Origin of the sequence: Denitrificimonas halotolerans (assembly GCF_034259425.1) — a bacterium.
GTDB classification, from domain to species: Bacteria; Pseudomonadota; Gammaproteobacteria; order Pseudomonadales; family Pseudomonadaceae; genus Denitrificimonas; species Denitrificimonas halotolerans.
Map to the genome: position 1 here is coordinate 115,344 of NZ_JAXIVU010000003.1, position 57,671 is coordinate 173,014.

General features: G+C 46.8%; 56 protein-coding genes (2 of these 56 cut by a window edge). 21 read left to right on the plus strand and 35 right to left on the minus strand.

Features of this window, described 5'->3' with window-relative positions; genetic code table 11:
- From rseP to rpsB, 8 genes are all read right to left on the minus strand, one after another.
- Positions 1-263 carry the 5' portion of an RIP metalloprotease RseP gene (gene rseP, locus TOI97_RS03865; protein ID WP_321552806.1) on the minus strand. Its footprint begins 1,090 nt before the window's first position, so only the first 263 of its 1,353 coding nucleotides appear in the window; it begins with the start codon at positions 261-263; its stop codon lies beyond the left edge, outside the window.
- A complete protein-coding gene (gene ispC, locus TOI97_RS03870) occupies positions 260-1,465 on the minus strand; it encodes a 1-deoxy-D-xylulose-5-phosphate reductoisomerase (RefSeq protein ID WP_321552807.1) in 1,206 nt (401 codons plus the stop codon). The genes rseP and ispC overlap by 4 nt, the downstream gene beginning before the upstream one ends.
- An 11-nt stretch (positions 1,466-1,476) precedes the next feature.
- On the minus strand, positions 1,477-2,292 hold the full coding sequence (locus TOI97_RS03875) for a phosphatidate cytidylyltransferase (RefSeq protein ID WP_321552808.1): 816 nt from the start codon (positions 2,290-2,292) through the stop codon (positions 1,477-1,479).
- Positions 2,292-3,047 carry a polyprenyl diphosphate synthase gene (gene uppS, locus TOI97_RS03880; RefSeq protein WP_321552809.1) on the minus strand — a complete coding sequence of 252 codons (756 nt, stop codon included), beginning with the start codon at positions 3,045-3,047 and terminating at the stop codon, positions 2,292-2,294. Before uppS ends, TOI97_RS03875 begins: the two co-directional genes overlap by 1 nt.
- A 16-nt stretch (positions 3,048-3,063) precedes the next feature.
- Entirely contained in the window at positions 3,064-3,621 is a 558-nt protein-coding gene (frr, locus tag TOI97_RS03885) for a ribosome recycling factor (RefSeq protein ID WP_321552810.1), read from the minus strand.
- Complete coding sequence (gene pyrH, locus TOI97_RS03890) at positions 3,618-4,361, minus strand: UMP kinase (protein ID WP_321552811.1); 744 nt, start codon at positions 4,359-4,361, stop codon at positions 3,618-3,620. The genes frr and pyrH overlap by 4 nt, the downstream gene beginning before the upstream one ends.
- A gap of 175 nt (positions 4,362-4,536) precedes the next feature.
- Positions 4,537-5,409 carry a translation elongation factor Ts gene (gene tsf, locus TOI97_RS03895; RefSeq protein ID WP_321552812.1) on the minus strand — a complete coding sequence of 291 codons (873 nt, stop codon included), beginning with the start codon at positions 5,407-5,409 and terminating at the stop codon, positions 4,537-4,539.
- A gap of 112 nt (positions 5,410-5,521) precedes the next feature.
- Positions 5,522-6,250: a 30S ribosomal protein S2 gene (rpsB, locus tag TOI97_RS03900; RefSeq protein ID WP_321552813.1), complete on the minus strand. Its 729-nt coding sequence runs from the start codon at positions 6,248-6,250 to the stop codon at positions 5,522-5,524.
- Between the two features lie 251 nt (positions 6,251-6,501).
- On the opposite strand from rpsB, the gene xseA reads away from it, so the two are divergent.
- The 6 genes from xseA (at position 6,502) to TOI97_RS03930 (ending at position 11,862) form a co-directional block, all read left to right on the plus strand.
- Positions 6,502-7,863: an exodeoxyribonuclease VII large subunit gene (gene xseA, locus TOI97_RS03905; protein WP_321552814.1), complete on the plus strand. Its 1,362-nt coding sequence runs from the start codon at positions 6,502-6,504 to the stop codon at positions 7,861-7,863.
- Positions 7,864-7,946: 83 nt separating this feature from the next.
- A complete protein-coding gene (locus tag TOI97_RS03910) occupies positions 7,947-9,203 on the plus strand; it encodes a mechanosensitive ion channel family protein (protein ID WP_321552894.1) in 1,257 nt (418 codons plus the stop codon).
- Positions 9,204-9,299: 96 nt separating this feature from the next.
- A complete protein-coding gene (locus TOI97_RS03915) occupies positions 9,300-9,533 on the plus strand; it encodes a PP0621 family protein (RefSeq protein ID WP_321552815.1) in 234 nt (77 codons plus the stop codon).
- A 67-nt stretch (positions 9,534-9,600) separates the two neighbouring features.
- Positions 9,601-10,038: a hypothetical protein gene (locus tag TOI97_RS03920; protein WP_321552816.1), complete on the plus strand. Its 438-nt coding sequence runs from the start codon at positions 9,601-9,603 to the stop codon at positions 10,036-10,038.
- 26 nt (positions 10,039-10,064) lie between these two features.
- Complete coding sequence (locus TOI97_RS03925) at positions 10,065-10,475, plus strand: META domain-containing protein (RefSeq protein ID WP_321552817.1); 411 nt, start codon at positions 10,065-10,067, stop codon at positions 10,473-10,475.
- A gap of 97 nt (positions 10,476-10,572) precedes the next feature.
- The gene (locus TOI97_RS03930) at positions 10,573-11,862 is read left to right on the plus strand and encodes a M18 family aminopeptidase (RefSeq protein WP_321552818.1); all 1,290 of its coding nucleotides are present in this window, start codon (positions 10,573-10,575) and stop codon (positions 11,860-11,862) included.
- A 108-nt stretch (positions 11,863-11,970) separates the two neighbouring features.
- Here the strand turns inward: TOI97_RS03930 and cls are convergent, their stop codons facing one another.
- The gene (gene cls / locus TOI97_RS03935; RefSeq protein ID WP_321552819.1) at positions 11,971-13,410 is read right to left on the minus strand and encodes a cardiolipin synthase; all 1,440 of its coding nucleotides are present in this window, start codon (positions 13,408-13,410) and stop codon (positions 11,971-11,973) included.
- Positions 13,411-13,691: 281 nt separating this feature from the next.
- On the minus strand, positions 13,692-14,945 hold the full coding sequence (gene glyA / locus TOI97_RS03940; protein WP_321552820.1) for a serine hydroxymethyltransferase: 1,254 nt from the start codon (positions 14,943-14,945) through the stop codon (positions 13,692-13,694).
- A gap of 260 nt (positions 14,946-15,205) precedes the next feature.
- Between glyA and ettA the strand changes: the two genes are divergently transcribed.
- The 4 genes from ettA (at position 15,206) to TOI97_RS03960 (ending at position 19,824) form a co-directional block, all read left to right on the plus strand.
- The gene (gene ettA / locus TOI97_RS03945; protein WP_321552821.1) at positions 15,206-16,870 is read left to right on the plus strand and encodes an energy-dependent translational throttle protein EttA; all 1,665 of its coding nucleotides are present in this window, start codon (positions 15,206-15,208) and stop codon (positions 16,868-16,870) included.
- A gap of 170 nt (positions 16,871-17,040) precedes the next feature.
- Positions 17,041-17,208 carry an alternative ribosome rescue factor ArfA gene (gene arfA / locus TOI97_RS03950; RefSeq protein WP_321552822.1) on the plus strand — a complete coding sequence of 56 codons (168 nt, stop codon included), beginning with the start codon at positions 17,041-17,043 and terminating at the stop codon, positions 17,206-17,208.
- Between the two features lie 108 nt (positions 17,209-17,316).
- Positions 17,317-18,600: a lytic murein transglycosylase gene (locus TOI97_RS03955; protein WP_321552823.1), complete on the plus strand. Its 1,284-nt coding sequence runs from the start codon at positions 17,317-17,319 to the stop codon at positions 18,598-18,600.
- Between the two features lie 141 nt (positions 18,601-18,741).
- Complete coding sequence (locus TOI97_RS03960) at positions 18,742-19,824, plus strand: DUF2333 family protein (protein ID WP_321552824.1); 1,083 nt, start codon at positions 18,742-18,744, stop codon at positions 19,822-19,824.
- Between the two features lie 33 nt (positions 19,825-19,857).
- Here the strand turns inward: TOI97_RS03960 and TOI97_RS03965 are convergent, their stop codons facing one another.
- The 9 genes from TOI97_RS03965 to TOI97_RS04005 all read right to left on the minus strand — a co-directional run bounded on the left by TOI97_RS03965 (position 19,858) and on the right by TOI97_RS04005 (position 27,587).
- Positions 19,858-20,103, minus strand: coding sequence for a transposase (locus TOI97_RS03965; protein WP_321552825.1), 246 nt, complete (start codon positions 20,101-20,103; stop codon positions 19,858-19,860).
- Between the two features lie 5 nt (positions 20,104-20,108).
- Positions 20,109-20,258 carry a hypothetical protein gene (locus TOI97_RS03970; RefSeq protein WP_321552895.1) on the minus strand — a complete coding sequence of 50 codons (150 nt, stop codon included), beginning with the start codon at positions 20,256-20,258 and terminating at the stop codon, positions 20,109-20,111.
- A complete protein-coding gene (locus TOI97_RS03975) occupies positions 20,210-20,722 on the minus strand; it encodes a hypothetical protein (protein WP_321552826.1) in 513 nt (170 codons plus the stop codon). The genes TOI97_RS03970 and TOI97_RS03975 overlap by 49 nt, the downstream gene beginning before the upstream one ends.
- A 279-nt stretch (positions 20,723-21,001) precedes the next feature.
- Complete coding sequence (locus tag TOI97_RS03980) at positions 21,002-21,823, minus strand: enoyl-CoA hydratase (protein ID WP_321552827.1); 822 nt, start codon at positions 21,821-21,823, stop codon at positions 21,002-21,004.
- Between the two features lie 56 nt (positions 21,824-21,879).
- Positions 21,880-23,073, minus strand: coding sequence for an acetyl-CoA C-acyltransferase (locus tag TOI97_RS03985; protein ID WP_321552828.1), 1,194 nt, complete (start codon positions 23,071-23,073; stop codon positions 21,880-21,882).
- Entirely contained in the window at positions 23,073-23,840 is a 768-nt protein-coding gene (locus tag TOI97_RS03990) for a 3-hydroxyacyl-CoA dehydrogenase (RefSeq protein WP_321552829.1), read from the minus strand. The genes TOI97_RS03985 and TOI97_RS03990 overlap by 1 nt, the downstream gene beginning before the upstream one ends.
- A gap of 14 nt (positions 23,841-23,854) precedes the next feature.
- On the minus strand, positions 23,855-25,537 hold the full coding sequence (locus TOI97_RS03995) for an AMP-binding protein (protein WP_321552830.1): 1,683 nt from the start codon (positions 25,535-25,537) through the stop codon (positions 23,855-23,857).
- 117 nt (positions 25,538-25,654) lie between these two features.
- Entirely contained in the window at positions 25,655-26,677 is a 1,023-nt protein-coding gene (locus TOI97_RS04000; RefSeq protein WP_321552831.1) for an AraC family transcriptional regulator, read from the minus strand.
- Positions 26,670-27,587 (minus strand): LysR family transcriptional regulator, encoded by a 918-nt coding sequence (locus tag TOI97_RS04005; RefSeq protein WP_321552832.1) that lies wholly within the window; start codon positions 27,585-27,587, stop codon positions 26,670-26,672. Before TOI97_RS04005 ends, TOI97_RS04000 begins: the two co-directional genes overlap by 8 nt.
- Positions 27,588-27,737: 150 nt before the next feature.
- On the opposite strand from TOI97_RS04005, the gene TOI97_RS04010 reads away from it, so the two are divergent.
- The 4 genes from TOI97_RS04010 (at position 27,738) to TOI97_RS04025 (ending at position 32,474) form a co-directional block, all read left to right on the plus strand.
- Complete coding sequence (locus TOI97_RS04010; protein WP_321552833.1) at positions 27,738-29,246, plus strand: CoA-acylating methylmalonate-semialdehyde dehydrogenase; 1,509 nt, start codon at positions 27,738-27,740, stop codon at positions 29,244-29,246.
- 82 nt (positions 29,247-29,328) lie between these two features.
- Positions 29,329-30,216: a 3-hydroxyisobutyrate dehydrogenase gene (mmsB, locus tag TOI97_RS04015; protein ID WP_321552834.1), complete on the plus strand. Its 888-nt coding sequence runs from the start codon at positions 29,329-29,331 to the stop codon at positions 30,214-30,216.
- Positions 30,217-30,221: 5 nt separating this feature from the next.
- Positions 30,222-31,292 (plus strand): enoyl-CoA hydratase/isomerase family protein, encoded by a 1,071-nt coding sequence (locus tag TOI97_RS04020; RefSeq protein ID WP_321552835.1) that lies wholly within the window; start codon positions 30,222-30,224, stop codon positions 31,290-31,292.
- Positions 31,293-31,322: 30 nt separating this feature from the next.
- Positions 31,323-32,474 (plus strand): acyl-CoA dehydrogenase family protein, encoded by a 1,152-nt coding sequence (locus tag TOI97_RS04025; protein WP_321552836.1) that lies wholly within the window; start codon positions 31,323-31,325, stop codon positions 32,472-32,474.
- Positions 32,475-32,826: 352 nt separating this feature from the next.
- On the opposite strand, the gene ltrA is transcribed toward TOI97_RS04025, so the two are convergent.
- From ltrA to TOI97_RS04055, 6 genes are all read right to left on the minus strand, one after another.
- Positions 32,827-34,488 carry a group II intron reverse transcriptase/maturase gene (gene ltrA, locus TOI97_RS04030; protein WP_321552837.1) on the minus strand — a complete coding sequence of 554 codons (1,662 nt, stop codon included), beginning with the start codon at positions 34,486-34,488 and terminating at the stop codon, positions 32,827-32,829.
- A gap of 1,095 nt (positions 34,489-35,583) precedes the next feature.
- Positions 35,584-37,224, minus strand: a complete 1,641-nt coding sequence (gene groL, locus TOI97_RS04035; RefSeq protein ID WP_321552838.1) for a chaperonin GroEL — start codon at positions 37,222-37,224, stop codon at positions 35,584-35,586.
- A 44-nt stretch (positions 37,225-37,268) separates the two neighbouring features.
- Positions 37,269-37,562, minus strand: a complete 294-nt coding sequence (locus TOI97_RS04040) for a co-chaperone GroES (protein WP_321552839.1) — start codon at positions 37,560-37,562, stop codon at positions 37,269-37,271.
- A 322-nt stretch (positions 37,563-37,884) separates the two neighbouring features.
- Positions 37,885-38,355: an FxsA family protein gene (locus TOI97_RS04045; protein ID WP_321552840.1), complete on the minus strand. Its 471-nt coding sequence runs from the start codon at positions 38,353-38,355 to the stop codon at positions 37,885-37,887.
- Between the two features lie 122 nt (positions 38,356-38,477).
- A complete protein-coding gene (locus tag TOI97_RS04050; RefSeq protein WP_321552841.1) occupies positions 38,478-40,004 on the minus strand; it encodes an AmpG family muropeptide MFS transporter in 1,527 nt (508 codons plus the stop codon).
- Between the two features lie 5 nt (positions 40,005-40,009).
- Entirely contained in the window at positions 40,010-40,372 is a 363-nt protein-coding gene (locus TOI97_RS04055) for an MGMT family protein (RefSeq protein ID WP_321552842.1), read from the minus strand.
- A gap of 89 nt (positions 40,373-40,461) precedes the next feature.
- Between TOI97_RS04055 and TOI97_RS04060 the strand changes: the two genes are divergently transcribed.
- On the plus strand, positions 40,462-41,469 hold the full coding sequence (locus TOI97_RS04060; protein ID WP_321552843.1) for a DUF481 domain-containing protein: 1,008 nt from the start codon (positions 40,462-40,464) through the stop codon (positions 41,467-41,469).
- A gap of 216 nt (positions 41,470-41,685) precedes the next feature.
- Here TOI97_RS04060 and TOI97_RS04065 read toward each other — a convergent pair whose 3' ends face one another.
- A complete protein-coding gene (locus TOI97_RS04065; protein ID WP_321552844.1) occupies positions 41,686-42,444 on the minus strand; it encodes an SDR family oxidoreductase in 759 nt (252 codons plus the stop codon).
- A gap of 246 nt (positions 42,445-42,690) precedes the next feature.
- Here TOI97_RS04065 and TOI97_RS04070 point away from each other — a divergent pair, with 246 nt between their 5' ends.
- Positions 42,691-44,334 carry an NAD+ synthase gene (locus TOI97_RS04070; protein WP_321552845.1) on the plus strand — a complete coding sequence of 548 codons (1,644 nt, stop codon included), beginning with the start codon at positions 42,691-42,693 and terminating at the stop codon, positions 44,332-44,334.
- A 124-nt stretch (positions 44,335-44,458) separates the two neighbouring features.
- Here TOI97_RS04070 and proB read toward each other — a convergent pair whose 3' ends face one another.
- The 4 genes from proB to rplU form a co-directional block, all read right to left on the minus strand.
- Complete coding sequence (gene proB, locus TOI97_RS04075) at positions 44,459-45,577, minus strand: glutamate 5-kinase (protein ID WP_321552846.1); 1,119 nt, start codon at positions 45,575-45,577, stop codon at positions 44,459-44,461.
- Between the two features lie 73 nt (positions 45,578-45,650).
- Positions 45,651-46,862, minus strand: a complete 1,212-nt coding sequence (gene cgtA, locus TOI97_RS04080) for an Obg family GTPase CgtA (RefSeq protein WP_321552847.1) — start codon at positions 46,860-46,862, stop codon at positions 45,651-45,653.
- A gap of 277 nt (positions 46,863-47,139) precedes the next feature.
- Positions 47,140-47,397, minus strand: a complete 258-nt coding sequence (gene rpmA, locus TOI97_RS04085) for a 50S ribosomal protein L27 (protein ID WP_321552848.1) — start codon at positions 47,395-47,397, stop codon at positions 47,140-47,142.
- A 35-nt stretch (positions 47,398-47,432) separates the two neighbouring features.
- Positions 47,433-47,744: a 50S ribosomal protein L21 gene (gene rplU / locus TOI97_RS04090; protein WP_321552849.1), complete on the minus strand. Its 312-nt coding sequence runs from the start codon at positions 47,742-47,744 to the stop codon at positions 47,433-47,435.
- A 261-nt stretch (positions 47,745-48,005) separates the two neighbouring features.
- Here rplU and TOI97_RS04095 point away from each other — a divergent pair, with 261 nt between their 5' ends.
- Positions 48,006-48,974, plus strand: coding sequence for a polyprenyl synthetase family protein (locus TOI97_RS04095; RefSeq protein WP_321552850.1), 969 nt, complete (start codon positions 48,006-48,008; stop codon positions 48,972-48,974).
- A 181-nt stretch (positions 48,975-49,155) separates the two neighbouring features.
- The gene (gene mscL / locus TOI97_RS04100) at positions 49,156-49,572 is read left to right on the plus strand and encodes a large-conductance mechanosensitive channel protein MscL (protein ID WP_321552851.1); all 417 of its coding nucleotides are present in this window, start codon (positions 49,156-49,158) and stop codon (positions 49,570-49,572) included.
- 154 nt (positions 49,573-49,726) lie between these two features.
- Here mscL and TOI97_RS04105 read toward each other — a convergent pair whose 3' ends face one another.
- Positions 49,727-49,879: a zinc ribbon domain-containing protein gene (locus TOI97_RS04105; RefSeq protein WP_321552852.1), complete on the minus strand. Its 153-nt coding sequence runs from the start codon at positions 49,877-49,879 to the stop codon at positions 49,727-49,729.
- A 389-nt stretch (positions 49,880-50,268) separates the two neighbouring features.
- A complete protein-coding gene (locus TOI97_RS04110) occupies positions 50,269-50,718 on the minus strand; it encodes an Rrf2 family transcriptional regulator (protein WP_321552853.1) in 450 nt (149 codons plus the stop codon).
- 78 nt (positions 50,719-50,796) lie between these two features.
- Between TOI97_RS04110 and hmpA the strand changes: the two genes are divergently transcribed.
- Positions 50,797-52,020, plus strand: a complete 1,224-nt coding sequence (gene hmpA / locus TOI97_RS04115; RefSeq protein WP_321552854.1) for an NO-inducible flavohemoprotein — start codon at positions 50,797-50,799, stop codon at positions 52,018-52,020.
- 176 nt (positions 52,021-52,196) lie between these two features.
- On the opposite strand, the gene TOI97_RS04120 is transcribed toward hmpA, so the two are convergent.
- Positions 52,197-52,973, minus strand: a complete 777-nt coding sequence (locus TOI97_RS04120; RefSeq protein ID WP_321552855.1) for a ferredoxin--NADP reductase — start codon at positions 52,971-52,973, stop codon at positions 52,197-52,199.
- A 70-nt stretch (positions 52,974-53,043) separates the two neighbouring features.
- Here TOI97_RS04120 and TOI97_RS04125 point away from each other — a divergent pair, with 70 nt between their 5' ends.
- Entirely contained in the window at positions 53,044-54,168 is a 1,125-nt protein-coding gene (locus TOI97_RS04125; RefSeq protein WP_321552856.1) for a methyltransferase, read from the plus strand.
- A 43-nt stretch (positions 54,169-54,211) separates the two neighbouring features.
- Here TOI97_RS04125 and TOI97_RS04130 read toward each other — a convergent pair whose 3' ends face one another.
- On the minus strand, positions 54,212-55,030 hold the full coding sequence (locus TOI97_RS04130) for a M48 family metallopeptidase (protein WP_321552857.1): 819 nt from the start codon (positions 55,028-55,030) through the stop codon (positions 54,212-54,214).
- Between the two features lie 369 nt (positions 55,031-55,399).
- On the opposite strand from TOI97_RS04130, the gene TOI97_RS04135 reads away from it, so the two are divergent.
- Entirely contained in the window at positions 55,400-56,764 is a 1,365-nt protein-coding gene (locus TOI97_RS04135; RefSeq protein ID WP_321552858.1) for an alanine/glycine:cation symporter family protein, read from the plus strand.
- 332 nt (positions 56,765-57,096) lie between these two features.
- On the opposite strand, the gene nadA is transcribed toward TOI97_RS04135, so the two are convergent.
- On the minus strand, positions 57,097-57,671 hold the 3' portion of the coding sequence (gene nadA, locus TOI97_RS04140) for a quinolinate synthase NadA (RefSeq protein WP_321552859.1). 484 nt of this gene lie beyond the right edge of the window; the window shows 575 of its 1,059 coding nt (coding positions 485-1,059); its start codon lies off the right edge, out of view — the gene reads right to left on this strand; the stop codon is at positions 57,097-57,099.

The window sequence follows — 57,671 nt, forward strand, 5'->3', positions numbered from 1 at the left end:
AAAGCTTGGCTTTGCTCCGCGGGACTTACCTGGGTCTCACGCTCATCCAACATCTTGACGTAGCCGCCGAGCGGAATCATGGCCAAGACAAACTCGGTACCATGTCGGTCATTCCATCGCACCAAAGGAGTACCAAAGCCAATCGAAAAGCGTAAAACTTTCACGCCACAGCGACGTGCTACCCAGAAATGGCCATATTCATGAATGGTCACCAGAATACCTAAGGTAACCAAGGTACCTAACAACATGTACAAACCACTCATCCTATTACACCTACACTGATTGATTGCTTATTAAGCCAAGCTTGCGCCTGCTGACGTGCCTCACGGTCAATTTCAAACACACCTGCCAAATCATTTACCGTACTTACCCGCGATAAACTCAATACTTTTTCAATCAATTGTGGTATCTGAGTGAAACGTAAGCGGTTCTGTAAAAATGCTGCAACAGCGACCTCATTTGCCGCATTCAATGCAATAGGTGCTGTACCGCCAAGCTTTGCAGCTTCAATCGCCAAACGTAAGCATGCAAAACGCTCTAAATCTGGCGCAACGAAATCCATTCGCGCTAATGCACATAAATCCAGTGGCGCCACTCCTGAGTCGATGCGCTCAGGCCATGCCATCGCATGAGCAATAGGCGTGCGCATATCTGGGTTACCCAACTGCGCCAAAACCGAGCCATCAACATAATCCACTAAAGAATGGATCACGCTTTGTGGATGCACCACCACTTCGACCTGATCGGGCCGCGCAGCAAACAGCCAACAGGCTTCAATCAACTCCAAACCTTTATTCATCATGGTTGCCGAATCAACTGAGATTTTTTGCCCCATTGACCAGTTTGGATGCGCACAGGCTTGCTCAGGAGTGACCTGTTCCAGTGTTTGATAACTGCTGTTACGAAATGGGCCGCCTGACGCTGTTAATAGAATACGACGCACACCAACAGGCTCTAATCCCTCAGCGTAATTACAAGGTAAGCACTGAAAAATAGCATTGTGTTCACTATCAATCGGTAATAATTGCGCTTTATGTTCACGCACCGCACTCATAAAGAGTGCGCCAGACATTACCAAAGCTTCTTTATTCGCCAACAAAATTTTCTTGCCTGCGGTGACTGCAGCCATGACTGACTCTAAGCCTGCAGCACCCACGATAGCGGCCATAACAGTATCCACATCGGGGTGTGCAGCAACCTCACATAAGCCTTGCGGCCCGACTAACACCCGAGTAGCAACACCCGCCACTTGCAAGTCAGCTTGTAAGCGCTGCGCCTTCGCCGCCTCTGCTACTACAGCAAAGCGTGGCTGAAACCTTACGCATAGCGCCTGTAATTCACTGATACGCGAATGCGCCGTAAGTGCAAATACTTGATAACGCTGCGGATGTTGACTAATCACATCCAACGTACTGCTACCAATAGAGCCTGTCGCACCAAGCACTGTTACTTGTTGCGGTTGCATACCTGTTGTATTCAAGGAAGCGCCCAACCTGTTAGCAAAAGCAATAAAGCAAAAACCGGAACTGCAGCCGTTAGGCTATCAATACGATCAAGAATACCACCATGCCCTGGCAAGAGCTGACTGCTATCTTTAATCGCCATCTGACGTTTAAACATACTTTCTGTTAAATCGCCAACGACAGAAAACAGTACCACAACCGCAGCACCTAACAGCAACATAGGCAGCTGAGCTAGCGAAACCTTTAAATACAGCACCAATCCCAGGGCGACGCAAAGACTGGTTAATAAACCACCGAACAAACCTGCCCAGCTTTTACCCGGACTCACTTTAGGTGCAAGTTTACGTTTACCCAAAGCACGGCCAAAAAAGTAAGCCCCAATATCAGCACTCCAAACAAGCAGCATGATGGTTAAAATCAATAAATTACCTTGGGGCAAAGCCTTCAATAAGAGCAAGCCCAAACCTGCTGGGATCAGTATCAAAAACCCCATCAAACATTTACCTAGGCGTCCTCCCCATAAAGTAATACAGCGAGGAAAACTGACAACCATTGCCGTAGCGAACAACCACCATGCTCCAGCCAAATACAACAGTGGTAGTAAAATCGCCTCGAAACGACTAAGCAATCCGAGCAATAAAACGATCAATACAGCATAGGCAACACGTTGCATAGGTTTTGAGTAGCCTGCTAAACGCGCCCACTCCCAACCAGCCAAACCAATAATTACAGCGATAAAAGTAAAAAACGCAGGACCTTGTAAAGCAAAAAAACCAATTAATGCCAAAGGCACTAACCAGAGCGCCGTCATTATCCGTTGCTTGAGCATTATATACGCCCTTCAGCGGCCACTTGTTCACTGGTTTTTCCAAAACGACGCTGTCGTGAAGAAAAATCGAGTAGCGCATCACGCATCGCTTGATGCTTAAAGTCTGGCCAAAATAAATTAGAAAAATAAAGCTCACTGTAAGCAAACTGCCACAGTAAAAAATTACTGATGCGACGTTCACCACCAGTACGTATACATAAATCAGGAAGAGGTTGTGTCCCCGTACTTAAACAACGCTGGAGGTGATCAGCACTGATATCCTCAGGCTGTATCTCCCCAGCTTGCACTGCTTTGGCAAGCTGCTGGGCAGCTTGAACAATGTCCCACTGCCCGCCATAGTTTGCCGCCACTTGCAAAAGAAACTTATCATGATGAGCTGTACGCTGCTCCGCTTCTTGCATCGCAGCCTGCAACTCAGGATGAAAGCGTGAACGGTCACCGATAATCCGCAAACGTATACCGTTTTGATCAAGCTTTTTAGATTCGCGGCGCAAAGCCCTTAAAAACAAATCCATTAAAGCACCGACTTCGGCAGCCGGACGTTGCCAATTCTCACTGGAGAAAGCAAACAACGTCAGCACTTCCACTCCTGCTTCCGCACACACCTCGACCACTGCACGAACAGCATCGACACCTGCTTTATGTCCTGCGACACCAGGCAAAAAACGTTTTTTTGCCCAGCGATTATTACCATCCATAATAATCGCCACATGGCGCGGGATCTTCACCGGCGCACCCTGCGTTGCTTTGCTCATCACAGCAACCCCTAAATTACACTGCCATCAAGTCAGTTTCTTTTACCGCCAGTAACTTATCGACTTCCTCTGTAGCCTGATCCGTTACTTTCTGTACATCATCTGCTGCACGGCGCTCTTCGTCCTCACTGATTTCTTTTTCTTTAACCAGGTCTTTAAGTTGAGCAAGCGCATCTCGACGGATATTACGTACAGCTACCCGCGCATTTTCTGCTTCCTGACGTGCTTGACGGGTATAACCTTTACGCGTTTCCTCAGTCAAAGCAGGCATCGGAATGCGAATAGTTGTACCGGCTGTCGCAGGGTTCAGACCTAAATCTGAAGTCATGATGGCCTTTTCAACGGCTTGAATCATGCTTTTATCAAATACGGTCAGGGCCAAAGTACGTGAATCTTCCACGTTAATGTTGGCTACCTGTTTTAGTGGCGTATCACTCCCGTAATAAGAAACCATGACCGAATCTAAAATACTCGGGTGCGCACGGCCTGTGCGAATTTTTGCAAAAGCTAACTGCAAAGACTCAATAGATTTGTGCATACGGGCTTGTGCATCTTTCTTGATCTCATTGATCATTGCTTACTTTCCTCAATCAGAGTGCCTTCCGCACCACCTAAAACAACATTTAGGAGCGCTCCAGGCTTATTCATATTAAAAACACGTAAAGGCATGTTGTGATCACGGCACAGACAAATCGCCGTTAAATCCATCACCTCTAACTTACGATCCAACACTTCATCATAAGTTAGATAATCAAATTTTTCTGCATTAGGATCTTTAAAGGGATCAGCAGTATATACGCCATCAACCTTTGTTGCCTTAAGAACCACGTCTGCACTGATTTCAATACCACGCAAACAGCCCGCTGAATCCGTAGTAAAAAACGGATTCCCCGTACCTGCAGAAAAAATCACCACCTCACCTTTTTTAAGATGGCCTACCGCTTTGCGGCGGTCATAATGATCTGTCACACCCACCATAGAAATAGCTGACATCACCAAGGCAGGAATATTGGAACGCTCTAACGCATCGCGCATCGCTAAGGAGTTCATCACTGTTGCTAGCATACCCATATGATCGCCGGTTACGCGATCCATACCAGCCGCTGACAATGCTGCACCGCGAAACAAGTTACCACCACCAATCACCAAGCCCACTTGCACACCGATACCAATTAATTGGCCAATTTCTAAGGCCATGCGGTCCAACACTTTAGGATCGATACCGAACTCTTCAGTCCCCATCAGGGCTTCACCACTGAGTTTCAGTAAAATTCGTTTATAGCGCGGTTGGCGTCCACCGACTTGTTGGGCCATGATATCTATCTCCTGCGGAATTATTTAACCACCATGATGCAAACTGCATCACAGCCTAGCGAACAGAGCTTTTATTTATGCACATCTTACTCGACAGCCATGCAAAGCACAGTGTCTTTTTTAAAAAAAAGGCCGCGCGCAATTGCGGGCAGCCTTTTTTCATACAAGCAACAGCTTATTTTTTAGAAGCAGCAACCTGAGCAGCAACCTCTGCAGCGAAATCAACCTCTTCACCGCGGTCAATACCCTCACCCACTTCAAATCGCACAAAAGAAACAATAGTTGCGCCAGCTTGATCTGCCAGCTTACCTACTGTAACTTCTGGGTTTTTAACAAAAGCTTGGCCCACTAAGCTTGCTTCAGCCAAGAACTTCTTAATACGACCGCCAACCATATTTTCAACAATATTTTCTGGCTTGCCTTTAATCTTTTCTTCATTTAGCGCCATGAAGATTTCTTTTTCTTTAGCAATAGCTTCTTCAGAAACCTGAGATGGGTCTAGGAACTGAGGGTTACTTGCTGCTACGTGCATTGCGATGTCTTTAGCTAACTCAACATCACCGCCAGACACAGAAACAACAGCACCAATACGGTTACCGTGCAAATAAGCACCTAACACATCACCTTCAATGCGCTCAATACGACGAATATTGACGTTCTCACCACACTTAGCAACTAAAGCTTCGCGTGCAGACTCACGGTTAGCAATCAAAGCTGCAGTGTCTAGGCTTGGGTCTGCAACAGCAACGTCTAAAGACTCAGCAACAAAGTTTTTGAAATCATCCTGCATTGCTAAGAAGTCAGTCTGTGAGTTCACTTCGATCAGCACAGCACTTTTATTGTCGTCAGACACTTTAACTGCAATAGAACCTTCAGCGGCAATGTTACCAGCTTTCTTAGCCGCTTTAATTGCACCTGCAGCACGCATATCATCAATGGCTTTTTCAATATCGCCACCTGATGCTTCGAGTGCTTTTTTGCAATCCATCATACCTTGACCGGTACGCTCACGCAGTTCTTTAACCAAAGCAGCAGTGATCTGTGTCATATTTCACAATCCTCTTTAATTCAGTCTATACAGCAGTTGAAAACTGCCTCTTAAATCAGGCAAAAAAGGGGGCATAGCCCCCTTTTAGTGTCACTGGTGGACTTGCAGGCTATTAACCTTCAACCACTTCGACAAACTCTTCGGCACTTGTTGCGCTGCCTTGACGTGCACGCAGTACACTGTCAGCTGCCGCATTCAGGTACAGCTGTACCGCACGGATTGCGTCGTCGTTACCTGGAATGATGTAATCAACGCCATCAGGGCTGCTGTTAGTATCAACAACACCAATTACTGGGATACCTAGCTTATTTGCTTCGCTAATAGCGATACGTTCGTGCTCAACGTCAACTACGAACATTGCATCAGGCAAACCGCCCATTTCTTTAATACCACCGATGCTGCGCTCTAATTTTTCCAAATCACGAGTGCGCATTAAAGCTTCTTTCTTAGTCAGCTTTTCAAAGGTGCCATCTTCCGCTTGCGCTTCTAAGTCGCGCAGACGCTTGATTGAATCACGGATGGTTTTGTAGTTAGTTAACATACCACCTAACCAGCGATGGTTAACGTAAGGCATGTTGCAGCGTGTTGCTTGCTCTTGAACAATCTTGCTTGCAGAACGCTTAGTACCAACAAATAGAATTTTATTCTTACCTGTCGCCAACTTTTCAATGAAAGCCATTGATTCGTTGAACATTGGCAATGTTTTTTCTAAGTTGATGATATGAATCTTGTTGCGCGCACCAAAAATGTACTTGCCCATTTTTGGGTTCCAGTAGCGAGTTTGGTGTCCAAAGTGAACACCCGCTTTTAACATGTCGCGCATAGTGACTTGTTCAGTCATGATTATTCCTAAAATAGTTATAAGGGTTAGGCCTCCACATATCCCGAGTTTCAACCCGCAGGCACCCAGAAGCTCGTGTCGATATGTGTGTGGATTTTTAAAGCTCTCTTGACTAGATCAAGTAGAACGGCGCGTTTTATACCACACCCTTTGAAAATTACCAAGTAAATTCTATAATTAACCACTATCCAATCTAGAGCAAAAAGCGCATAACCCTCGCTTCTAGGCCGCACTTGATTTACTATCCACCTATGCTTAATGATCCTTTTCAGCGCCTCGGGCTTGATCGTGAAATCCTCACAGTCAGTCAACTCAATCAACGCGCCCGTTTATTACTTGAAGACGTCTTCCCACAGATCTGGGTTGAAGGGGAGCTATCCAATATCGCTCGCCCAGCCTCTGGGCATATTTATTTCACCCTGAAAGACCGCAACGCCCAAGTGCGCTGCGCAATCTTTCGCCAGCAGGCTAGTCGCGTACGTCACTTATTGAATGACGGTCTCTTAGTACGGGTACGTGGTCGTGTATCCCTATACGAAGGACGTGGCGATTACCAGATGATTCTTGACAGCGTTGAGGCAGCGGGAGATGGTGCATTACGTTTAGCTTTCGAGGCTCTTAAGACAGCCCTACAGGCTGAAGGCTTGTTCAGTCAAGAACGCAAACGCGCACTGCCTCAATACCCCAAAAAAATTGGCATCATTACATCTCCTAACGGGGCTGTACTGCATGATATTGTCAGTGTTTTTAAGCGTCGCGCACCTCACGTACAACTCACCCTCATCCCAACGGCCGTTCAAGGTCAAGAAGCAATAGCCCAAATTGTGCACGCCTTAAGCATAGCTGACCAAGCTCAGTACGATGCACTCATTTTGGCTCGTGGTGGCGGTTCTTTAGAAGATCTTTGGTGTTTTAACGAAGAGGCTGTGGCTCGAGCCATAGCCAAGAGCCAAACACCCATCATCAGTGCAATCGGCCATGAAACTGATGTTTCGATTAGCGATTTTGTCGCCGATATGCGTGCGCCTACGCCTTCCGCCGCCGCTGAGCTCTTAGCTCCTGATCGCAATGAACTGCTTACGCAATTACGTAATACTGAACGCCAATTGCACCTACGACTCAACGAAGCACTCAAACGCAAGCAAACCCAACTGGAGCACCTCAGTCAGCGCTTACGCCACCCGCGTGAACGCTTGCAGCAATATAATCAGCGCCTCGATGATTTAAGTTTCCGCTTACAACGCGCCATGCAAACCTCTCTGCAACAACACAAGCACAGCTTCGACTCTATACAGGCGCGACTCGCTAATCAGCACCCTCAGGCCAGCTTAGCCACTCAACTCCAGCACCTGCATACATTACAACAACGTCTTGTCCGAGCATCACAACACAGCATCAAACAAGCAAAACAAAACCTGCACAGTTTGCTACACACGCTCCACGTCGTCAGCCCGCTTGCCACTCTGGAGCGCGGCTATAGCATCCTCAGCAGCGAAGATGAACAACAGGTTGTTTCTACTGTCCATGCTGTACACTGCACACAAACTTTACAAGCACGCTTAGCCGATGGTTACTTAACCGTACGCGTAGAAAATATAACCCCAAAATCATAACCATTAAAAATAGAAATTTATTTAACCCTGCGCTCTAAGGTTTAATACCTATATCTACACAAGGAGGCAATATGCAAGAAGAAATGCAAGAAGAACTGTTGTCATGGCTTAAGGTGTTCGAGCAATATCCTCAATTGGAAACATTAGCTGCACTAATCATGCTAGTGACTGTTGCACTAGTGGCCAACTGGGTCGTAAAACATATTCTAGTACGCGGCTTTTACAAACTGCTGAGCCGCATGGGCGGTGCACACAAAAATGATTTTGGCATTATTAAACGCCTATCTAACATTGTCCCAGCACTGATCATTAGCTCCAGTATTGGCGTGGTTCCCGGATTACCGGAAGCAGCAGTCACTGTTGTTAAAAACGTTGCCGGCGGCTTTATCATTCTCACCCTTGCCTTAGCCTTAGGCGCTGCGCTTGAGATTGTTAACGTACTTTACATGCGCCGTAGAAATGCATACCTCAAGCCGATTAAAGGCTACCTGCAAATCATTAAAATCGTCATTTATGCGATTGCAACGATACTTATTGTGGCCACACTAATTGATCGTTCTCCTCTTATCCTACTTTCTGGGTTAGGAGCTATGGCTGCAGTCGTGATGTTGATTTTCCAAGACACTCTACTGTCACTCGTAGCCAGCGTACAGATCTCATCTGGCGACTTAATTCGCGTAGGCGACTGGGTAGAAATGCCACAGTTTAATGCCGATGGTGATGTTATTGATATTGCACTCCATACAGTCAAAATCCAAAACTGGGATAAAACCATCACCACCATCCCAACTAAACGCTTTATCAGTGACTCTTTTATCAACTGGCGCGGCATGCAAGAAAGTGGTGGACGCCGTATCAAACGCAGCCTTTATATTGACCAACACAGCATTCACTTCCTCACAGCAGAAGAACTGGAGCATGCGCGCAACTTCAACTTACTTAAAGGTTACTTTGACGATAAGCTTGATGAGCTCAATGAGTGGAACGCCAAACATGTGAAATCCAGTGCCGGCGAAAGCTTAGATTCACGTAAACTGACCAACATAGGTACCTTCCGAGCCTATATAGATCAGTACATTCGCAACCATCCTGGTATTCATCAAAGCGGTATGACACTTATGGTGCGTCAATTGAGCCCAACCCCTGAAGGCTTACCAATGGAAATCTACTGCTTTACTAAAACAACGGCATGGACAGACTACGAAGCCATTCAGTCTGATATTTTTGACCATTTGCTTGCGATTGCACCCGAGTTTAATCTTCGCGTTTATCAAGCCCCGAGCGGTTATGACATGCGTCAAATGGGCGCTAACCTGCTCCAAACCAAACAAATACATTAATCCACCTAACAAAGTGCCAAGGAAGGCACTTTGCCCATAAAAAGCGGTACACTTAGCGTATTTATTTCGCTAAGCATGCGCTCAAGGAGCAAAGTAATGGGCTTACCCCGTTTAATACTATTTGCCATCATCATTGGTGGCGGTGTTTGGTTATGGCGACGCCTTCAAAGACGCTCAACCACAGCAGCCAAGCAAGGCTCTGCAACCCAAACGATGGTGCGCTGCGCACACTGCCAAGTACACCTACCGGAAAAGCGTGCTATTAAAAAAAATCAAAACTGGTTTTGCAGCCCCGAACACCTCGAACAAGGACCGCAAGCGCGTCACTAAATACAACGCTCTCGCACGCAATTCAACTTGAGTGAGCTTCTCGCTCTAAAGCCTAACTGGACACCATATGGCCGAACATGATTTTCGCTACAACCTGCTCAATCCCCAACACACCCTAACGGAGTGTCGTGCATTATCGCCTGGCCAATATCAAGTCACCGGCCAAGGCGGCTCAATCAAAGCAGGTGACACCCTACATGTCAGCCTTAAAGGCAGCAAAACACTGAGCATATCGCTTAAAGTCAAAAAAGTACGTCACTTAATTAACCCCCCCGGCCAATGGGTTGCAGTCGCCACAGGCCCAGCGTTTAAAGAGCTTGCTATTCACACTTGGCAGGTTCAATGTGACGGATGCGGCAGCATACTCAGTCTCGAATTTGCCGTGGACGCCAGCCTAGGGAAAGCAGCCAAACTGCCGGCCGCTGAACAGCGCCTCTTGGAGTTAGGCTGGATTAATCAATACGGACGCCACTTATGCCGCAGCTGCCAACAAACAGAGGCCTAACCGGCGTTATATTGGACTCCTAACCCATGAAAAAAATACTCGTAATAACTGCAACAGCCCTCACCTTAGCCGCCTGCTCTCACATAGCAAATAACCAGCAACTCCACAGACTACAAAACTATCAAGTTGAATGGATTGGCGAACGCCCTTTAATTGACCGCAGCATGCTAACTTTCAGCCTCGCAGATGAACAATACGCAACCGGCTTCGCAGGTTGCAACAACTGGTCAGCCCGTTATCAACTGGACGGAAAAAACCTCACACTAAGCAATATTTCCAGTACGCGTAAACTGTGTGCTCCTGCACTGATGGAGCAAGAACAACGCTTCTTAAGTGCTTTAACACAAGTACAATACTGGTCATTCAATGAGATTGAACAATTACAGCTTTGGCCCCAACAAGGCAGCCCCATTAAATTATGGCCGATCAACCCCTAACTCATGCAGCGACTCAACCAATACCAAGTGCAGCTTATTTCACCTGCTACAGCAACAATGCTAAGCTTTAACGATTGATTTCATTGTCGGAGCTCTCATGTACAGCACGTCTACCCAAGGTTTATTGGATTTCTTAAACAACTCAGCCAGCCCCTTTCATGCCACACAGAGCATGTGCCAAGCATTACAGGCTGCGGGGTACCAAGCCTTAGATGAACGTGACTCTTGGCAACTGGAGCCTCAAGGGCGGTACTATGTTACTCGCAATGACTCATCAATTATCGCTATTAAGCTAGGCAAACAAGATACCGTAGAGCACGGCATTCGACTTGTTGGTGCCCATACTGACAGCCCATGCCTCAAAGTTAAACCTCAACCTGAAATCACACGCCACAACTACTGGCAATTAGGTGTCGAAGTCTACGGTGGTGTGCTTTTAAGCCCTTGGTTTGACCGCGATTTATCTTTAGCTGGACGCATTACTTTCAAGCAAAACAACCAGTTAAAGAGCTGCTTAATTGATTTTAAACACGCCATTGCCACCATTCCCAGCCTAGCAATTCACCTGAACCGTGAAGCTAATACAGGTTGGGAAATTAATGCACAAACAGAATTACCCCCTATTTTGGCGCAACTGCATGACACACAAAGTAAAGATTTTCGTGCATTACTGGCTAATCAGTTAGAGCTCGAGCACGGTATTCACGATGCTACAATCTTAGATTATGAACTTTGCTTTTATGACACCCAACCTGCTGCTGTTATTGGACTGAACCGTGACTTTATTGCCGGTGCACGCTTAGATAATCTGCTGTCATGCTATGCAGGCCTGCAAGCACTCTTAAACAGCAGTGACGAACACACTCAAGTATTGGTTTGCACAGATCACGAAGAAGTTGGCTCAAACTCATCTTGCGGTGCAGATGGCCCATTTTTAGCACAAGTTCTGCACCGTATTTTAGGCTCTGAGGAAGCCTTTATCCGCACAGTGCAGCACTCACTTTTAATATCAGCAGATAATGCCCACGGTATCCATCCGAACTATGCCGACAAACATGATGGCAACCACGGTCCGCTCCTTAACCTAGGTCCTGTGATTAAAATCAACGCCAATCAGCGTTACGCCACCAACAGCGAAACTTCAAGTTTCTTTAAGCTGCTCTGTGCGCAAGCCGAAATTCCCGTGCAAAGTTTTGTCACCCGTAGCGATTTAGGCTGTGGCTCTACAATAGGCCCTATCACTGCTGGGCAACTAGGCGTTCAAACAATTGACATCGGCGTTCCAACCTTTGCTATGCATTCCATCCGTGAGCTAGCGGGCTGCCAAGATTTAGGCTATTTAATCCATGTTTTACAAGCCTTCTATAATAGCCCTGTACTGCCTTAATAACGCCTACTCTTGCGGCATCGTTGACGGTGCCGCATTCGCTTTCTACTTAGACAGCTTAAGCTAGCCAGACAAACTCACACTGCAACACAAAAGCAATGCACAGACTTACAAGACCGGTCCAATCGTAGCAATGACGTTATTCCAAACTCGACGATAATAACGCCAAGCCAAGACCTCACTTAACAGCACCGGCTCTGAACCTTCTAAATATTGTTGCTGACGTGCCTCAATCGCCGCAGTAATACTTGAATCCTGCAATACAATATTATTCTCGTAGTTCAAGTCGAAACTGCGTAAATCAAGATTAGAAGAACCGATCAAACTGACCTGACCATCTACTGTCAACGTCTTGGCGTGTAGCAGCCCTTCTCGATGCTCATAAATTAAACAACCAGCATCCAGTAATTTATGATAATAACTGCGACTGGCTGCAGCAACAATCCAACTGTCATTTTTCCGAGGATAAATTAAAGTCACCTTAACTCCTCGGTATGCGGCTGCGCACAAAGCTTCAAGCACTGTTGCATCTGGCACAAAATACGGCGTAGTTAATATTAAGCTATGTTCAGCACAAGCAAATAAAGTGGCAAACAAGTGCGGAGTTGCACCGCGACGCTCAGTCGGCCCCACACCCATCACTTGCGCCGGAAAGCCTTCCGCAAGGGGCTCAACGGATTGTTTAGGAAGAGCTATTGCATCCAGTGATTGACCTGTAGCCTGCATCCAATCACTAATAAATAGCAATTGATTTTGCGCCACCACTGGCCCTTCAAATCGCAGCATAATATCGATCCAAGGACCGTATTTTTCTTTAATAAGAAACTCTGGATCGGCTGAATTTTGGCTTCCACAATAAGTTATGCGCCCATCAATTACAGTAATTTTCCGGTGATTACGCAAGTCAAAACGGCTCGCTAAGATCACTCGTAGCACATTATAAAAAGGCAGCGCTACCGCTACTTCTACCCCGGCATCCTGCATGCGTTGCCATGTAGAGGACTTAATAAAAGCACGCGATCCTAGGCCGTCCGCCATGGCGCGACAAATGACGCCACGCCGTGCCGCACGAATCAAAGCCTCAGCTAATTCTGTGCCAGTACAATCATTCAGCCAAATGTAATACAGCACATGCACATGCTCTGTCGCCGCATCAATATCATCAATCATGCGCGTGAGCGTGGTGTCGCTATCAGGCATCAGATGTGCACTGTTGCCGCCTAAAGTATAAAAACCATTAATAGAACTAGCGTACTGAAACGCTGGACGGTAAACACGTTTAATGAGGCTATCAGTACTCTGTGGTTTACCCATTAAATGGGCAGCTTTAGTTTTTATTTCAGTAAAAATTTCAGCATGACGTTGATTAGCTTTATTCCCAATATCAATTTCGCCAAAAAGAAAATAAATAATACTACCAAAATATGGCAGTAGATTGAGCACAACAAACCATGCCAAACGCCCTGGTGGCGATAAATCATCACGCAACAAAATACGGACTGTAAAAGCTAAAACTAACAGCCCGTGTAAGATTAAAACGACACTCATAAAACTCCCCACAGCAGAAAAGATGCGTCTATAGTTTTCTCATTAGACTAGAATACCCCCTCATCACCTACTAGCTTCGCGTCAACGCTTGTACTTTCAGCCTAAAGAAGGCTGAATAACTACCTCTTTATTGACATTCTCACGACCTAAAGGACGGGGAGAATGTCAAGATAGCGTAGCTAAGCTAAGACGCCCTCCTTTTTCATACGCGTGCGCTTGACTCATGTTTCTCAATCAATAAAAAACCCAGCCGAAGCTGGGTTTTTAGAGTCCGAATGAAATCAGCTACCGTATACAGGGAACTTAGCGCAGACGGCTTTAACTTTTTCGCGTACCGAATCAATCACAGACTGATCGCCCATGTTGTCGAGGATATCGCAAATCCAACCCGCCAGTTCACGACACTCTTCTTCTTTAAAGCCTCGCGTGGTCACAGCAGGCGTACCAATACGCAAACCAGAAGTGACAAATGGTGAGCGAGGATCATTTGGAACAGAGTTCTTGTTCACTGTAATAAAGGCTTCACCTAATGCAGCATCAGCATCCTTACCTGTGATGTCCTGTTTAATCAGTGAAACCAAGAAAAGATGGTTAAAAGTACCACCTGATACCACATCAAAACCACGCTCAATGAAAACATTAGCCATGGTCTGAGCGTTTTTAATCACTTGCTGTTGGTAAGTTTTAAATTCTGGCTGCAGCGCTTCTTTAAAGCAAATTGCTTTACCTGCAATCACATGCTCCAAAGGACCACCTTGGGTACCTGGGAAAACTGCTGAATTGAGTTTCTTTTCAATTTCTGGGTTTGCACGCGCCAAAATCAAGCCACCGCGTGGACCGCGCAAAGTTTTGTGTGTAGTTGTAGTCACAACATCAGCGTAAGGTACTGGGTTAGGATAAACACCTGCAGCAACCAAACCCGCAACGTGAGCCATATCAACAAATAGATAAGCACCTACTTTGTCGGCAATTTCACGAAAACGTGGAAAATCAAGTACTTGTGAGTAAGCAGAGAAGCCTGCAACGATCATTTTTGGTTTGTGCTCTAAAGCCAAACGCTCAACTTCGTCATAGTCAATTAAACCAGCTTCATCAATTCCGTACTGCACAGCATTGTATAGCTTACCTGAGGAGCTCACACTCGCACCGTGAGTTAAGTGACCACCGTGTGCAAGGCTCATTCCTAAAATAGTGTCACCACCTTCAATTAGGGCTAAATACACCGCTGCGTTCGCTTGCGAACCCGCATGCGGCTGAACGTTAGCATAGTCAGCACCGAACAACTCTTTAGCACGATCAATGGCTAACTGCTCGATAATATCAACATATTCACAGCCACCGTAGTAGCGCTTTCCTGGGTAACCTTCTGCGTATTTGTTGGTCAGCACAGAACCTTGTGCCTCCATTACCGCAGGGCTGGTATAGTTTTCCGATGCAATCAGTTCAATATGCTCTTCTTGGCGCAGAGCTTCTTTCTCCATCGCATCAAAAAGTTCAGGATCAAATCGGGCAACAGTCAAATCACGGCTGAACATAGCAGTCCTCAAGGAATCAACAAGGCTAATAGAAATATTAAGTAGAACATTCTACATTATCTAAACGCTCATGGCACATGAAAGGCGATCACTCTATCAATAAGTCTCGCTCACTTTAGCTTTCAATTCGAATTTTTCACTCACTCTTCCGTGCAATAGCTGCTTAATCTATTGTAAAACGCTACAATCTGCGCGCTTACGGCACGTCTTCTGCAATAGACCAAGGCCAATCATTTTTCCTTTAATTATTCAGGTAGCTCATGTCCCAATACGTTTTTACAATGCACCGTCTCGGCAAAATTGTGCCGCCTAAACGTGAAATTCTAAAAGATATTTCTTTATCTTTTTTCCCTGGCGCAAAAATCGGTGTACTGGGTCTTAACGGTTCAGGTAAATCCACCTTATTACGCATTATGGCAGGCGTCGATACTGAATTTGTCGGTGAAGCACGCCCCATGCCAGGGTTAAATATCGGCTATTTACCACAAGAGCCCGAACTTGACCCAAGCAAAACCGTGCGCGAAACCGTAGAAGAAGCTCTTAGTGAAGTGAAAGATGCGCAAGCACGCTTAGATCAAGTTTATGCCGCTTATGCCGAACCTGATGCAGACTTTGATGCCCTAGCCGCTGAACAAGCCAAATTAGAAGCTATTATCCAAGCCAGTGATGGTCACAATATGGAGCGCCAACTGGAGGTTGCCGGTGACGCGCTACGCTTACCAGCTTGGGATGCCAAAATTGAACACTTATCTGGTGGAGAAAAGCGCCGCGTGGCTTTATGCCGCTTACTCTTATCCGCACCTGACATGCTATTACTCGACGAACCAACCAACCACTTGGATGCGGACTCTGTGGCGTGGCTTGAACGCTTCCTGCATGACTTTAACGGCACGGTTGTCGCCATCACCCACGACCGCTACTTCTTAGATAATGTTGCCGGTTGGATTCTAGAGCTAGACCGTGGCCAAGGTATTCCTTTTGAAGGTAACTATTCACAATGGCTGGAAGCTAAAGCAGCACGCTTAAGTCAAGAAGCTAAACAAGAAGCCTCTCATAATAAAGCGATGAAAGCCGAGTTAGAGTGGGTACGCCAAGGCGCAAAGGGCCGCCAGTCGAAATCCAAAGCTCGTTTATCTCGCTTTGAAGAAATGCAGTCACAAGAGTTCCAAAAGCGTAGTGAAACCAATGAGATTTACATCCCTGCAGGAGATCGCTTAGGTGATCAAGTCATTGAAGTTCATAACGTTAGTAAAGCCTATGGTGACCGCGTTTTAATTGATGATTTATCTTTTACCGTACCCAAAGGTGCCATTGTCGGCATTATCGGTGGTAACGGTGCAGGTAAGTCCACACTGTTTCGCATGATCATGGGTACTGAGCAGCCCGACTCTGGTGAAATCATTATTGGTGAAAGCGTTAAATTGGCTAGTGTTGACCAACAGCGTGACAACCTCGATGGTTCGAAAACTGTCTGGGAACAAATCTCTGACGGCTACGACATGATCAAAGTAGGGAACTACGAAGTATCTTCCCGTGGCTATGTGGGTCGCTTTAACTTTAAGGGATCGGACCAGCAAAAGTTTGTTAAGGATCTTTCCGGTGGTGAACGTGGCCGCTTACATTTAGCTCTCACCTTAAAACAGGGTGCGAACGTCTTGCTGCTCGATGAACCCTCTAACGATCTGGATGTGGAAACTTTACGCGCCTTGGAAGAAGCGTTATTAGACTTCCCAGGTTCAGCCATGGTTATTTCTCACGACCGTTGGTTCTTAGACCGTATTGCAACCCATATCCTTTCTTATGAAGATGACTCAAGTATCGTTTTCTTTGAAGGCAACTACACTGAATATGAGGCTGACCGTAAGAAGCGTTTAGGCGAAGCTGCAGCACAACCTAAACGTGTACGCTACAAGCGCTTAGCCTAGTTACGACCCTATCACTCCCTGCTCCACTCTTGGGATGGGATCAACTGATAAACAGGTGGCACTTTTTACAGTGTCACCTGTCTAACTAAACATAATCACATCACGAGCTCTGCAAGCTAGCATCTTCACTTTAAATACCTGAACCCGAGTTTAACTCGTTAGGAGTCGTCATGAGTCAGCGCTCAAATAAACGCAGCAACAAAGCCAAATCCATTATTGCTCAACCGCTGTTTCGTAGCCGCCAAGAGCAACCCAAAAAAGGCAAAGGCAGTTATCGCCGCAACGCAAAAGCCTCTCGGTTGAGTCACCCAGAGGCTTTTTCTTTTCTAGTTGCTTAAGCATCGCCCTAACTTCATTTCTCACTCTACCCTATACTCCCTAATACACCCTTTACCCCCACGCCTAGCGTGTTAAAGTTAAGTGACTATCTAAAGTTGAGATCTCCCATGTTTGAGCGTCTACCTCCCTATTTCATTGCCCTTGCAATCAGCCTAACGGCGAACCCAACAAGCGCAAACAGCTTTACCGTAGCGGTCACGCAAAACACTACCGCTGAGGCTCCGCAAGTCAGCGCAGTAAAACCGCAAAACTTTACCCAATGGCGTACAGCATTACGCCATGAAGCCATACAAGAAGGCATTGATGCCAAGCTCTTTGATCAAGCCTTTACCGGACTCACTCCGGATCGCTCCGTCATTGCTGCTGACCAAAACCAACCTGAGTTTAGTCGTCCTGTCTGGGAGTACTTGGACAGTGCCGTATCCTCTTGGCGGGTCGCTCGAGGCAAGTCACTCCTAGCAGAGCATGCCAAAACTCTGCGCGCCATAGAGCAGCGCTACCAAGTAGAACCTAGCGTTTTGGTTGCAGTATGGGGAATGGAAAGCGGCTTCGGGCAAAATATTGGCAAGCATAATGTTATACGCTCATTAGCAACGCTAGCCTATGAAGGGCGTCGCAGCGCCTTTTGGCGCACACAATTGCTTGCCGCGCTGCATATTTTGCAAGAAGGTGACACTAACGTAAAAGGCATGCTTGGTTCATGGGCAGGAGCCATGGGACAAACACAATTTATGCCTGGCACTTACCGCCAATTCGCAGTAGATTTTGATGGCGATGGCCGTCGTGACATTTGGAATTCAAGCGCTGATGCACTGGCCTCTGCTGCCAACTACTTAAACCGCTCTGACTGGACTCTCGGCCAACCTTGGGGCTTTGAAGTGAAGCTGCCAACCGCTCATTTTGATTATGCTTTAGCCGACGGCCATTTGAAAAAAACAATCAGTCAATGGCAAGCCTTAGGTGTACAGCCCCGCGATAAAAATGACAGTTATCGCCTCAGTCAACAATACGCTACCTTGATACTGCCAAGTGGTCACCAAGGTCCCGCATTTTTATTGCTAGACAATTTCCGCAGTATTTTAAAATATAACAATTCCACCTCCTATGCATTAGCTATTGGTTTACTCTCCGATGCTCTAGACGGTAATTATCGTGCACCAGCTGCTTGGCCTAAGCATGAAGCGATGCTCAGTCGCACCGAACGCACTGAACTACAAACTTTACTCAATCAATTAGGTTTTGATAGTGGCAAACCCGATGGCATCATTGGCATCAACACACGCCAAGCAGTACGCAGCTTTCAAAAAACACACAACCTGCCTGCTGATGGTTACCCCAATGCAACACTGCTGAAGAAGGTACGTACTGCAGCTCAACAACAATCTAGATAAAAATAGATCATGCAGACAGGGCAATGTGTTCTACACAGCGCCCCTGCACAACAACCACACCATCCTTTATAGTAGACTGTATCTACACAACTGCCTGTTAGACACAGGCTGTTAACAAACACAATAAAAGGGCGCAAACGCATGCTCAACTGGAAAGAACGCTCACGAAGTACTCGTGATCAGGTCAACGACTCTGTTGACGATGTAAAAAGCTACCTTGGCGGCATTTGGTTTAGTCGCACTGTCATTACAGTTGTCGCGCTTTACCTGCTAGCAACTCTACTTATAGGCTGGTACTGGAGCCAAGAACCGGACTTCTTTGATATCGAAGAACACACTCAACAAGCTGCTGAAAGCACACAACGACCACTTGTTACGGGTTACACCACCGTTGAAACGCTCAAACAAGTTGCCACAACTCTGCTGGACAAACCTGGCGGATACATCCATAACGACATTACCCCTCCAGGTATTTGGTTAGACAATATGCCTGCTTGGGAATATGGCGTACTAGTACAGGTGCGGGACCTCGCGCGCGCTTTGCGTAAAGATTTTGCACGTTCTCAGTCACAATCCACTGAGGATCCTGATCTTGCTAAAGCTGAGCCACGCTTTAACTTTGACAATAAAAGTTGGATGCTGCCAGCTAGTGAAGACGAATACCGTTCAGCAATCAAATCTTTAGACCGCTACTTAGAGCGTCTCACTGACCCTGAAAAAACTAACAGCCAGTTTTATACTCGCGCAGACAACCTTAATAACTGGCTAGGCGATGTCGCTACACGGTTAGGATCAACCTCACAACGCTTATCCGCCAGTGTCGGTAAGTCTCGTTTAAATATTGATAGCATGGCTGATGGTTCAGCTGATGCCGCCGGTTTCAACGCAGAATTAGCAGCAAGCCAAGAAGAAATTGTAAAAACATCTTGGTTCAAAATTGATGATGTATTCTATGAAGCTCGCGGGCAAGCTTGGGCACTATCCCATTTTTTACGAGCCATTGAAATTGATTTTGCTGATGTCATTGCTAAGAAAAATGCCACAATCAGCGTACGTCAGATTATCCGTGAATTAGAGTCTGCTCAAGACCCAGTTTGGAGTCCAATGATATTAAATGGAGGGGGGTATGGCGTCCTCGCCAACCACTCATTGGTTATGGCCAACTATATCTCCCGCGCTAACGCGGCAATTATCGAGTTGCGCCAGCTCTTATCACAAGGCTGATTCACCTTCGCTAAGCTTGACATCCTCCCCGTCCTAAAGGACGGGGATTCCTACTGCTAGACGACCATGCCCGACCGCGAGAATGTTACGTGCCGCATTTATATCGCGATCGTGAGCGACACCACACCCACTGCACGTCCATTCTCTTATGCCAAGTCCTGCGATACCTTTCGGCCTCGACTCGGGCAAGCTGCCACAACTCGAACAGGTTTGGGTGGTGTATGCCTCGTCAACTTCCTTAAAAACAATGCCTGCGTGAGCGCATTTATAGTCCAGCATTGTTTTTAATGACCCCAACCAGCATCTAACACTGACTTGGCCATCGTGGTTTTAACGAGTTTTAAGCTACTGACATTGCCCACATAGATTTCACCGCAGCGATTGACTAGCTTACGGCTGAACTTGTGCAATGCGTCTTTTCTACGGTTAGCAATCTTAGCGTGAAGGGTTTTGACTTGGGTTTTATTTCTGGCTCGACCTCCACATCAACCACAACATTGAAGTACCAGCGGCCACGGGCATCTTCATTGAAACTGGCCGAGCGAAACTTGTATTGGTTCAAGCCGTAGCTGTCCCAGACCTTAAAATAGTGGCCGTTGTGGTAGACCTGCCCGTTTTTCCACTGCGCTGCACCTGTATTGACGGGTATCCAGCCCAGTGAGCGGCGTACACCGTCTGATTTGCGCCAGTTCAGCCGCGCTTTCTTAAACTGCTTACGGCGCGTGACATACTCACCTGCAATGCACTGTAAGGTTTGGCTGTGCAGGCCAAGCTCTTTACCTGCGCCCTTAATGTAGGGATGCATATCATACGCAAACAAAAACACACCACGCTCTTTAATCGAGCGTTGGCTCAACTCATTAATATAGTTCCAGACGAAATTGACGCTTCGAGCCATGCGGTTTAGCAAGGGCACATGCTTGTCTCGGACTCGGACTTTTAATGTTTTGGTGTGCCTTATCATGCTGTATATAATACCAGCACAACCTATACTGCAAAGACTTTAACAACCTATTAAGGGGGGGGGGGCAGCTTGCGTCGCCCTCGCTATCCATCCTCGCACTAAAAGTATGAGGCTTTTCGCTATTTTAATAAAAAAACCCTAAACAAAACCATTAATTGGCTTATTTAGGGCTAAAAATAGCTCTAACTCATTAGAGCCTATATAACTAACTCTTTAGCAGTTTTTCCATTGTGCTTTACGCTTTTCTAAAAACGCGTTCACACCTTCCGTAGTGTCTTCAGCATCAAATAAGTCAACAAAAGTTTCGCGCTCAGCTGGAAGCCAATGATCCGGAGCTTGTGTCCGTGCACCTTGAATCAATGGTTTAATCGCACGAATTGCCACAGGACTTTGTTCACCCACTTTTTCAGCCAAAGCCAATGCAGTGGTTAATGCTTGCCCCTGAGCAACCACTTCTTCCACGAGACCAATGCGCTCAGCTGTTTTCGCATCCACTCGCTCACCACACAAAATCATACGCTTAGCCCATCCTTCACCAACCAGCCAGGACAGCTTTTGTGTACCGCCAGCACAAGGCAGCAAACCTACTTTAGCTTCAGGTAAAGCCATTTGTGCTTGCTCTTCAGCAATACGAATATCACAAGCCAAAGCACACTCTAAACCACCGCCCATCGCGTAACCATTAATTGCCGCAATAGTGACACCGTTATAGTCACTTAAAGCCTCAAATGCTTCGCCAAAGCGACGCGCCATGTCGCGTGCAACCGCTTTATCGCCGTCTGCAAACAGCTTAAGGTCAGCACCAGCGCTGAAAAACTTTTCACCCGCTCCAGTTACTACAAGCGCATAAATATCCTTGTCATCATTTAAATGCTCAACCAACTGTTTAACCCCACGCAGCATATCTGCATCCCAAGTGTTGGCTGATGGGTTATTGAGCGTCAAAAGCGCTGTGTGACCTCGCACCTCAACCACTAATTTATCGGTTAACTGAAGGTGTTGAGCTTTTTGATAAACCTCTACGGCATTCGACATATTTTACTCCTCTACAACCAATGGATGATCAACTCACCCTATTGATACTCTGTGTATTAGTTCAGCATTTCAATAGCAACGGCTGTTGCCTCACCACCACCAATGCAGATGGAAGCAATACCAAAACGCTTATTGTGTTGTTTTAAGGCTGACACTAAGGTGACCAAAATACGTGCACCTGAAGCCCCAATAGGATGCCCCAAAGCGCAAGCGCCACCATGTATGTTTACTTTATCTGCTGACAATTCAAGCTCACGCATGGCAATCATGGTGACCACTGCAAAGGCTTCGTTCACTTCAAACAAGTCAACTTGATCTAAACTCCAGCCCGTGCGATCCAGTAACTTATTGATGGCACCCACCGGAGCTGTTGTGAATAAGTTAGGCGCAGCGGCATAAGCACTATGGCCACGTATCACTGCTAAAGGTTTTAAACCGCGCTGTTGCGCTTCGCTCTGACGCATCAATACCAACGCAGCTGCACCATCAGAAATTGAACTGGCGTTAGCTGCCGTCACTGTTCCATCTTTACTAAAGGCTGGGCGCAATTGACGTATTTTTTGCAAATCAGCTTTAGGTGGCTGCTCATCATCTGTCACGGTAACTGTACCCTTTCGGCTACTCACCTCAACCGGAATAATCTCGTCAGCAAACTGGCCAGCTTTGATTGCTGCCTGCGCTCGCGTCAGAGAGCGTTCAGCAAAGTCATCTTGCTCTTCACGAGTAAAGCCAAAGGCTTGAGCGCTTTCTTCAGCAAAAGCCCCCATTAACCGCCCTTTATCATAAGCATCTTCAAGACCATCAAGGAACATATGATCTAGCACTTGTCCATGTCCCATACGGTGCCCACTGCGCGCTTTATCCAACAAGTAAGGCGCATTAGACATGCTCTCCATGCCTCCAGCAACAACTACATCGACAGATCCCGCCATCAAAGCATCATGAGCCATAATTACCGTTTGCATACCAGAGCCGCACATTTTATTTACAGTGCTGCATACCGTATGCTCAGCCAACCCAGCACCCAAGGCCGCTTGACGAGCGGGCGCTTGCCCTAAGCCGGCAGGCAATACGCAACCGAACATCACCTCTTGCACCGTTTCGGGCGCTAAACCGGCACGCTGTACTGCAGCTTTAATAGCCACTGCTCCAAGCTCAGTTGCTTTTATATTTTGCAGTGCCCCTTGAAAACCACCCATTGGTGTACGTGCCATGCTCACAATCACTACTGGGTCTTGCGTACTCATCATTACTTAACTCCCATACGCAATGCGCCATCAAGACGAATCACTTCACCATTTAACATACTGTTTTCAATGATATGTTGCGCCAATGCTGCATATTCTTGGGGTTTGCCCAAACGTGGTGGGAAAGGTACATCAGCACATAAACCAGCCCGCACTTCATCGCTCATACCTGCCATCATAGGTGTTTCAAATACGCCAGGAGCAATAGTCATCACACGAATACCTTGTTTGGCCAACTCCCGTGCCGCAGGTAAAGTCAAGCTAACAATAGCCCCTTTGGAAGCCGCATAAGCCGCCTGCCCTAGCTGACCATCATAAGCAGCCACTGAAGCCGTATTAATGACCACGCCACGTTCTCCTTGCTCGTTAGGCTCATTATTAGCCATCACTTGAGCAGTCAGACGCAGCATATTAAAACTGCCTACAACGTTAATTGTTAACACACGAGAAAAATCATCTAAATCATGGGGCCCATTACGACCTAAAATCCGCTGCGCACCCACAACACCGGCACAGTTCACCAAACCATGCAAACTACCAAAATGTTTAACAGCTGTAGCCAAGGCCTGTTGAACCTGTTCGGCATCACAAATATCACACGCTAGGCCTAAAGCACCTGCACCTAACTTTTCTGCCTGAGCGATCACGGCTTGCTGATTAATATCTAACAACACTACAAAAGCGCCCTGAGCAACTAAGTGTTCGCCTGTAGCAGCGCCCAAGCCTGAAGCGCCGCCAGTGATTACAAATGTACGTTCTGCTACGTGCATAAAAGATCCTTAAATTAGCTGACCGCTTGCTTGGCAGCTTGTTCTTCGTTGTATTTATTGACTTCATTCATACGCAAAATAAAGCGCTGCACTTTCCCACTTGGCGTTTTAGGTAGCTCAGCAGGGAACTCAATCTCTCGAGGGTAGGCATGTGCGGCTAAACGGTTACGCACATGTAAACGCAACTCCTCAGCTAATTCAGCCGTACCTTCTTGGCCATCTTGCAAAATAACAAATGCTTTAATGATCTCATTTCGCTGTGGATCAGGTTTTCCTACAACGGCAGCCTCTACAACCAACGGATGTTCCAATAAGGCGCTTTCCACATCAAAAGGCCCAACTCGATAACCAGATGTACTGATCACATCATCAGAACGTCCAACAAAACTGATACTGCCATCACTATTCAACTCTGCCGTATCACCTGTTAAATAATAGCGTCCTTTAAATGAAGTGGTTTCCATACCTTTATATCCCTGAAACCAGAACATAGGCGACTGCTCAATATCCACTGAAAGAATACCTGGCTCCCCAGCTGGTAACTCTTGCAGAGTCTCTTCATCCAACACCACAACACGGTGTCCGGGTGATGCATAACCTGCAGCCCCCATATGCATGGGATGACTCAAATTATGGTGATTACACAACACCATCCCCATTTCAGTTTGGCCGTAATGGTCATTAATAGGTGCATCTAAATGCTCTTTAAACCAACGAATAACTTCAGGGTTCAAAGGCTCACCTGCGCTACTAACAACACGTAACTGCCCTTTCCACTGCTCTGCAACTTTATCACCTGCAGCAATTAACATACGGAATACTGTCGGTGCGCCAGCAAGGTTGGTGATCTTGTATTTTTTAGCAACCTCTAAGCAGCGATCCAGATCAAAAAGGCCATCCACGGACAACACTGGTAAACCGAGTGACATCGGCCCTGTAATTGCAAAATACAATCCATAAGCCCAACCTGGATCGGCAACGTTCCAGAATGAATCCTCAGCACGCAGTCCAACGGCATCGACCATATAGCGCTGAAAAGCCACAATGGCTCGCAGTGGAACCTCTAAAGGTTTCGCTAAGCCTGTAGTGCCCGAGGTGAACATCATGAGGAAAGGATCATCACCTGTGCGCATCACTGGCTCAAACACTGTTGACTGCTCAGCTAAAGCACTCCAAAAGTTCTGATCACCTGGCTCTAATCCCGCGCCCTGAGCATCACTGACTGTCATAATGGGCGGGCAGTTTTCTACATCCTTTAATTTACTGCGATTGGCCACATCTGTGACCACAAGTCGAGCGCCCGCAGTCTGAACACGGTGTTCAATCGCTTTAGGACCAAACGCCGTAAACAATGGCTGATAAACAGCACCCAAACGCCAAGAACCTAGAATTGTCACGATCAAAGCTTGGCCACGTGGCAGTAAGCCAGCCACTATGTCGCCCGCTTGAACGCCCTGACTAGCCAAGTAATGGGCAAATTGCGCAGACTGATCGCGCAGTTCTGCATAGGTATGCCGGCTAGAACTACCGTCAGCATTTTCTTGAACTAAGGCGATAGCATCATTGTGTGCATGCCGGTCACAGCATTCGTAACAAGCATTCATGGCGGACAAATTACCACTGATAGCAGCTTGTACAGTTGCTTCAAAATCAAAGTTTTTTGAGGCTTCAAAAATATCACGTTTTACCGAGGTCATCGCATGCTCCAATTTTTATTATTGTTCACATTGCAAGGTGCAGGCCTTGATACTCAGCCCCAGCGCGCCTCCTAAGCAATAGCAAAATGTTTCAAACTGCTTGAACGTTTTTGCCATTCACTTATTTTTTTCCAATAGAATTGAGCGGTAATGGCTCGGCTGCGTGCCGGTCCACTTGCGAAATGCTTTATAAAAACTGCTTACATCAGCAAACCCCAAAGCACTGGCAATATCGACAAAAGTATAATGTTCATCCGCTAACCATTTAACAGCTAAAGAGCTGCGCACCCCGTCTTTGAGTCTTTGATAACTTTGTCCTTCCTCATTTAAACGACGACGTAATGTTGATACCGACATGAATAAACCCTCAGCTAAATCCACCGCATCGGGCCAGTGCTGTGGTTCCATATTCATCAATGTGCGTCGCACCTGACTAGATAAACTTTGCTCATCACGGTATTTAACAATGATATTATTGGGTGCCTGGCGTAAAAAACGTTGCACATCTTCGGCAGTGCGTCGAATCGGTACGTCCAATACATCTGCAGAAAACAAAATTTTGGAAGCAGCACAGTCAAAACGTAGGTTATCTGAAAACATCACTCGGTAGTCACTGGTAAACTCAGGTTCTGAACAGCGTAAGTCCACTGACAATAGAGGAATGCGCTGATTCGCCAACCAACACGTTAGACCATGGATGTACATCCAAAAAGTAAAGTAAGTAAAAGCCCGCGCAGGTTCTATACTTTCCTCTCGCAATACCACCGCAGCCATACTTTGCTTAGTACGTAATACCGCGCGCTTATCCGCAAATATCAAAGCTAAAAACTGCAAAGCCACTTCCAGGCCTTGCCGAACCGTTGCTTGTTGAGCTGCGATGCTACACATAAAAGCAAAGCTGCCTGGTCGCATCTTGCGCTGATCCATTAAGAAAAATTCATCTTGAATGGTACGCCGTAAGCGTCGCCAAAAGCGTGCATAGTGTTGTACTGGAACGCGGCCGTTTTCATCCTGCATGATTTCAGTAGAAAAAGGTGTCCCCTTTAACAATGCTTCTAAATGCCAGCCCTGCTGCAGAGGAGCAGCTAAGGCCTCACGCACCATCACTACGGATACAGTTCCTGCAAACTGTTTACTCATCAACACTCTCCTTATGCTGGAGCGGAGGCAACAAAGTGGTTTGTTCTTGAGCTGCCTGCTCACGTAAAAAATTCCACACTGTGCGTGTACGTGCAATATCTTTTAACTCAATGGGCATCAGCATCCAAAAAGTTCGAGTAAAGCTAATTTCATCGGCTAAAACCTGACGTAAACGAGGTTCTTGATTGGCTGCAAACGCCGGCAAAATTGCAAGCCCAGCACCAGCTGCAACCGCTCGTTGCTGCGTTAAAACACTGGTACTACACAGGTCTGCCTTAGCATTTTTCAGCAGCTCATCTAAAAAGGTTAATTCCTTACTGAACAACAAATCATCCACATAAGAGACAAAACGATGACCGCTCAATTGTTCAACCTGAGTAATGGTTGGATGCTGAGCTAAATAATCTGCACTGCCGTACAAATGCAAACGATAATCCGTCAAACGCGTAATGATAAAAGGCCCACGTTCAGGCCGCTCTAACGTAATCACGATGTCAGCTTCGTTACGGGACAGTTGCACAGCCCGTGGTAAAGCAAGCAAATCCACTTTCAGATGTGGATAGCGTCGCCCCAACTCAGCCAATTGTTCTGCTAGCAATAACGTACTATAAGCTTCTGTTGCAGCAATACGCACTTGCCCAGACAGCTGCTCACCCAATGTCGGTAAAGAATCAGAGATCCCCACATAAGCGCTTTCCATCGCCTCAACTTGAGGCAATAAAGCTCGACCTGCTTCGGTTAACTTATAGCCTTCATGCTCACGTAAAAACAAAGGGCGCCCTAAAGATTTTTCTAAAGCCTGCACCTTACGTGAAACCGTCGTGTGATCGACTCCCATACGTCGTGCAGCTATCACTAACCGTCCTGCGCGCGCCAATTCTAAAAAGAAACGCAGCTGTTCCCAATCCATAATCTTCCTCGCTCACATGTTTAGCGCATGTGCATTTTTGCACAGCTAATCTGCACATTAGAGGGTTGTCGTTAGCAAAAACGCACTGCTAGGATGAATCTACATCAAATCAGCTCATCATAAAAATAAATTTAGACTGAGGCTTTCCAAATGACAGCAATCCAAGTACCCACCATTAAACTGCTTATTGACGGTCAGTTTATTGAATCAAAAACTGATCAATGGCGCGAAGTCATCAACCCAGCAACTCAAGAGGTACTCGCTCGGGTACCTTTCGCCACAACAGAAGAAATTAATGCAGCAGTAGCCAGTGCAAAAACAGCATTTAAAACTTGGCGTAAAACGCCAATTGGTACACGAGCACGTATTTTTCTCAAATATCAGCAATTGATTCGTGAAAACATGAGCGAATTAGCCGCTTTACTGACAGCGGAGCAAGGTAAAACTTTAGCCGACGCTGAAGGTGATGTCTTTCGTGGGTTAGAAGTGGTTGAACACGCTGCATCCATCGGCAACCTGCAGCTCGGAGAACTGGCCAATAACGTCGCCAACGGTGTCGATACATACACCTTACTGCAACCTATTGGTGTGTGTGCAGGTATCACCCCATTCAACTTCCCAGCAATGATTCCATTGTGGATGTTCCCAATGGCTATTGTGACGGGTAACACCTTCGTACTGAAACCGTCAGAGCAAGATCCAATGGTAACCATGCGTTTAGTTGAACTGGCTTTAGAAGCAGGTATCCCAGCCGGTGTGCTCAACGTAATCCATGGTGGCCCGGATGCAGTCAATGGCATTTGTGATCATCCTGATATTAAGGCGGTATCCTTTGTTGGCTCCACCTATGTAGGTACACATGTGTATAACCGCTCATCCCTAGCGGGTAAACGTGTACAGTGCATGATGGGGGCAAAAAACCACGGTATTGTGATGCCCGATGCCAATAAAGAACAAACCTTAAACGCTATCACCGGTGCAGCTTTTGGTGCTGCGGGCCAACGCTGTATGGCTTTGCCTGTCGTAGTTCTGGTTGGTGAAGCACAGAGTTGGCTACCTGATTTAATTGAAAAAGCCAAAACACTGAAGGTCAATGCAGGATGCCAAGAAGGCACCGACGTGGGCCCTGTCATTTCCAAGCAAGCCCTCGCACGTATCACCGACCTCATCGATAGCGGTATCAAGGAAGGTGCCACTTGTGATCTTGATGGTCGTAACCCACAGGTGCCTGGCTTTGAGCAAGGTAACTTTATTGGTCCGACTATCTTCTCTAACGTGAGCACCGACATGCGCATTTATAAGGAAGAAATCTTCGGCCCAGTGTTGTGTGTTATGCAGGCGGATAATATTGAACAAGCCATTGAGCTGATCAATGACAACCCGAACGGTAACGGTACAGCAATCTTTACTCGCTCAGGCGCCACTGCACGTCGCTTCCAAGAAGACATCGATGTAGGCCAAGTCGGCATCAACGTACCTATCCCTGTACCTGTTCCGATTTTCTCTTTCACCGGATCACGTGCCTCTAAACTAGGTGATCTAGGCCCATACGGTAAACAAGTGGTCCAGTTCTACACTCAAACCAAAACCGTAACCGCACGCTGGTTTGACGAAAATGAAGAAGTTGGTGCTCTAAACACCACCATCAGTTTGAAATAATAATACAGCCCGCCAGTTAAATGAGCTGGCGGGTTCATGATGCAAAGCCACTCGCAATAATCATAATAAGCGGAGATCAATCATGCATATCGGATTTTTAGGCCTTGGTAATATGGGCGGCCCAATGGCTAGCAACTTACTTAAAGCCGGCCACCAACTGAGCGTATTCGACCTATCTAGCCAAGCTGTTGCTGAACTCGCTGAGCAAGGCGCGCAGGCTTGCGACTCTCTTCAAACCTTAGTGACTGGCGCTCCCGATATTTTTATCAGCATGCTACCTGCTGCGGCCCATGTAAAAGGCGTCTATTTAGGCGATGATGGTGTCATCCAACAGTTACGCAAACCCACCTTGCTCATTGATTGCTCCACAATTGATCCGCACAGTGCCCGTGAGGTGGCCCAAGCTGCTCAAGAGGCGGGACACCGCATGCTAGATGCACCTGTTTCTGGGGGGACCAGTGGCGCGCAAGCAGGTACCCTCACCTTTATGGTGGGCGGTTCGCCAGAAGATTTAGCCCAAGCACAACCTGTTTTAGAAGCTATGGGCAAAAACATCACTCACTGCGGCGATAACGGTAACGGCCAAGTGGCTAAGGTAGCCAATAATATGTTACTGGGTATTTCTATGATTGGAGTTGCTGAAGCCATGGCTTTAGGTGTATCCCTAGGTATGGACGCTAAAGTCCTGGCCAGTATTATTAATACGTCCAGCGGTCGCTGCTGGAGCTCAGAAATTAACAATCCTTACCCAGAAGTCTTAGAGCATGCCCCCGCTAACCGCGGCTACAGTGGAGGATTTGGTACAGATCTAATGCTTAAAGATTTAGGGCTTGCTACCGAAGCAGCAGGTTTAGCCAAGCAACCTGTGATGCTAGGAGCAGCTGCACAACAACTATATCAGGCGTTCAGTTTACAAGGTAACGGCACTTTAGATTTTTCCGCCATCATTAAACTGTATCTAAAGGAGTGACAGTTATGTCCGAGAATCAAGCACTCATCCTAACCGAGATCCGCAACCGTGTCGGCCATCTAACACTCAATCGCGTTGCTGCATTTAATGCCATCAATCTTGAGATGGTTCGTACAATCCGCCAACAACTGGATGTTTGGGCTGCCGATGAAGGTGTTGTTGCCGTAGTCCTACGCGCCAATGGCGATAAAGCTTTTTGTGCTGGCGGTGATATCCGTGAGCTTTACAATAATGCACAGCAAAATCCACAGCTCAATGAAACTTTTTTTACTGAAGAGTATGCACTAGACCTTTTGATTCATAACTACCCAAAACCAGTTATTGCTTTAATTAACGGCTTGGTTTTAGGCGGTGGCATGGGGCTCACGCAAGGCGCAAGTTTCCGTATCATCACAGAGAAAGCACGCCTTGGCATGCCTGAAGTGAGCATTGGCTTCTTCCCTGACGTCGGCGGCAGTTACTTTTTATCACGTTTGCCAGGAGAAACTGGTACTTATATGGGTGTCAGTGGTAACCCTGTTGGAGCTGCTGACGCTTTACAGCTTGGCCTTGCCGATTGGTTTTTGCATGCTGAACAAATTCCTGAGCTGGATCGCTGTCTCAACACCATGCAGTGGGGACACTCTTCCCAAGAATCCATACGCAGTCTGCTCAATACCTTAGCGTGTAAGCATGCCTCAGGCGCTCAACTCACTAGCGTCCGCACAGCCATTGCACAGCATTTCGCTCATAACTCAGTGACTGAAATCATTACTTCACTTAAAAGCGAAACCGACAGCACAGTCAAACCTTGGTGTGAAGAGCTCATCAACACCTTAGCTACTCGCTCTCCTATCGCTATGGCCACCACTTTAGAAATGTTGCGCCGCGGTAAGAATCTATCCTTGGCCAACTGCTTTCAGCTGGAACTCCATTTAGGACAGCAATGGTTTAAAAAAGGTGATTTTATGGAAGGCGTGCGTGCATTGATCATTGATAAAGATAAAAAGCCACAATGGCAGCCAGCTACGCTAGACGCTCTTGCTCCCAATCAGATCAAAGATTTATTCGCCGGATTTCAAGCCCAAGCCATATAAACTAACCTGTGTATTAGAAGGACTTTAAACATGAATGACATTGAACTTACAGAAGAACAACGCATGATCCGTGATATGGCACGGGACTTTTCTAAGACTGAACTGGCTCCAAACGCTGAAAAATGGGAAAAAGCCGGCTGGCTCGATGAAAACATGCTCAAACAAATGGGCGAACTAGGTTTTTTAGGCATGGTGGTGCCAGAAGAGCTCGGCGGTTCCTATATTGACTACACATGCTACGCTCTAGCCTTAGAAGAAATATCTGTTGGCTGCGCCGCGACGGGAGCTGTGATGAGTATCCATAACTCCGTTGGTTGTGCACCTATCGTCAACTGGGGAACTGAAGAACAAAAACAAAGATGGGTACCAGAACTGGCCTCAGGCCAAACTCTAGCTTGCTTCTGCTTAACCGAACCACAAGCAGGATCCGAAGCGAATAACTTACGTACCCGTGCAGTTGAAGACGGAGATCACTGGGTACTCAATGGCAGCAAACAATTTATCAGTAATGCTAAACGCGCAGGCCTAGCCATTGTTTTTGCCGTGACTGACCCTGAGCTGGGTAAAAAAGGCTTATCAGCCTTTTTAGTGCCAACCGACACACCCGGCTTTGAGGTAGAGCGTATGGAGCAGAAAATGGGCTTACGTGCCTCGGACACCTGTGCGGTAAGCTTAATTAATTGTCGTATTCCTAAAGAAAATATGCTTGGCCCACGTGGAAAAGGTTTAGCTTTAGCATTATCCGGTTTAGAAGGTGGCCGCCTAGGTATTGCTGCCCAAGCTTTAGGTATTGCACGAGCAGCATTTGAAGCCGCCCTCACCTATTCCCGTGAACGCATTCAGTTTGGCAAGGCCATTAGCGAACACCAAAGCATCGCCAATATGCTAGCCGATATGCATACGCAAATTAATGCTGCACGCCACATGATTCTTTACGCAGCACGTTTGCGTACCGCTGGTCTACCCTGCTTATCCGAAGCTTCACAAGCTAAACTCTTTGCTTCTGAAATGGCGGAAAAAGTTTGCTCCATGGCTATCCAAATACATGGTGGTTATGGCTACTTAGAAGACTATGCTGTTGAACGTCATTACCGTGATGCGCGCATTACGCAAATTTATGAAGGCACCAGTGAAATTCAACGCATGCTTATCGCACGCCAACTCTCTGATTATTCTTTTTAACCAAAATGCGCGACAAGCTCTGTACTTTAGAAGATAACTCATTTGCTTACGCGGGGATACAGGCTTTCACCCATACCTAAGATATTAGACTCCAATTAGGAGACCGATATTCGGGCATGAATTAAACCCGAATATCGGTTTTTTAATTTGCTATTTTCTGCTGGATAAGTGACCTCTTAACAGAGGCCACTCGAGTGGTGTAACCCAGCCAGGCTAGCTACCTGCGCGACTCTCGTCGCATGTCGGGTAGCAGCAGTGCATTACTGCACCGCCGCCCCCTAAGAACCGTACGTGCGAGTTTCCCCGCATACGGCTCAAGCCTTTATAAGTCAACTGCGATACAGAAGACCAGCTACATATCACCTTGTAGTGAATGCAACTGCCTATGACAATTGACGTGCAGCATGACCAAGTTGTCGATCTCGTCTCCTCCGCCATCTGTCCTACGCACCACATGATGGATATCCCAATCATTATGGTCCTTGAACAGTTGCTTACAGATCAGACACCTATGCTTTTGGCGCGTCCAGATCATCCGCAATTTACCGCGGTGTAACTGTTTCTCCTTCCAGCTCTTTATCAGCCGCTGTTCGAAGTACAACTCAAAGTTACGATCGTATGGATTCGCTTCTGCTTTAATCTTGATATGCCGTTTTATCGGAGTGCTTTTGCTTTTGAACAAGCGTTTCGGCTTGCCAAACACATCCACACTCTGGAATACCCAGCGCTCCCCGCCCACTGTGTGAAAATACTTGCTTCTCACCCAGCGTTTGTAGCGGTTTTTGTGCCTACGGCAACTCCAGCGCCAGAGTAGTTTCCAGACTCTGTAGTCCACATAGCCAAATGTTTCCTTAGCCACCACATGGCGATGATAGTTCGCCCAACCCCGAATCACAGGGTTAAGCTGAGCAATCAAATTGCCTTGCTCGGCAGTACGGTTCGACCTGACTATTGATTTAATTTTCTGCAAATGAGCTCGCAAACTTTTACGGCTTGGCTTAATCAGCATTTTGCCGTTGTATTTGCGTAAATTCTGCCCAAGAAAATCAAACCCTTCAGTTATGTGTGTGATCAGCGTTTTCTCTGGTGACAGTTCTAGCCCACGCTCCGCCATAAAGGCTTCAACAATGGGTTTGACCTTGTCTTCTAACAACTCTTTCGAGATACCAGTGATGATAAAATCATCCGCATATCGCACATAGTTAACCTTAGTTTTATAGGCGGCTTTTGTGTTTTTGCGCCCAAAATGGCTCTGCAACACGTCTTCCAACCCATCTAAGGCCATGTTTGCCAACACAGGCGAGATAATGCCGCCTTGCGGTGTACCTGCCTCTGTGGCAAACAACCTGTTGGACTCCATATAGCCCGCTTTCAGCCACTTTCTGAGCACTTGTTTATCCAACGGAATGTTGGCCAGTAACCAGTCGTGACTGATGTTATCGAAGCACCCTTTAATGTCTCCTTCCATCGTCCACTGTGCAGAACTTTTGCGACTGAGATTGACAAAGCATTGCTCAATTGCGTCCGCTGTCGAACGGTGTGGTCGAAAACCATAGCTGTTACGGTCGGCCCGAGTTTCCGATACGGGTTCAAGTGCTAGCAGGTATAACGCCTGCATGGCTCGATCCAGCATAGTCGGTATACCCAGCGGTCGGCGTGAGCCATTCGCTTTAGGTATATAAACACGTCTTAACGGCTTTGGACGGTAGCCCGTCCGTTGCAATCTGCCAATTGCCTTCCATTTTGCTAAAGGTGTACTCCATAACTCCCCGTCAATGCCAGGCGTTTGCCTGCCACGATTTTCGGTGACTCGCCTGACCGCCAAAGCTTTGGCGGCAAACGAGCGGGTCAGCAGCCTTTGCAACGTTTTCACCTTGCGCCAGCGCTGCTCCTTTGTTGCCTTCGCGATTCGAACCTGTAGCCCTCTCACCTGCCTGTTGATCATTATCCAATCAATGGAATGCCAACCTTGAGGCGGGTGGGAGAACGCAGGTACAGTAAATACTGTACTCATCTTGCTGCTCTCCAAGTGTAATCAATACACCTTGAAGAAACAGATACATTAACCCCTTGCGGGAAGTATCTGCTCCCGCAAGGGCGCGGTGACGGTCTAGGCGAACCCAGTTCGTTACCACTTGTATTAATGTCACTTTTTAGTAAAGCGCTTTACACGCCTTCACACGATTAAAGACCAGTCGAAAGTGGGCACTGTTTCCAGTGGAGGAACATTTAACCCCCTATCCACTTCATTACAAAGTGGCATTCGCTTTTTCCGACCTCCCAAGCCCGCATTCCCAACAGCGTCGATTGCTCTTCGCCTGCCCTTGGGCAGAAATACGGGATTACCGAGTTCCATGTCGATGACATGTATCACTTAGGTTCTGCTTATACACCGAAGGCTTGATGACAACGTATCCCCAGATGTAAAAAGAGTAACCAGCCTTGTACCTTTTGGTCAGAGCGCGTCAATAGCTTGCGCTCGTTGCGGCTGACGGTGCTTACAGCAGTTCACATATGTTAACCCTATGACACAGCCTAGCCTCTCACCTGCATGCTATTAGCAGGTTCCCTAAAATCACCTCGCGGCAAAGTTAGACCTTTTCAGGGAGTACATTGTTAGGAAGCTTCGAACCTCGCCGTTACCAGCGACGCACTATCCCTAGGCTACTGTTGGTTGTACAACAGGTTCTATCACCTATACCGAGCAAGTTACTTTTGCTTTGTATTGGCGTAGAACAATCATCAGACACAGCTTCACACCGGCAGGTGCTATAGCCGATTAATAGACACGAGTATTCGCGTTACATGACAACCCTTATTAAAAGAGCTGCTTCAACGTGTACTGTAGGGTTACATGAGCAACGGATTATTGACTAGCTTAACTAGCCCTATACGCTTATCATATAACTCATTCGCTTGCGCGGTGATACAGGCTTTCACCCATACCTAAATATTAGACTCCAATTAGGAGACCGATATTCGGGCATGGATTAAACCCGAATATCGGTTTTTTAATTTGCTATTTTCTGCTGGATAAGTGACCTCTTATCAGAGGCCACTCGAGTGGTGTAACCCAGCCAGGCTAGCTACCTGCGCGACTCTCGTCGCATCACATCATTCCGCCCATTCCACCCATGCCGCCCATGTCAGGCATTGCAGGAGCAGCGCTGTTATCTTTGATTTCAGCGATCATGGCTTCGGTTGTTACCATCAGGCCAGCAATCGAAGCGGCTGCTTGCAGAGCTGAACGGGTCACTTTTGCTGGGTCCAAAATACCCATTTCAATCATATCACCGTACTCACCTGAAGCTGCGTTGTAACCAAAGTTACCTTCACCCTGCTTCACTTTATCAACGACCACGCTTGGCTCTTCACCAGCGTTAGCAACGATCTGACGCAATGGTGCTTCAACTGCGCGACGCAGCAAAGAAATACCAACGTTCTGATCTTCGTTATCACCCTTCAGTTCGCTGATAGCAAGCAGTGCACGCACTAATGCTACACCACCACCAGGCACTACACCTTCTTCAACTGCAGCTCGTGTTGCATGCAGAGCATCTTCAACACGTGCTTTTTTCTCTTTCATTTCAACTTCAGTAGCCGCACCTACTTTGATCACAGCAACACCGCCGGCTAATTTAGCTAGGCGCTCTTGCAGTTTCTCTTTGTCGTAATCTGAAGTTGTTTCTTCGATCTGCTTACGGATCTGTAGCACACGTGCTTCGATATCAGCCTGCTGACCTGCACCGTCGATGATCGTAGTATTGTCTTTGCTTAAAACAACGCGTTTCGCATCACCTAAGTGATCCAAAGTTGTAGTGTCAAGACTTAGACCAACTTCCTCAGAAATAACAGTACCGCCGGTCAGGATAGCAATATCCTGCAGCATTGCTTTACGACGATCACCAAAGCCTGGTGCTTTAACAGCAGCAACCTTAACGATGCCGCGCATGTTATTCACCACCAATGTTGCTAAAGCTTCACCTTCAACATCTTCCGCAATGATCAACAACGGACGGCCTGCTTTAGCAACCGCTTCCAGTACAGGCAATAACTCACGGATGTTAGAAATCTTCTTGTCCACTAACAGCAACAATGGATTTTCTAACTCAGCAACCATAGTGTCTGGTTGATTGATGAAGTAAGGTGAGAGGTAACCGCGGTCAAACTGCATACCTTCAACAACAGACAGTTCGTTCTCTAGACCTGAACCTTCTTCAACAGTGATCACGCCTTCTTTACCAACTTTATCCATTGCTTTTGCAATGATTTCGCCGATTGAAGCGTCAGCATTTGCTGAAATTGTACCCACCTGAGCAATAGCTTTGCTGTCTGAGCATGGCTTCGCCAATTGCTTGATTTGCTCAACAATTGCAGTTGTTGCTTTATCGATACCACGCTTGAGGTCCATTGGGTTCATGCCCGCAGCAACTGCTTTCAAGCCTTCATTCACGATCGACTGAGCCAGTACTGTAGCAGTAGTAGTACCATCACCAGCTTCGTCATTTGCTTTAGATGCAACGTCTTTAACCAGCTGCGCACCCATATTTTCAAAACGATCTTCCAGTTCAATTTCTTTAGCAACTGAAACACCATCTTTAGTGATGGAAGGCGCGCCATAACTTCTTTCTAGAACAACGTGACGACCTTTTGGACCTAAAGTCGCCTTAACTGCGTCAGCCAATACGTTGACGCCAGCTAGCATTTTTTTACGGCCTGAATCGCCGAACTTTACTTCTTTAGCAGCCATGTAATCTTTTCCTCAATTTTGTGTCATTTAACGCAAGGGATAAATTAAGCTTCAACAACCGCGAGTATTTCACTTTCGCTCATTACCAGTAACTCTTCGCCATCAACTTTAATAGCGTTGCTACCTGAGTAAGGACCAAATACCACCTTATCGCCTACCTTTACAGCAAGCTCACGCACTTCACCATTGTCTAAGACACGGCCAGTACCTACGGCAAGAATCTCACCTTGGTTTGGTTTTTCAGCCGCTGAACCTGGCAGCACAATGCCACCAGCAGTTTTTGTTTCTTCTTCGCTACGGCGAATTACCACACGGTCATGCAGAGGACGAAGCTTCATTGTCGATCTCTCCCAAAGGGTTAGTTACATCAACCGATGTCATTCATCGGCATATTAATAAAGTCCGGCAAGCCGGTAGATGCTGTGCAAGAAATACAGCACACATAATAATCTGCTGATGCAGAATTTCTTAGTTACTAGCTATATGGGGACGCTCAAAAATATTTCAAGGCCTACACCCTATATTTTTTACAAACACAGAAATATTTATCAAACCAGTGCGCAGCCAGGTACAACTACGAAATGAATACAGTGACCATACTCACAACCGAGCATGGTCACTGCACTGTAGGGATGACTGCTGGCTTAATCCGCTCAGATATCATTGATCTTTACGCTCATACTCGCCTTCAATGACATGCGTTTCACGGGTTTCTGAGTAGCCATGATGCTTAGTATAAGTGGTGCTACGAGCATAATATTCACGTGATCGCGCAGCACTATGCTCCATATATTGGGCAACCCGTTGGATAAGCCACTGACGAACAAAGGGCAATAAACAAAGCAAACCGATTACATCACTGATAAACCCTGGTAAAAATATCAGCCCACCACCTACAGCCAATAATAAACCGTTGAGCATATCCTTATTAGGTACTTCACCTTGCGCCATACGCTCACGCACTTTAAGCGCCGTCGTTAAACCGGCTAAGCGCATGCACAACACACCCAAAACACCGCCGGCCAGCACTAGGAGCAAAGTTGCCGAAGCTCCAATACTGGCCCCCACCCGAATCAAAACAAACAATTCTATGAGCGGGAACACTAAAAACAATAAGAAAAAATTTCGCATCGGTACACCTTAACCATCGATATATTTAATTAATGCGTCCCTGCAAGGTAAAACACAAGGGGCATTCAACAAAGATCATGTAACAAAATACCTCAAACCTGCTCTTACTCCTCTTACTTCCCTTACTCTTCAAGCGCAGCCGCTGTTTTACGTCGATCCACACGCCACTGCCAAATAATCAAAATAATTGTTGGCAAACCGAGCAGCGCTGTAATGAAAAAGAATTGTTCATAACCATACTTATCGACCATGACTCCTGAATAACCACCAATTAAGCGTGGCAATAACAGCATAATCGAGCTAAGCAACGCATACTGTGTGGCTGAAAAACGTAAATTTGTCAGGCTCGATAGATAAGCGACGAAGGCTGCAGTTGCCATCCCTGCGCTAAAGTTATCGCACGAAATAGTGACAATCAGCATATTCAAATCTGCACCCATGCTAGCCAACAGCACAAACATCAGATTCGTTCCGGCAGAGAAAACCCCGCCGAGCAATAAAATCGGCATGATGCCAAAGCGTACAATCAGTACACCACCAATCCCAGCACCAAGTAACGTCATAATTAAACCAAAGACTTTACTGATGCCAGCAATCTGATCTTTACTAAAGCCTTGGTCAATATAAAACACATTAGCCATCACCCCCATCACTGTGTCTGACATGCGATAAGTGGCAACCAAACCTAAAAGCAAAAGCGCCTGCCAACGGTAGCGAACGACAAAGTCACTCACCGGAGTTAAGACTGGCGCTAGACCTTTACGCCCTAAAGAAGACAAACAAAATAAAGTTAATAACGTATAAAGCAGACCGCGTAAAAACGCACGGTCGCTATAAAACAAGTCACTCAAGCCCGTGTGGCCTGCTGCAAATAAATGAAAATCAGACTGGTAAAATTGAGTCATCATCGCAGGCACGGAGACCAATAACACCATTAGAACAACCACAGAAATCAGCTGATGACTGAGTTTGTAACGATTAACTTCATCCTCCGCAGGCAACACAACCGTGGGTTCTTTCATCCATAAAGTAGTGAGCAAGCCGGGTAACATTAGTAAGGCAAATAATAAGTAGGTACTGGCCCAGGCCGAATGTCGATACTGCAATCCTGTGGAGCCAAACCACTCAGCAAAATACAATGCTCCAGCCGTGGCTAATAACGCAGCGACACGGTAGCCGGCCATATAACTGGCCGCTAAAGCTGCCTGCCGACTGTTATCTAAGATCTCTAAACGATAAGCATCCACCGCAATATCTTGGGTTGCCGAAGCAAAAGCAACTAACACGGCCAGAGCGATAAGGACAGCCAGGTGACTTTGCGGATTACTGAGCGCCATCCCAGCCAAGCCAGTAGCCACTAAAAGCTGCGAGAACACTAGCCAAGAACGACGTCGCCCCAAACGACCCAGAACTGGTAATCGCCACTGATCTAATAAAGGCGACCATACCCATTTGAATGCATAAGCCAAGCCAATTAAGCTTGCATAACCAATGGTCTCACGCGCAACCCCCGCTTCTCGCAACCAAACTGACAAAGTGGAAAAAACCAGCATATAAGGTAGGCCCGCAGCAAAACCCAATAGTAGTAAGGCTAAAACAGCAGGGTTCGAGTAGGTCTTAAGGGCTGTATGCCAACTATTATTGGCCATAATATTCAGTTTTCATGGGTAAATAACGCACTCTTGTCACAGGCATAATCAGGCTGCCATTGATAATGAGATAACTTAACACGACCATGCTCAACGCAGATGCCTTCTGTGCGTAAGCGTTGGCGCTGCTTCTCACCGGCAAAGGTATTGGCCGGCAAACTGATACGTCCACCAGCCGCTACAACACGATGCCAGGGCAGTTTCGTATCCTCAGGCAATCGACTCAACTCACGTCCGATCCAGCGTGCTAAACTTGGATACCCAGCCAATTTCGCCAACTGCCCATAAGTGACTAAATGCCCTTGAGGAATCTTGGACAACAACAGATACAGAATGCTCCGTAACTGTTGTTTCTTTTCTGCTTCCATGTTGGAACCCTATTCTCCGCTCTATGTCTATGCTGCAGTCGCTAAAACTGTACTGTACAACATATTTCACTTTCTTCTGAGTTTTAATAATGCGTGTTTTCGCTGCTAGCATTTTTGTTCTAAGTCTACTTTTCTCTCATTGTTCTTATGCAGATACAGTTTGGCTAAAAAATGGTGACCGCTTGTCAGGACGTATTGTATTGCTCAGCGGTGGTACACTGTTACTAGAAACAGACTATGCTGGCACTATCACACTCAATATTGAAAAAGTTGCTACTTTAAAATCTGAACAACAACTGTTGGTACAGCTAGACACCTTTAATACGGAAAAAAGCAAAGCCTTACGCCCCGCTCCTGAAGGCAGTGTTACCTTGGTCAATGGTGGCGAACCAAAAACCCTCGTACTCACTGACATCAAACAACTTATGGCACCACGCCCAATCATTGAAGACCTTCGTTGGAAAGGCAATATCAACTTATCTGCAGACTACAAACGCAAAGAAAGCAGCTCCGATGATTACAATTTAAATGTCAGCTCCGAACTGCGTCACGGGCTATGGCGTCATGACCTCGATACTGAATACGATTACGAAACTAAAAATGGTGCAAAGAAAACTGAAAGCTTTGAGGCGAGCTACGCCCTCGATCGCTTTATTACTGAACGTTGGTTCTGGAAAAACAAAGCGAAATACCTCAATGATCACATTGAAGAACTGCGCCGCCAGTATGTGTACGGTACTGGCCCTGGCTTTCAGTTTTGGGATAACGAATTGGGTGCGCTCGCACTCTCAAGCTTAGTGAACCATAACAAATTCAAATTTAACTCTGGTGAGCAGCAAAGCTTTAACTCTGGGATTCTATCGTGGAATTATAATCGCTATTTCAGCGGCAAAGTCTTTGAGCTATACAGTAAGGGGGAGTTTGGTGCACCTTTCATAGGTGACATTAATTACATTATGGATGGTGAAGCGGGCTTGCGCTTTAAAGTGAACAGTTGGGCAGCTCTAACCTTAAAAGCTGAACTGAATAAAGTATCTAGCAAGTACGGTGATGTAAATGATCGTCGCTACACCATCGGAGTCGGCGTCGGCTGGTAGTACTACTACCCATACATGTATGTCACGCGCCGCAAGCAGTTTAAAAAACAGCCCGACTTAATTGGCGCAAATCAGGCAGTGTGCGCCAATTAAGTCGGGTTGGATATCTGTCAATACAGGTGCAATGCAATGAAAAAAATGGACAGCTCTACCATCCTGCGGTCAGGCATGGCCATCTAGCCGCAGGAATCCCCGTCCTTTAGGACAGGGAGGATGTCAAATGCGTAGACCACCATCCAGCTCTAAGATGCGGCCTGTGTAGTAATCATTTTCAAAAATATAAGCTACCGAGTGAGCAATTTCTTCTGGTTTACCCATACGACGCAAAGGGATTCCTGCAGTCATTTTCTCCAAAGCTTCAGGCTTCATACCTAACGTCATCTCAGTCTCAATAAAGCCGGGCGCAACACCGGCAACACGAATACCATAACGCGCCAACTCTTTCGCCCACACTACAGTATCAGCAGCAACACCTGCTTTAGCTGCTGAATAGTTGGCCTGCCCCATATTACCCGCACGAGAGATTGACGAAATATTAATGATCGCACCTTCGTTTTTCAGCTCAATCATTTTTGCAGCCACTTCACGAGTGCACAAAAACACCCCTGTCAAATTCACATCAATCACTGATTGCCAATTGGCCAAGCTCATTTTGCTCATTTCGCCATCACGCACACGAATGGTTAAACCATCACGTAAAATACCCGCATTGTTCACCAAACCATGGATAGCACCAAAATCACTCGCTACCTGCGCAACCATATGGATGACCTGCTCTTCATTAGCTACGTTGCAAATATAAGCACGGGCTTGTGAACCAGCACCCTCACAAGCAGCTACCGTCTCATCCAACTTCGCTTGATCTAAATCCACCAATGCTAACTTAGCACCTTTACCTGCCAAGTATTCAGCCATGGCGCGACCTAAACCCTGACCACCCCCCGTCACAATAATCACTTTATCTTGTAACTGCATTTCTCTCTCTCTTATTTTTCAACAGTAATAAAATTCAGCGCCCATTAGGCAGGCTACGCCTCAAAGTGGCTCAGTGTATTATTTTAAATAGGGGCTTGAACAGCCTTTCAAGTAAAGAATCCCCCAAGCCAAGTCAAAAATGCAAAAATACAATACAGCAGCATCGTCAAGCGCCCATCACTGTCATCACACACCCAGCGCTGAGCTTTGCTAAACTGATGATCTGACTAATTCCGAGGATTGAGCATGGCAACTGTATTGCGCACTGTATTAGCACAATTAAATATGCGTGTTGGAGATATTAACGGCAACGTAGAACGTATCCTAGACGCAAGCGTGGAAGCTGCACATGAGCATGAAGCTGATCTGATTGTTTTTCCTGAGCTGTCTTTATGTGGCTATAACGCTCAAGACTTACTGTTACGTGACAGCATGCAATTACGTATTGAAAATGCCTTAGATCGCCTGTGTACCGCGCTACCACACAAACTTCATGTACTCGTAGGTTATCCTTGGACTGACAATGACCATCGTTACAACTGCTGCGCTCATTTCCACCAAGGAAAAATTCAAGGGGTTTATAAAAAACAGTTTTTCCCCACTGACCCGACCTCCTTTGCTCAACGTTATTTCACTCCAGGTACGGAACCACTGTGCATCGAGATCAACAATATAAAAATAGCGGTAGGTATTGGCAAAGACGTTTGGCAAACAGCATTTATTGAACAAGCCAGCACCGCAGATGCCAAGATGATCGTCAGCTTAAATGCCTCCACCTTCCATCGCAACAAACAAGCGGAGCGAGAGCAAATGCTCAGTGAAAATGCCCGCTTAGCTAAAATACCAATCCTCTACACCAGTCAAGTCGGTGCACAAGATGACCTCATCTTTGATGGCGGCAGCTGTGCAATGGATGCCCAAGGCAACTTGCGTCAACGCGCTCCAGCCTTTGCCGAACAGCTATGCCCTCTAGAGTTACAATTTACTCGCTCCGATTGTTACATCGAGCGTTCCATCATAACCCCCCTGCTCAGTGATGAAGCCCGTATCTATCAAGCTTTAATGATGAGCTTAAAGAATTACACCGAACACAATGGTTTTAAAGGTGTCTTGCTCGGTTTATCTGGTGGTATCGACTCAGCTCTGGTCTTAGCCATTGCTGCAGACGCTTTAGGCCCTGATAAGGTACAAGCAGTCATGATGCCTTATCACTATACCGCGCAAATCAGTAAGGACGATGCGGCTGAGCAAGCTCGGACGATGGGGGTCGACTACAAAACCATTGACATCGCACCTATGGTTGAAGCCTTTGTCCACAGCTTAAATCCGCTTTTTGCCAATATGCCCGTCTCTAGCCACGACACTACAGAACAAAATCTTCAGGCCCGCTGCCGCGGCAACATCCTTATGGCTCTGTCGAACAAAAATGGTTACTTGGTTCTACCAACCAGTAACAAAAGTGAAACAGCCGTAGGCTATTCCACGCTCTATGGCGATATGGCCGGTGGCTTTGCCCCACTCAAAGATGTATCAAAAAGTATGGTGTATCGCTTAGCACGCTACCGCAATACTTTAGGTCGTGTTATTCCTGAGCGCGTCATCAGCCGTCCACCATCTGCGGAGCTCGCGCCCGATCAGAAAGATGAAGACAGTTTGCCACCCTACGATATTTTAGATGAGCTACTGCGCCTCTATGTCGAGGAAGATTTATCCGCCCAAGCCATTATCCAGCGTGGCTTTGACCAAGAAACGGTAATGCGTGTTTTACGCTTAGTCGATGTCAACGAATACAAGCGTCGCCAAGCAGCACTGGGCCCCCGCATCAGCAAACGTAGTTTTGGTAATGATCGTCGTTATCCTATAACAAATCTTTGGACACTCGGTCAGTGACTTCGCAGCACCCTTACGGATGAGGGTGCGCGCTAAAAATACGAGGTCTTACGCGATTTTGATAATCAATGTGCCCTTTTTTATATGACGAGCAGCAACAAGCCCTACTCAATGTCAGTAACGGTTATAAAACAACCAGGTTATCACGGTGAATCAATTCTGCTTCAGCCATATAACCTAAGGTTGCAATAATGTGAGTCGAACAACGCCCCATGATTGAAGCAGATTCTGCGGCACTGTAATTACTTAAGCCACGTGCAACTTCATGACCATTTTCATCAACACACACCACCATCTCACCCCGCAAGAAATGCCCTTCCACTGCGGTAACCCCCACAGGCAATAAACTTTTATGATCCTCGGTCAACGCTTTAACTGCACCGGCATCTAAAGTTAAAGTCCCGCGGGTTTGCAAATGCCCAGCCAACCATTGCTTACGCGCAGCATCGCGGCACTGTTCAGTGGTGAGCAAAGTGCCTAAACGTTCGCCAGCATGCAAACGATCAATAACTCGCTCAAGACGCCCACCGACAATCACAGTATAAGCGCCGGAACGTGCAGCTAAACGTGCAGCACGCAATTTGGTCTGCATACCTCCACGGCCTAAAGCACCAGCACTACCACCGGCTACTGCATCCAAACTAGGATCATCAGCACGTGCCTCATAGATCACCTGAGCATCAGGATTATGACGTGGATCTGCATCGTACATTCCATCACGGTCAGTCAAAATCACTAACAAGTCCGCTTCAACTAAGTTAGCTACCAACGCCGCTAAAGTGTCATTATCACCAAAACGGATTTCATCGGTAGCCACGGTGTCATTTTCATTAATGACGGGAATGACACCTAACTCCAACAAAGTGCGTAAGGTACTGCGAGCATTTAAATAACGCTTACGATCAGACAAGTCATCATGGGTTAGCAAAATCTGTGCAGTGCGCTCATCATGTTCAGCAAAGCTGGTTTCCCAAGCTTTAACCAAGCTCATTTGCCCAACTGCTGCCGCCGCTTGCAACTCATGAATTGCACTGGGTCGCTCTATCCAGCCCAAACGGCTCATACCTGCCGCCACAGCACCAGAAGATACCAATACCAGATCGATACCTTGTTGGCGCAAGGCCACCATTTGTCGCACCCAAACCGCCATAGCATCACGGTCTAAGCCGTCACCATCAGCGGTTAATAGTGCACTGCCAATTTTCACTACCCAGCGCTGAGCGCCTGTTACTTTGTTGCGCATAACTCACAATCCTGTTGAATATTTATACTTAGCAGCTGCTTACAGCTACTTAAGCCCACCCATCAGCACATGATTAACGAACGTAAATGATCTCTGCACCACCTTCATCATCGTCGTCATCAAAATCTTCTTCCACATCATCCACCGACTGCACTCCTGCTCGGCGCAATGCACGCTGATCGTCCAACGCTTGTAAACGTGCGCGACCTTCATCTTCAATGCGCTGATCCAAGTCCGACAAGTATTCCGCATACTCCGCATCTTCACTGATACGCTGATCACGCTCCTCTAAATAACGCATCATGGCCTGTGCCAATTCTTTAGTTCCCTCACCATCCAAGGCCGAGATCATAAAGACAGGGCCAGTCCAACCTAGCTGATCAATGACTGCCTGCTTACGCTCTTCTCTCTCATCATCAAGCAGTTGATCCACTTTATTTAACACCAACCAACGATCACGCTCAGCCAGTGAAGGGCTAAACTGCTCAATCTCATCAACGATAACCTGTGCACTTTGCGCTGGATCGCTGTAATCAAGGGGTGCTAAGTCAACAATATGCAATAACAAGCGGGTACGGGTTAAATGCTTCAAGAAACGAATACCTAACCCTGCTCCTTCTGCAGCCCCTTCAATTACCCCTGGAATATCAGCTATGACAAAGCTCTTATAACGCCCGATGCTGACTACACCCAGGTTCGGTACAAGTGTGGTAAATGGATAATCCGCCACCTTAGGTTTGGCGGCAGATACGGAACGAATAAAGCTGCTTTTACCCGCATTGGGCAGGCCAAGCAAGCCGACATCCGCCAACACTTTCATTTCCAGTTTCAAATTACGTAACTCACCAGGCTTACCATCACTGGTTTGACGCGGTGCACGATTGGTACTGGATTTAAAGCGGGTATTCCCCAAACCATGCCAACCACCTTTAGCCACTAAAATACGCCGCCCATCTTCAGTCAAATCACCAATGATTTCTTGGGTATCCGCATCAATAATCGTCGTGCCTACAGGTACTTTTAAAATGGTATCTGCACCACCAGCTCCCGTTTGGTCATTACCACGACCATTTTCCCCACGCTGCGCATTAAAACGACGCGTATATCGATAGTCAATCAAGGTGTTCAGGTTGACATCCGCCTCCATATAAATCGAGCCGCCGTCACCTCCATCACCACCGTTTGGACCACCAAACTCAATAAATTTTTCACGGCGAAAACTCATGCAGCCATTGCCACCATCGCCAGCTTTTACAACAATCGATACTTCATCGACGAACTTCATTCTTGTGCCTCTTGCGAGCCCTTAGGCTTATTGAATCTCTAAAACCAGTAAGCTCGTGAAAATAATTCTGTGTACGCAACACAAAGGAGAAATTACCGCTTTAACCGGTAACTTATATGCGTCGCGCAATCATTTATCCTACGCGAGCAAATGTTTTTTAGAAATCACTTATAAAAGTATGTACGCAGGATACAACAAGCACGGCTCATCCGTCTTTACTGCCTGCACAAACAAAAAAGCCCCGTCAATATGACAGGGCTTTTCTGTATAAAGTTACTTAGGCAGAAACGACGCTAACGTAGCGACGTCCGAACTGACCTTTAACTTCAAATTTCAACACGCCTTCTTCTTTAGCGAATAAGGTGTGGTCTTTGCCCATGCCTACACCGGCACCTGGGTGGAATTCAGTACCGCGCTGACGCACGATGATGTTTCCAGCTTTTACAGTTTGGCCGCCGTAAAGTTTAACGCCTAAGCGTTTCGCTTCCGAATCGCGACCGTTGCGAGTACTACCGCCAGCTTTTTTCGTTGCCATGAGATCAACACTCCATCAGTTAAGGGTTCAGTCAATTAAGCCTGAATACCGGTGATTTTAACTTCAGTAAACCACTGACGGTGGCCCTGACGCTTCATGCTGTGCTTACGGCGACGGAATTTAATAATTGTCACTTTATCATGACGGCCTTGCTCAACCACTTCAGCTGTCACTTTAGCACCATCAACAACTGGCGCACCGATTTTTACATCTTCACCGTTGCCAACTAATAGCACGCGATCAAATGTTACGGCTTCGCCGACCGGAACGTCCAGTTTTTCAATCTTTAAAAATTCGCCTTCGGCGACTTTGTACTGCTTACCACCAGTTACGATTACTGCGTACATCTATATTTCTCCGTTATTCCTGCTCACCCAACGCTTTATAAAAATTGGTATTGGTTGGCATGGCTGCTGTACGCTGGATTAAGGCGCACTGCAATTGCGTAAGGCAGGGAGTTGCCCAATAAAATGTTCAGGGGTGCGAATTGTACGCATAGAATGATAGAGACGCAAGCACTCTATAGGTTTACACTATGCGACCTCACCTTGACAGAAAGGCATACGCCTCATAGCATGCCGAACAACCTTATTAGAGCGGGCAGATACATGCAACCACAGTCTTTTTACCAAATCGTCGCTGAAGATTTTGCTGCAGTCGACAGCATTATTAAACAACAGCTTTCATCACGGATTCCCTTGGTAGAAAAAATCGGTGATTACATTATCTCTGCCGGTGGCAAACGCTTACGTCCCTTACTGGTCTTACTTGCTGGTAATGCTGTAGGCAAAAAAGATGACGATCTACGTCTACTTGCTGCCATTATTGAGTTTCTGCATACCTCAACACTGCTGCATGACGATGTTGTAGACAAGTCTGATCTACGCCGTGGTCGCTCAACAGCTAACGCCAAATGGGGCAACGCACCGAGCGTACTCGTTGGTGACTTTTTATATGCCCGTTCTTTCGAAATGATGGTGCGTCTTGGCTCTTTGCCCGTTATGGATATCATCTCTCAAGCCACCCGGGTCATTGCCGAAGGTGAAGTACTCCAACTGACCAAAGTCCGCGATGCCAGTACTAGCGAAGAAACCTACATGGAAGTCATCCGTGGCAAAACAGCTATGCTGTTTGAAGCATCAACTCATAGTGCAGCAGTTTTAGCAGGTGCTCCGAGTGAACAAGCAGAAGCATTACGCACCTACGGTGACAATCTCGGCATTGCCTTCCAGTTAGTTGATGACTTGCTCGATTATCGAGGTGATGCGGAAACTTTAGGTAAAAATGTCGGTGATGATCTTGCTGAAGGCAAGCCAACCCTCCCCTTGATTGTCACGATGCGCGATGGCACACAGGAACAAGCAGCCCTTGTACGCGTTGCCATTCAAAAAGGCGGACTTGAAGACTTGGCTCCAATCAGCGCAGCTGTTGAAGCTTCAGGCGCTCTGGATTACACCGCTCATCTCGCCCAAGACTATGCGCAACGTGCGATTGCTTGCTTAAGTAAAATTCCCGCATCAGGCTACCGCGACGCTTTAGCTGAACTGGCCGACTTTGCTGTCGCTCGCACCAAGTAAGCCCCCACTTGAACTCAAGCAGCACCCTCAGTACGCACGTCCCCCAGTGCGTACTGCAAAACTCTGTGAGCCTCATTCAAATAAAAGATATTTTTAAAAAGCATCAGCTGTATACTAACGTCTAGTGCGACACCCTGTCGCACATAACAATACTAATAACCCTTCATACGGAATATACAACATGAGCATTCTTAAAGAATTCAAGGCATTTGCCGTTAAAGGCAACGTCGTTGATATGGCCGTCGGTATTATCATTGGCGCAGCTTTTGGTAAAATCGTAAGCTCTTTTGTTGGCGACATCATAACTCCTGCACTGGGCATGCTCATTGGCGGGGTTGATTTCACTGATTTGGTTATCACGCTTAAAGCAGCTGAAGGCGATATTCCTGCGGTAGTCATTGCTTACGGCTCATTCATTCAAACCATCCTTGATTTTGTAATCATTGCCTTTGCAATCTTTATGGGTATTAAAGGTATTAACCGCCTCAAGCGCGAAGAAGCAGCCGCTGAAGAAGCCCCAACAACACCTGAGCCTAGCAAAGAAGAAGTTTTGCTCAGCGAAATCCGCGATTTACTTAAACAGCAAAGCAAAAGCTAAAGAAACACCTCAGGCTGTGGCCACAACACCACAGCCTCTCCCCACAACCAAAGAAGCAATTAACATCCTCTCCACCCTAAAAGACAGGAATTCCTACTGCTAGACAGCCATGCCCGACCGCGAGAATGTTTTGTGCCGCTTTGATAGCGCGATCTTAGGCAACACCGCACCCACTGCACATCCATTCTCTTACCCCAAGACCTGCGATACCTTTCAGCCTCGAATCGGACACACTGTCGCAACTCGAACAAATTTGGGTAGTGTATGCCTCGTCAATTTCCTTCTCACACCTTAAAGGAATGGCCATTATGGTAGACCTGTCCACTTTTCCATTACGCTGCACCTGTATTAACAGGAATCCAGCCCAGCGAACGGCGTACACTGCCTGATTTGCGCCAGTTCAGCCGCGCCGCTTGCGACGCGTGACATACTCACCAGCAATGCACTGCAAGGCTTTGCTGTGCAACCCCCGCTCTTTACCAGTACCTTTGATGTAGGGATGCATATCGTACGCTGAAAAACATGCCGCTCTCTTTAATCGAGCGCTAGCTCAACTCATTAATATAGTTCCAGACGAAATTGACGCTTCGAGCCATGCTGTTTAGCAAGGGCACATGCCTGTCTCAGCTTATACTGCAAAGGCTTTGGTAGTCTGTTAAGGAGCTGCTTGCGCAACCCTCGCTATCCATCCTCGCACTACAAGTACGAAGCTTTCCGCGATTTTGATAAAAGCTGCTGTAAAGCTGCTGGCTGCACAACAAGATCTGCCAAAGTATATTCATCAAGCACCGTTAAAAACGCCTGTAACGCTCGATACAAAACACTTTTTAATCGACAAGCCGACTCAATTTGACAGTTGGACTGCGAACCAAAACATTCTAACAGTTTAAGGTTCTCCACTTCGCGCACGACTTGCCCGACATTAATTTGCGCTGCAGGCATAGCCAAAACTAAACCTCCGCTGCGTCCACGCAGACTATTGACATAGCCAAGCTGCGTCAAGGTCTGACCAACTTTAGCAATGTGATTAGCCGACACCGCATAACGTTCTGCTAGCGTCTGCACAGTAACCGGCTCTTTATCTTTCTGCAGAGCCAAATAAATTAAAACACGTAAAGAATAATCGGTATGCGTTGAGAGCTGCATCGCTTGACCTATTTAAAAGAGGTATTTAATATGCCACTTTAAATCCGGCATGTAAAATACCTCTTTTAGGAGAACCTAATGCTCACCGCAGACCAATTGTCTACAATTAAAGCCACTGTTCCCGTACTTGAAGAAGGTGGCGAAGCACTCACCCGTCACTTTTATCAGCGCATGTTTCGTGAAAACCCTGAGGTGCTCGCTTTTTTCAATCCCGCTCATCAACATACCGGTGGCCAACAACGTGCTTTAGCTGCAGCCATTTGTGCTTATGCAAAACACATTGAAAATCCAAGTGTATTAGCTGGAGCGGTAGAACTCATCGCGCAAAAGCACGCTTCCCTCGGTATTCAAGCACACCACTACCCAATCGTTGGCTCCAACTTACTCGCATCTATCAAGGAAGTACTGGGCGGTAGTGCAACACCAGCTGTCATTGATGCTTGGGCTGCAGCCTATAATCAATTGGCCGATTTATTCATCGCTCGTGAACAAAAAATTTATACCGAACAAAAAGCTGAGCATGGTTGGAATGGCTTTAAACGTTTTATAGTCAAACAGCGTGAGCAAGCCAGCGATAATATTGTCTCGTTATACTTGGCTGCCGAAGACGGTCAAGCGTTACAGCCGCACTTACCAGGACAGTACATTACCTTACGCATCACCCCAAAAGATGGCACACCAATGATGCGCAACTACAGTCTATCGAACCCTGCAGGGTCCGAGTATTACCGCATCAGTGTTAAGCATGAAGTTGCAACAACACCTGCGACACCTGACGGTGTATGCTCCAGTTTCGTACACCACCAACTGCAAGTTGGCGATGTGGTTGAACTGGCACCACCTTGCGGTGAATTCACTTTGCAAGCACCACTGCACGCAGAAGGTCCATTAGTATTTATTGCTGGCGGCGTTGGCATCACCCCAATCCTATCAATGCTACATAGCGCTTTAGCTCAACACCCTGACCGCGAAATCATTTTTATTCAGTGCGCCATTAACGGTAATGTCCGTGCATTTTCTGATGAATTAGCCACACTACAAAACAAATATACAAATCTAAAAACCCACCTGCGCTTAAGCGAACCTAACGCAACAGATCGCGAGCAACAAGTGCACAACAGCGAAGGTTTCATTGATCAAGAGTTATTCGATAAGCTGATTGGCGAACGCCAGAGCGAGTTTTATCTTTGCGGCCCTACGCCTATGCTGAGTCATGTTTGGCATTTACTGAAAGCACGGCATGTGGCTGATTGTGATATTCACTATGAGTTCTTTGGTCCTGCTGCAGAGCTAGCAGCCTAAAACAGAAAAAACTTTTAGGGGCGGGAAATCACCCGCCCCTTCCCCTCCTTCAAAATTGCTGATAAGTGCCCCTTCTCAAGATAGACTCAAGATAGATTTGACACGAGCACTTCCATGCCTGTTAACAGCATTGCCGCGCATCACTACAAACACGCCCTATCAAGCTGACCGATCTATTACCAGTAATTTTCCACTGCTACAGCACCCGGTTTACGAGTGAGGGAGAGTTGCATATCACGTTTCTGCAACAACATGCGACAATCTTCAACCATATCTGGATTACCGCACAACAACACACGTGAGCGTTCAGCAACCATAGGCAGCCCCACATGCTTCTCCAACTGACCTGTTTCGAGTAAATCCGTAATACGCTCATTTAAACAACCAGGCACTACCTCACGGGTTACAACGGGAACAAAGGTAAACTTATGTGCATATTCCATCACATATTCACGATTTAAGATCTCATCAATCAACTCACGATATGCCAGCTCTGCTTGCTCACGCACACTATAGACTAAGACAATACGCTCAAAACGTTCCCACACCGAAAAGTCCTGCATGATTGATAAAAACGGGGCCAACCCTGTGCCTGTGGCCAACATCCATAGATCACTACCATCCACAAAACGATCCAAAGTTAAAAAGCCATTGGGTTGTTTCTCCATAAAAATCTCATCCCCCACCTGCAACTTGCTGAGTTCACTGGTAAATTCACCATCAGGCACAACAATGGAAAAGAACTCTAAAAAGTCATCAAAGGGACTGGACACCATGGAGTAAGCTCGCCATACAATCATACCGTTGGGCTTACGCACACCTAAACGAGCAAATTGCCCCGCAGTAAAACGAAAGCCCGCATCACGGGTACAACGAAAACCGAAAAGATTCGGTGTCCAAGTTTGAATCTCTGTAATGGTTTCTCGGGTGAATTTTTCTTGCGCTGCGTTCATACTGCACCTCATTAACTCATCAAGACCTATTCATACGCCATTCTCGGCCAAGCAAATACCTACGATCTTTATGCCTATATTAACGACACCTTTTGCACAGCTGGATTTATTACGTTATCCGGAGCAACATAACAGCCCACTACAAGCGTTTGATGCTGCGGATGCATATCTACTGCAACACCTCAGCAGCCTTAACCTACCTCAGAGCACACGCTGCCTGATCCTCAATGACAACTTTGGTGCCCTCGCTGCCAGCTTAGCTACCCATATGCGTGTCCAAAGCAGCGGTGATTCATTTTTAGCTCACCAAGCGTTGCGTAATAACCTTGCTCACAATCAAATTGATGCACAAGCCGTCACTGTTTTACAGTCCGACCTAGCGTTGAGCGGACCTTATGATTGCGTACTGATTCGTGTGCCAAAAATATTAGCTTTACTGGAAGAACAACTGATTCGCCTGCAAAGCCAGATCCATGCTAACACTGTTATTGTCGCTGCTGGCATGGTGAAGCATTTGCCACGCTCCGCAGGCGACTTGTTGGAGCGTTATATTGGTCCAGTACAAGCTAGCCTTGCTGAAAAAAAGGCGCGTCTATTATTTGTTACACCGACAGAAAAACCATCCAGTCATTCACCCTATCCAAGTACCTACCAATTAGATCAACCCAAACTCAGCTTACGCAACCATGCCGGCGTTTTTTGTCGCGAGAACCTAGACATTGGCACTCGGTTTTTTCTGCCGTACCTACCTAAAAACCTAGGCCAAGCGCAAGTCGCAGACCTCGGTTGTGGCAACGGTGTAATTGGCATTGTCTGCGCGCTTAACAACCCTCAAGCACAATTGCGCTTAGTTGATGAGTCCTATATGGCAGTCCAATCAGCACTTGAGAATTGGCAACATGCTTTAGCCGATCGCGCAGTAACTGTATATGCCGCCGATGGTTTAGGCGCTGAACAGCCTAATAGCTTAGATGTAGTGCTGTGCAACCCTCCTTTCCACCAACAACAAGTGGTCGGAGATTTTTTAGCCCGCAGGATGTTTAAACAAAGTCACCGTGCTCTTAAAGTAGGCGGTGAACTCTGGATTGTCGGAAATCGTCATTTAGGCTATCACATCACGCTCAAACGCATGTTCCGTTCGGTCGAACAACTTGCTGCCAATGCCAAGTTTGTAATTTTTAAAGCAGTCAAATAAAGCATAGCAAACTGCCAGCACAACAAGCTGGCAGTTATCAACATTAACGGCGACGCGCTTGCTCGTACAGTGGCATTACTTTTGGAATATTAGCCTGCAGATTTTGAATACGTGTAGAAGAAGACGGGTGCGTACTCATAAATTCAGCTGGAGCTCCTTGACTAGCCTGTGCCATCTTTTGCCACAAAGTAATCGCCGCATTTGGGTTATACCCACCCCGTGCTGCCAGCTCAACACCTAATAAGTCAGCCTCTGTTTCTGCCCCTCGACTGTTAGGCAACATCATACCGTACTGCACTGCGGCATCAGCCACTTGCATAGTTTCCTGACTGACACCTAAAAGCGCGCCTAAGCCGAGTTTAGCGATTTCTATACCATAGGCCTTCGACATAGCCTCACGGCTGTGCTCGCGCAGCGCATGGGCAATCTCATGCCCCATTACTGCAGCAATCTCATCATCCGTGAGCTTAAGTTTGTTGATGATGCCACTATAGAAAATAATTTTACCACCAGGACCGCAGCTAGCATTCAACTCAGGACTGTTAATCAAACTCACTTGCCAATCCCACTGTGCCGCATCAGGGCGGAAATACACAGCCTCACGAATCAAGCGCTGCCCGATCACCTGCAAACGCCTAGCATTGCTACTTGTAGTATCCAATTTGCCTTGGGCGCTTGCTTTGCGCAAGGTATCTTGGTAAGCCTGAGCGTAAGTCTGATTAATTTCCTGTGTACTTAACATACTGAACATATACTGCTTACGATCCACACCCACTGCACTTGCACCTGTAGTGTTTACCGCCTGACAGCCCGCTAACGCTAGTGCACTCCCTAGCGCAATGCTTTTCAATAATCGAGCCAAATCCCACCTCACTCCAATCAATAAACAACTACTCCACCATACCGATGGATCTCTACATCCGAGTTTATCAGCTTCATGGTAGGGCTCGTACTGTTAATACAAGGTTGAGCAGTGAGCCGTATTGCGCCGCAACTCTAGTTGTTGTTCAGGGTTGACAACCTCTGATGACAAAGAGCGTATTTAACACACCTCAGCACGAAAAGAATGTTCTTTTTAGGGTGAAAATGCTAAATCCATCACTAACAGTATGATTAATGCTATATACGGTCGCATTAATTAGAAAAAACGTCATAATCTTGCCCTGCAAATTGAACTCAGCCGCAAATTTATCTTTTTTATGCATTGTCATTCATTCCAAAAGGTCAATACATGGACACACTAACGAGCCTCCTTACAACGGTTAATAACATCGTGTGGGGGCCTTTCATGCTCGCTCTGCTCCTAGGGGTCGGCTTGTTTCTTTCTATTGGTTTAAAACTGATGCCCATTCTCAAAATTGGCACAGGCTTTCGACTCATGCTCGGCAGCACCACAGCACAACAAGGGGAAGAACGCTCAGGTGAAATCCCTCCATTTCAAGCCTTAATGACGGCACTCTCAGCCACCGTAGGTACAGGTAATATTGCCGGCGTTGCCACCGCTATTTTTCTCGGCGGACCTGGCGCTTTATTCTGGATGTGGATCAGCGCCTTAGTCGGCATGGCTACCAAATACTCGGAAGCCGTATTAGCAGTGAAGTTCCGCGAAGTCGACGCGCAAGGTAATTATGCCGGCGGACCAATGTATTACATTAAAAACGGCCTCGGCAGTAAGTGGATATGGCTGGGCTATCTCTTTGCTCTATTTGGTTGCATCGCTGCTTTTGGTGCAGGCAATACTGTACAAGCCAACTCCATGGCCGATGTGTTACGAAGCGATTTTAATATACCCACTTGGCTCACTGGCCTGATAATCATGGTGCTCGTTGGCCTAGTACTTATTGGCGGCGTACGACGTATCGGGCGTGTAGCCGCTGCCTTAGTACCTTTAATGACTATATTTTACTTACTTGCTGGGTTGGCCGCCTTGTTACTTAATGCTGAAACCATACCTCATGCTTTTTATACTGTCATTGAGGCTGCATTTACTCCCGTAGCAGCTCAAGGTGGTTTTGCCGGTGCAGCAGTGTGGGCAGCCATTCGCTTTGGAGTCGCACGTGGTATTTTTTCCAACGAGGCCGGATTAGGTACGGCTCCTATCGCACATGCCAGTGCACAAACTAAGGAGCCTGTACGTCAAGGCTTAATTGCCATGCTTGGCACTTTCATCGACACCATCATCATTTGCTCCATTACCGGCTTAACCATCGTCAGTACAGGCCTATGGACCAGCGGCACATCCGGTGCAGCACTGACCAGTGCAGCCTTTAGCCAAAGCGTTCCAGTAGTTGGCCCATATGTAGTACCTCTGTCTCTCGCTATTTTTGCTTTCACCACAACGTTAGGCTGGTCGTACTATGGGGAGCGCTGTATTGAGTTTTTACTGGGTAAGAAAGCGGTTGTACCTTATCGTGTTCTCTGGGTGTTGGTTTTACCCGTCGGAGCAGTAGTCACCTTGGATTTCGTTTGGCTCTTGGCAGACACTTTAAATGCCATGATGGCCATCCCAAACCTCATTGCATTGGCTTTACTCAGTCCAGTGGTGTTTAAGTTAACCAAGGTGTACTTTCAGAAAATCAAAGAACAAAAATACTAACCTAAAGCGTATCGAGGCGGCGGCTCTGCATAACGAGTGTCCAAGCTGCCTCAGGCGCACGTAACTCACAAGCTCAAAAACCGCAACAAAAAAGCGAGGTACGTTTACACGTCACCTCGCTCTACCAATCGCACTCAATACACCCAACCCTTCGCTAAAAGGTCTAGGGCCACTTATAGGCAACCTTCAACACATGCACTGTCTTACCAAGCATGCCTTGAATGACTGCACATTCAAGCAATACCGATGCCTGTATTAACAGCGACTTTACTGCCGAAATACGCGTCGAATGATGACCTAAATAGCACAACGGGCTTGGGTATTGCCTTAAGTTACGCGTTACCTGCCAACTTAATTTGTGCATCACGGGTAAAATCCAACATACGCTGCAGCGGACGCACAGCTTTTGGAATCAACGCTGGATCAACATTGATTTCATTTTCACCGTTTTGCAAGCTCAGTAACAGTGCCTCAAGCGTATTCATCGCCATCCAAGGACAGTTCGCACAACTACGACAGGATGCACCTTCGCCGGCAGTCGGTGCTTCAATAAAAGTCTTATTTGGACTTAACTGCTGCATTTTATAAAAAATGCCACGATCAGTCGCAACAATGAATTGCTCTTGCGGCAATTCTTGAGTTGCCTTAATCAACTGAGTTGTTGAGCCAATGACATCAGCCAATTCCAGAACAGCAGTAGGCGATTCAGGGTGGGCTAACACCGCTGCCTCTGGGTACAAAGCCTTCATATCCTCTAGCTGCTTGGCTTTAAACTCTTCATGAACGATACAAGCACCGTCCCACAACAGCATATCTGCACCCGTTTCTCGTTGAATATAGCGACCTAAATGCTGGTCAGGGCCCCAGATAATTTTCTCACCATTATCCATCAGGCTTTCAACGATCT

Bases quoted from the DNA above. Each gene is read 5' to 3' on its own strand.
- ispC (WP_321552807.1), bottom strand. From the start codon at position 1,465: ATGCAACCGCAACAAGTAACAGTGCTTGGTGCGACAGGCTCTATTGGT.
- TOI97_RS03875 (WP_321552808.1), bottom strand. From the start codon at position 2,292: ATGCTCAAGCAACGGATAATGACGGCGCTCTGGTTAGTGCCTTTGGCA.
- uppS (WP_321552809.1), bottom strand. From the start codon at position 3,047: ATGAGCAAAGCAACGCAGGGTGCGCCGGTGAAGATCCCGCGCCATGTG.
- frr (WP_321552810.1), bottom strand. From the start codon at position 3,621: ATGATCAATGAGATCAAGAAAGATGCACAAGCCCGTATGCACAAATCT.
- pyrH (WP_321552811.1), bottom strand. From the start codon at position 4,361: ATGGCCCAACAAGTCGGTGGACGCCAACCGCGCTATAAACGAATTTTA.
- tsf (WP_321552812.1), bottom strand. From the start codon at position 5,409: ATGACACAGATCACTGCTGCTTTGGTTAAAGAACTGCGTGAGCGTACC.
- rpsB (WP_321552813.1), bottom strand. From the start codon at position 6,250: ATGACTGAACAAGTCACTATGCGCGACATGTTAAAAGCGGGTGTTCAC.
- xseA (WP_321552814.1), top strand. From the start codon at position 6,502: ATGCTTAATGATCCTTTTCAGCGCCTCGGGCTTGATCGTGAAATCCTC.
- TOI97_RS03910 (WP_321552894.1), top strand. From the start codon at position 7,947: ATGCAAGAAGAACTGTTGTCATGGCTTAAGGTGTTCGAGCAATATCCT.
- TOI97_RS03915 (WP_321552815.1), top strand. From the start codon at position 9,300: ATGGGCTTACCCCGTTTAATACTATTTGCCATCATCATTGGTGGCGGT.
- TOI97_RS03920 (WP_321552816.1), top strand. From the start codon at position 9,601: ATGGCCGAACATGATTTTCGCTACAACCTGCTCAATCCCCAACACACC.
- TOI97_RS03925 (WP_321552817.1), top strand. From the start codon at position 10,065: ATGAAAAAAATACTCGTAATAACTGCAACAGCCCTCACCTTAGCCGCC.
- TOI97_RS03930 (WP_321552818.1), top strand. From the start codon at position 10,573: ATGTACAGCACGTCTACCCAAGGTTTATTGGATTTCTTAAACAACTCA.
- cls (WP_321552819.1), bottom strand. From the start codon at position 13,410: ATGAGTGTCGTTTTAATCTTACACGGGCTGTTAGTTTTAGCTTTTACA.
- glyA (WP_321552820.1), bottom strand. From the start codon at position 14,945: ATGTTCAGCCGTGATTTGACTGTTGCCCGATTTGATCCTGAACTTTTT.
- ettA (WP_321552821.1), top strand. From the start codon at position 15,206: ATGTCCCAATACGTTTTTACAATGCACCGTCTCGGCAAAATTGTGCCG.
- arfA (WP_321552822.1), top strand. From the start codon at position 17,041: ATGAGTCAGCGCTCAAATAAACGCAGCAACAAAGCCAAATCCATTATT.
- TOI97_RS03955 (WP_321552823.1), top strand. From the start codon at position 17,317: ATGTTTGAGCGTCTACCTCCCTATTTCATTGCCCTTGCAATCAGCCTA.
- TOI97_RS03960 (WP_321552824.1), top strand. From the start codon at position 18,742: ATGCTCAACTGGAAAGAACGCTCACGAAGTACTCGTGATCAGGTCAAC.
- TOI97_RS03965 (WP_321552825.1), bottom strand. From the start codon at position 20,103: ATGCTGGACTATAAATGCGCTCACGCAGGCATTGTTTTTAAGGAAGTT.
- TOI97_RS03975 (WP_321552826.1), bottom strand. From the start codon at position 20,722: ATGGCTCGAAGCGTCAATTTCGTCTGGAACTATATTAATGAGTTGAGC.
- TOI97_RS03980 (WP_321552827.1), bottom strand. From the start codon at position 21,823: ATGTCGAATGCCGTAGAGGTTTATCAAAAAGCTCAACACCTTCAGTTA.
- TOI97_RS03985 (WP_321552828.1), bottom strand. From the start codon at position 23,073: ATGATGAGTACGCAAGACCCAGTAGTGATTGTGAGCATGGCACGTACA.
- TOI97_RS03990 (WP_321552829.1), bottom strand. From the start codon at position 23,840: ATGCACGTAGCAGAACGTACATTTGTAATCACTGGCGGCGCTTCAGGC.
- TOI97_RS03995 (WP_321552830.1), bottom strand. From the start codon at position 25,537: ATGACCTCGGTAAAACGTGATATTTTTGAAGCCTCAAAAAACTTTGAT.
- TOI97_RS04000 (WP_321552831.1), bottom strand. From the start codon at position 26,677: ATGAGTAAACAGTTTGCAGGAACTGTATCCGTAGTGATGGTGCGTGAG.
- TOI97_RS04005 (WP_321552832.1), bottom strand. From the start codon at position 27,587: ATGGATTGGGAACAGCTGCGTTTCTTTTTAGAATTGGCGCGCGCAGGA.
- TOI97_RS04010 (WP_321552833.1), top strand. From the start codon at position 27,738: ATGACAGCAATCCAAGTACCCACCATTAAACTGCTTATTGACGGTCAG.
- mmsB (WP_321552834.1), top strand. From the start codon at position 29,329: ATGCATATCGGATTTTTAGGCCTTGGTAATATGGGCGGCCCAATGGCT.
- TOI97_RS04020 (WP_321552835.1), top strand. From the start codon at position 30,222: ATGTCCGAGAATCAAGCACTCATCCTAACCGAGATCCGCAACCGTGTC.
- TOI97_RS04025 (WP_321552836.1), top strand. From the start codon at position 31,323: ATGAATGACATTGAACTTACAGAAGAACAACGCATGATCCGTGATATG.
- ltrA (WP_321552837.1), bottom strand. From the start codon at position 34,488: ATGAGTACAGTATTTACTGTACCTGCGTTCTCCCACCCGCCTCAAGGT.
- groL (WP_321552838.1), bottom strand. From the start codon at position 37,224: ATGGCTGCTAAAGAAGTAAAGTTCGGCGATTCAGGCCGTAAAAAAATG.
- TOI97_RS04040 (WP_321552839.1), bottom strand. From the start codon at position 37,562: ATGAAGCTTCGTCCTCTGCATGACCGTGTGGTAATTCGCCGTAGCGAA.
- TOI97_RS04045 (WP_321552840.1), bottom strand. From the start codon at position 38,355: ATGCGAAATTTTTTCTTATTGTTTTTAGTGTTCCCGCTCATAGAATTG.
- TOI97_RS04050 (WP_321552841.1), bottom strand. From the start codon at position 40,004: ATGGCCAATAATAGTTGGCATACAGCCCTTAAGACCTACTCGAACCCT.
- TOI97_RS04055 (WP_321552842.1), bottom strand. From the start codon at position 40,372: ATGGAAGCAGAAAAGAAACAACAGTTACGGAGCATTCTGTATCTGTTG.
- TOI97_RS04060 (WP_321552843.1), top strand. From the start codon at position 40,462: ATGCGTGTTTTCGCTGCTAGCATTTTTGTTCTAAGTCTACTTTTCTCT.
- TOI97_RS04065 (WP_321552844.1), bottom strand. From the start codon at position 42,444: ATGCAGTTACAAGATAAAGTGATTATTGTGACGGGGGGTGGTCAGGGT.
- TOI97_RS04070 (WP_321552845.1), top strand. From the start codon at position 42,691: ATGGCAACTGTATTGCGCACTGTATTAGCACAATTAAATATGCGTGTT.
- proB (WP_321552846.1), bottom strand. From the start codon at position 45,577: ATGCGCAACAAAGTAACAGGCGCTCAGCGCTGGGTAGTGAAAATTGGC.
- cgtA (WP_321552847.1), bottom strand. From the start codon at position 46,862: ATGAAGTTCGTCGATGAAGTATCGATTGTTGTAAAAGCTGGCGATGGT.
- rpmA (WP_321552848.1), bottom strand. From the start codon at position 47,397: ATGGCAACGAAAAAAGCTGGCGGTAGTACTCGCAACGGTCGCGATTCG.
- rplU (WP_321552849.1), bottom strand. From the start codon at position 47,744: ATGTACGCAGTAATCGTAACTGGTGGTAAGCAGTACAAAGTCGCCGAA.
- TOI97_RS04095 (WP_321552850.1), top strand. From the start codon at position 48,006: ATGCAACCACAGTCTTTTTACCAAATCGTCGCTGAAGATTTTGCTGCA.
- mscL (WP_321552851.1), top strand. From the start codon at position 49,156: ATGAGCATTCTTAAAGAATTCAAGGCATTTGCCGTTAAAGGCAACGTC.
- TOI97_RS04105 (WP_321552852.1), bottom strand. From the start codon at position 49,879: ATGGCCATTCCTTTAAGGTGTGAGAAGGAAATTGACGAGGCATACACT.
- TOI97_RS04110 (WP_321552853.1), bottom strand. From the start codon at position 50,718: ATGCAGCTCTCAACGCATACCGATTATTCTTTACGTGTTTTAATTTAT.
- hmpA (WP_321552854.1), top strand. From the start codon at position 50,797: ATGCTCACCGCAGACCAATTGTCTACAATTAAAGCCACTGTTCCCGTA.
- TOI97_RS04120 (WP_321552855.1), bottom strand. From the start codon at position 52,973: ATGAACGCAGCGCAAGAAAAATTCACCCGAGAAACCATTACAGAGATT.
- TOI97_RS04125 (WP_321552856.1), top strand. From the start codon at position 53,044: ATGCCTATATTAACGACACCTTTTGCACAGCTGGATTTATTACGTTAT.
- TOI97_RS04135 (WP_321552858.1), top strand. From the start codon at position 55,400: ATGGACACACTAACGAGCCTCCTTACAACGGTTAATAACATCGTGTGG.